Here is a 57,127-nt window from a genome sequence, read left to right on the forward strand (position 1 = left end):
CCGCTTGACCTCCTGCTCGGCGTTGCGCAGGTTGCTCTCGGCCACGTCCCGGGCCGCCCGCACCGCCTCGGTGTACGCGGTGAAGTTGCCCCCGTACCAGCGGATCTCGCCCTGCTCCAGCTCGGCGATGCGGTCCATCCGGTCCAACAGTTCCCGGTCGTGGCTGACCAGCAGCAGGCACCCGGACCAGTCGGTCAGCACGTCGTACAGCCGGTGCCGGGCCGCCAGATCCAGGTTGTTCGTCGGCTCGTCGAGCAGCAGCACGTCCGGACGGCGCAGCAGTTGCGCCGCCAGGCCGAGGGACACCACCTGGCCGCCGCTGAGGGTGTGCAGCCGCCGGTCGAGGGTCAGCTCGCCCAGGCCGAGGCGGTCCAGCTCGGAGCGAGTGCGCTCCTCGATGTCCCAGTCGTCGCCGATCGTGGCGAAGTGCTCCTCGCCGGCGTCGCCAGCCTCGATGGCGTGCAGCGCCGCGATCCGCTCGGCGACGCCCAGCACCTGCGCCACGGTCAGGTCGCCGACCAGCGGCAGGGTCTGCGGGAGGTAGCCGAGCAGGCCGTCGACGGTGACGCTCCCGCCGCTGGGCCGCAGCTCCCCGGCGATCAACCGCAGCAGGGTGCTCTTACCGGCGCCGTTGGGCGCGACCAGGCCGGTGCGACCGCCCGGAACGGTGCAGGACAGCTCCGAGAAGACCGGAGTGTCGTCCGGCCAGGAGAAGGACAGGTTCGAGCAGACGATGAACGCATCAGACATGCGAGTGACCTCAGAGGGTGGGATGGGCGCGCCTCAGCCGCCCGACGACACGGGACCGGTGCAACGACGGCATGGCCACGGCGGCCGCGCACACGCGCGCCGCACCGCTGGCCGAACATGTCCGGTCTCACCCGGAGATGTCGTCGTCACCCGCCATGTCTGGTCTCCCCAGTCGTACCGCCAACCCAACTCGCCGAGTCTAACAACGGATCCCCACCCCGCCACCGGGTTCCCGTCGCGGCAACGCCGATCCGTTCAGCGGGGGCGATATTCGACCTCGGGGCGGCCGGGGGTGCCGTAGCGGAGGCTGCGGGCGGCCCGGTCCACGGTGACCAGGTACTCCAGGTAGCGGCGGGCGGTCACCCGGGAGATGCCGGTCGCCGCGCTCACCTCGGTCGCGGACAGTCCCACCTGTGGGTCGGTCCGGTCGGCCAGCGCCACGCGTACCCGATCGAGGGTCTGCGCGTCGAGGCCCTTGGGCAGGCTGTGCCCGGCGGTGCCGCGCAGGGTGGCGAACATCTGGTCCACCTCGTGCTGGGCGGCCACCTCGCCGTCGGCGAGGGCCTGCGCGCGGTAGTCGGCGTAGCGTTCCAGCTTGTCGCGGAACGCCGCGAACGTGAACGGCTTGAGCAGGTAGTGGGTCACCCCGAGGGACACCGCGGTGCGCACCACCGCCAGGTCCCGGGCGCTCGTCACCGCCAGCACGTCGACGTCGCTGCCGGCGGCCCGCAGCGCCCGGCAGACGTCCAGACCGTGCAGGTCGGGCAGCCGAAAATCCAGGAGTACGAGGTCCACGTCGCCGCCGCCGCGCAGCGCCGCCATCGCCGCCCGCGCGGTGTGCGCCACCCCGACCACCACGAAACCAGGAACCCGTTCGGTGTACGCGCAGTGCGCCTCGGCGAGCAGCGGCTCGTCCTCGACGACCAGCACCCGGATGTCGGTCATCAGTGCTCACCTCCGTTCGGCAGGCGGACGGTGAACAGGCTGCCGCCGTCGTCCGAGCGGCCCACCTGGTAGCTGCCGCCGTGCCGGCGGACCACCTGCCCGACAAGTGCCAGGCCGAGGCCCCGGCCGGTGCTCTTGGTGGACCAGCCGCGCCGGAACGCGTCGGCCACCCGCTCCGGGGCCAGCCCGGGGCCACTGTCGGCGACCCGGACCACCAACTCGTCCTCGAACGTGCCGACGAGGACCCGCACCCGGCGGGGCGCAGACGTGCCGGCCACCGCCTCCAGGGCGTTGTCGACCAGGTTGCCGACCACGGTGAGCAGGTCGCCGGTCGGCAGTGGGCTGTCGTCGAGGCGGCAGTCCGGCTCGACGACCAGGTCGACCCCGCGCTCGCTGGCCTGCGCCGACTTGCCGAGCAGCAGCGCGGCCAGGGCCGGCTCGGTGACCGCGCCGACCACCCGGTCGGTCAACTGCTGGGCCAGGGCGAGGTCCCGGGTGCCGAGCCGGACGGCCTCGTCGGCGCGGCCCAACTCCACGAGCGTCAGCACGGTGTGCAGCCGGTTGGCCGACTCGTGGGTCTGCGCCTGCAACGCCTCGGTCAGCGCTCGCACCGAGTCCAGCTCACTGGCCAGGGTGCGCAGCTCGGTCTGGTCGCGCAGGGTCAACACGGTGCCGAGCACCGCGCCCTCGAAACGGGTGGTCCGCTGGTTGGCGACGAGCACCCGGTCACCGGCGAGGACGGGTTCGTCGCGGGCGTCGCGCCCGGAGCCGAGCAGGTCGGCCACCGCGGGCGGCAGGTCGATCCCGGCGACCGGCCTGTCGATCACCGGCGCGTCCACGTCGAGCCCCACCAGCCGGCGACCCTCGTCGTTGATCAACGCGATCCGCCGGTCGGTGGTCAGCACCACGAGACCCTCGCGCACCGAGTGCAGGACCGCGTCGTAGTACTCGTACATCCGGGTCATCTGTGCCGGACCGAGACCGTGCGTCTGGCGGCGCAACCGGCGGCTGAGCAGCCAGGAACCGGTTGCCGCGAGCGCCAGGGCCGGCGCGGCGACACCGAACAGCACCGGCAACTGGCCCAGCAGCTTGCGGTTGATCGCCCTGGTGGTGATGCCCACCGAGACCAGGCCGATGATGCGCCGCCGCTCGTCGTACACCGGGACCACCGCGCGCACCGACTCGCCGAGCGTGCCGACGTTGGTGGTGGTGAACGCGTGGCCGGCCAGGGCGGGCCCGATGTCCCCGACGAACGGCTCGCCGATCCGTTCCCGGGTGGGGTGCGAGAAGCGGGTGCGGTCGGGGGCCATCACCACCACGAAGTCGGTGCCCGTCGCCTGCCGGGTCGATTCGGCGTACGGCTGGAGGATCCTCGCGGGGTCGGCGGTCGTGAGGGCCGCGCGGACGTCGGGGGATCCGGCGACGGTCTGTGCCACCGCGAGCACCTCCTCCTGCGCGGCCTGGCGGGAGTCGCTGCGGGCCAGCCAGACGGCACCGGCCGCGCCGGCCAGCACGAGCAGCGTCACCACCACCGCCTGGAGGGCGAAGAGTTGCCCCGCGATGCTCCACTGACGTCGGGCCACCTCCACCACCTCCTCGTCGCGCCGCCGCCGCCGTTGTCGGGTTCGCGGTGAACAGAATGACCGCAAGGCTGTCAACGGGTGAGACACGGTTCACATTGTCGACATGGACACCACCGCATCCACCACCTCACCGGCACCGGCGGTCCGCCGGGACCGTACCCGTTACCTGTACCTCGCCGTCATCGTGGCCGTGCTCGCCGGCATCGTGGTTGGCCTGGTGGCCCCCGATTTCGGCAAGGAACTCAAGCCGATCGGCACCGGCTTCGTCAACCTGATCAAGATGATGATCAGCCCGGTCATCTTCTGCACCATCGTGCTCGGCGTCGGGTCCGTCCGGCAGGCCGCGAAGGTCGGCAAGGTCGGCGGCCTCGCCCTCGGCTACTTCCTCACCATGTCGACGGTGGCGCTCGCCATCGGCCTGGTCGTCGGCAATCTCATCCACCCCGGTTCCGGCCTGAACCTGGGTGCGGACCTCGCGGGCGCGGGCAAGGCCGCGGCCGGCGACGAGGCCGCGGGTACGACGGAGTTCCTGCTCGGGATCATCCCGACCACGATGCTCTCCGCGCTCACCGAGGGCGAGGTGCTCCAGACGCTGCTGGTGGCCCTGCTCGTCGGCTTCGCGGTGCAGGCCATGGGTCGGCGCGGCGAGCCGGTGCTCGGCGCGATCGCCGTCATCCAGCGCGTCGTGTTCAAGGTCCTCGCCATGATCATGTGGCTGGCGCCGCTCGGCGCCTTCGGTGCCATGGCCGCCGTGGTCGGCGCGACAGGCGTGGACGCGCTCAAGAGCCTCGCCCAGATCATGCTGGGCTTCTACGCGACCTGCCTGATCTTCGTGCTGGTGTTCCTCGGCGCGCTGCTCTGGTTCGTGGCCCGGATCTCGATCTTCTCGCTGCTGCGCTACCTCGGCCGGGAGTTCCTGCTGATCCTGTCGACCTCGTCGTCGGAGTCGGCGCTGCCGCGGCTGATCGCGAAGATGGAACACTTCGGGGTGAGCAAGCCGGTCGTCGGCATCACGGTGCCGACCGGATACTCGTTCAACCTGGACGGCACGGCGATCTACCTGACCATGGCGTCGCTGTTCATCGCCGACGCGCTGGGCAACCCGCTCTCCATCGGCGAGCAGGTGTCGCTGCTGCTGTTCATGATCATCGCGTCGAAGGGTGCGGCGGGCGTGACCGGCGCCGGCATCGCGACCCTGGCCGGCGGCCTCCAGTCGCACCGGCCCGACCTGGTCGACGGGGTCGGGCTGATCGTGGGCATCGACCGGTTCATGTCGGAGGCTCGGGCGCTCACCAACTTCGCCGGCAACGCCGTGGCGACTGTGCTGGTGGGCACCTGGACCGGTGAGTTCGACCGGGACCGGGCGGTCGGCGTGCTGCGCGGTGACGACCCGTTCGACGAGGCCACCATGCTGGACGAGCACGACGACGAGTCGGCGGCACGCCCCGACGAGGCAACCACGCCGGCCGGCGTCCCCGCCTGACCGTCCACGCTGGCCGGTCTGGCCCCCGCGGTGCGTGGCCGGGTGCTGCTGCACTCCTGGGCGCGTGAGCTGGGTGCCTCGCCGGGAGCGCTGTCGCACCGGCACGTCAACGCCCTGGACGCCCTGGTCACTGACTGGCACGGCCAGGGCCCGACCGATCTGCCCGGGGGTCTTCGGGTGCTCCGCCGCGGCGGCCGACTGTCGCCGCTGAGCCCCGGCTGATCCGCCGCCGGTCGACGCCTCGAACGCACCTCGCCGAGGACCTGCCCCACCACCCTGCGGACCCTTTGCTCTGCACCCGCCCATGCGCCAGTTACGGACCGTGCGCGGTGCACGGGCGGGTGCAGAGCAAAGGCGGCGCGGGTGGTGCATCGGTCGGCCGCCTGCCCGGGTCATCCAGCGGTACGAGCCGGTGCCGAGGGCCTCAGCCGCTGTGCGCCCGGTCCCGGAAGGTGGTCCGGTCCGACCCGACGGCGTGAACTGAGTGCAGAGTTCGACGGGGCTCCGCTGTCGCTGCACCGGCGCTTCCTCGGCTGGGTGCGGTGAGCATCATCCGGGCCGGAGACGAGAAGTTCCACTACAGCGACGGGTCACACAGGTGGATCCCGCCCAGCCCCGACTACGACCAGGAGGTCTGGGACGAGCAGGTCCGCCAGCACAAGCAGGCTCACCTGCGGAACGAGCATCCGAAGGTCCGCATCCACCGCCTCGTCTGACGCGTCGGCACTCGTCAGCTCGTTGCCCGCAGGGCCGCCGCACAGAACTCGGCCGGTGGCAGGTATTCGTGGGCGGTTACGTAGCGGAGCAGGAGTTGAGGTGCGGCGTACGCGACGCCGTCACCCCGTACCTCGAATTCGGCGCTCTCGCGGGCGAGCACGCCCTGCCGATAGGCTTCACTGGCGTCCTCGCCCATGTCCCGGACGCAGATTTCGCAGTAGTGGTGCCCGCGAGTCTGGCGGACCCGGGCCTTGGCCAACTCGGTCAGGGCTGGCAGCAACCCGTCCGGGGGAGCGCCGGTCGGGAACGGATGCGCGGCCTCCAGCCAGCCGACGTTGAGCAGCGGTTCGTCGGCTGCCCCTTGCTCGTCCTCCTCATGCCGCTCCAGGTACGTGTACGGCGTCAGGTCCGCGAAGTACGTCACGGGTTCTGTCTACCCCAGGAGCACTTGACAGGCGGTGTGTGCGCTAACATCGACAACCACCACTGCCTGTCGGGAGGTTCGATGACGCTCGTCCTCGCGCGTTCCACCGCACGTCGGATGGCCGGGCTCACGGCGCTGGTCGTGCTGCTCGCCGTCGGCCTCACCGTCATCTCCCCGAAGCCGGCCATGGCGTGGGACAACGGCACGGCGGACACCCCGCCGATGGGGTGGAACAGCTACGACTCGTTCAACTGGCGGGTCACCGAGTCCGACGTCCGGGCCAACGCCGACTACATGCGCGACAACCTGCGCCAACACGGCTGGCAGTACGTCGTCATCGACTGGGCCTGGTACTACCCGGGCCAGCACAACAACAGCCCCAACCAGGACGCCAACCTGAATCCCCGGCTGCGGATGGACGCCAACGGGCGCCTGCTGCCGGACACCACGCGGTTTCCCTCGGCGGCGGGCGACAACGGGTTCAAGCCTCTCGCCGACTACGTGCACGCCCAGGGGCTGAAGTTCGGCGTCCACCTGATGCGCGGCATCCCCCGCCAGGCGGTCGCCGACAACGTGCCGATCCTCGGCACCAACTGCCGAGCCAACCAGATCAACAACACCACCACCGCGGCCTGGCTCAACCTGATGTGGGGCCTGAACATGTCCAACGCCTGCGCGCAGGCGTACCTGGACTCGGTCTTCCAGCTCCTGGCCGGCTGGGGCGTCGACTACGTGAAGGTCGACGACATCGCGGCCCCGACGTACCGGCAGGCCGAGGTCGAGGGTTACCGGACCGCGATCCAGCACAGCGGCCGGCCGATGGTGCTGAGCCTGTCGCCGGGCGCGACACCGCTGGCCAGCGGCGGGCACGTGCGGGACAACGCGCACATGTGGCGCATCGTCAACGACCTGTGGGACAACTGGTCGTCGCTCGACGCGCTCTTCGACCAGTTGCGCAACTGGACGCCGTACCGAACGACTGGTGCCTGGCCTGATCCGGACATGATCCCGATCGGGCGGCTGTCGAAGTACGGCCCGGTCGGCGCACCCCGCTACTCCGCGCTCACCGCCGACGAGCAGCGCACCCTCATGACCCTGTGGGCGATCAACCGGGCGCCGCTGATGTGGGGCGGCAACCTGGTCGAGAACCGCGCCGCCGAGCTGGCGTTGATGACCAACGCGGCGGTGCTCGCCGTCGACCAGAACAGCGCCAACAACCGCCAGCTCGTCGGCGGCACCCGGCAGGTGTGGACCGCCGACGTTCCGGGCAGCGACCACCGGTACGTGGCGCTGTTCAACCGGGAGAGTGCCACCGCCAACGTCTCGGTGAACCTGGCCGACCTGGGCATCGGCTCGGCCGTCGTCACGGACCTGTGGTCCGGCACCGGCCTCGGCACCGTCACCGGCACGCTCACCCGCTCCCTGCCCGCCCACGGGAGTGGCCTGTATCGGCTGGCGCCGCAGACCACAGTCCCCCCGCCGACCACCTACACGGTGGCTGCCCGGCACAGCGGCAAGTTCCTCGACGTCTCCAACGCGTCCACGGCGGATGGTGCCAACGTCGTGCAGTGGGCCGCGAACGGGCAGGCCAACCAGCGGTGGCGGATCCAGGACGCCGGCGGCGGCTACTCCACGGTGACAAGTGCCAGCAGCGGCAAGTGCCTCGACGTGTACGGCGGCACGAGTGCCACCGGCGACGGCGTCCGGGTCATCCAGTGGGCCTGCAACGGCGGCACCAACCAGCAGTGGCGGGTCGAGGACCTCGGCACCGGCTACGTCAGGTTCGTCGCCCGCCACAGCGGGAAGTGCCTGGACGTGCTGAACTCCGCCACCGCGGACGGTGCACAGGTCGGGCAGTGGGCCTGCGGCACCGGCACCAACCAGCAGTGGCGCCGCACCGGCGTGTAGGCAGCGGCGTGCCGCCGTGTGGCACTCAGCGGCGGCGTGCCCGCCACATCGTGTGCTCCCGGGAGATCGCTGTCTCCGTGTCGTTGACGAACTGCGACAACTGGGCCTCCGAGGTGATCCGGCTGGCCAGTGACCCCATGGCGGCGAGCTCCTGGCTCGCCAGGGCGTAGGCGGTCGCCACCGCGGAGTGTTGCCGCGTCTGCGTCCAGGCCGCACCGGCCGCGACCGCGGCGGCGGCCACGCCGAACAGGTCGACGTCGGTGAAACCGGCGACCCTCGACATCGCCAGGGCCAGCCCCACCAACTCCAGGACCAGCATGGCGACCGACCACCGTGTCGCTCGGGCGCGGTTCGACAACGAGCGCGCGGCGTACCAGACCCGCTGGGTCTCCAGACGACCGTTCACGTACGACGCCCGGCGCTCCGCGAGGGAGGTGGCCCGTACGGTTCGCATTCCCTCCGTGATCTGCTGCCCGGCCAGGGCGGGTGCCGCCAACCCGGCCCCGGACATGTCCCTGGTCAGGCCCAACAGTCGGCCGGTGAACTCCTCGACACACTCCGAGTCGTCGCGTGAGCGGGGAAACGGATCGGCTGCGATCGCGAATCGCCACGTCAACGACTTGATGGACTCGGAGAGCGCCCTCCCGACATACCACCGCTCGTCGGGACGGTTGGTGAGCAGGAAGACCTCCACGATCGAGGTGGCGGCGAAGGCGCCCACCGCGATTGCCGGACCCACCGTGAAGTTGTCGAGCTTCCAGGTGCCGACCCCCGCCAACGCGGCCAGCAGGAGCAGCGACAGCCGCAGGGCGGTCAGGGACGCGAACACCCGCTGCCCGCGTAGCGACTCAGTGGACACGGCCCGCTGAAACGGCGGAAAGTCCTCGGCATTCAGCATGGCGTCGACCTCCCGAGGAGAACCTTCACCAAACATAGAGGGCGGTGTCTACGGCCTGTCGGCCCTCGTGGCGGTGATTCGCCGGGAAACCCGCCACCGCCGGCACGCCCGGGGCGAGAATGGTTGGTCGGGGAGGGGTGCCGCGACGACCGGGGGAGCAGGCGTGCCCGCAACCAGCCTCCTTGGCCGGCTCCGTCGCCGTGACCCGGGGGATGCCGTCCTGCGGCGAGCGGCACGGCTGACACTCGTCGCGTCCGTCGTCTTCTACGCCTGCCGTTACGGCGCGGGCAGCTCGGTCCTCGCCACCTACGGCCTGTTCGGCACGATCGCCGCCGGGTCGTTCGCGCAGTTGCCCGGTCCGGCGCCGCAACGGGCGCGGATCCTCGTCACGGCACTGCCGGCGATCTGGGCGCTGGTCGCCGTGGGCTCGTTGTTGGCGTGGAGCACGTGGTCGGCCGCCGGCGGGATGCTGGTCATCGGGTTCGTCGTGGCGTTCGCCGGGGTGGGCAATCCGCGCCTGGTGGGGTTGGCCAGCGCGTTCCAGCTCTTCTACATCCTGGCGTCCTTCCCGCCGTACCAACCGGGCACCCTGCCGCAGCGACTCGGCGGCGTCACGCTCGCCATTCTGCTGCTCGCCGCGGCCGAGGTGCTGCTCTGGCCCGATCCGGTGCCGGTCTCCTACCGGCAGCTGCTCACCCGGGCGGCGGACGGCGTCGGGGCCTTCCTCGACGCCACCGCCGACGCCCTGACCGACCCGCACGCCGGTCCCGGTGGTCCGGACCGGCGGCGTGCGCGGGCGTACGACGTGGTGGCCCCGCTCGGGTTGGGCCGCAGTGCGCCGGAGCGGGCGCCCACCGCGGCGGGCGCCCAGGACCGGGCGCTGCGGATCTCGGCGGCGGCACTGCGGGAGGTGCTCGCCGAGGCGGACCGGCTCGCGGGAGACGCCCCGCCGGAGCCGATCCCGGACCTGGCGGCGGCGCGGCTGCTGCGCGCCTGCGCCGACACGACCCGGGCCGCCGGCCGGAACCTGGCACCGGGGGCGCCTCCGGTCGACCTCGGGAGCCTGGACGCCGCGATCCGCACGGCCGAGGCGGCGTACCCGGTGGGCCGGGGCGGCGGCGCGGCGGACGTACCCCGGATGTGCCGGGACGCGACCGCGCTGGCCCTCGCCGACCAGGTGCGGGTCTTCGCCGTCGGCGCCCGGGTCGCCGCCGGGGCGCGGCCCGCGGTGGGCGATGCCTACCCCACGCTCTTCGAGTACGCGCGACACAGCCCGTGGACGCTGTACTGGCGACAGTTCCGCTCCCACCTGGCACCGCGCTCCGCCAACCTGCACAGCGCGCTGCGACTGGCCGTGGCACTGTCGGTCGCCCGGGTGGGCGCCGGGCTGCTGCAGCTCCACCACGGCTTCTGGGTGCTCCTGACGACGCTCACGGTCCTGCGGACCTCGGCCGCCGACACGCGCACCGCGTTGCGGCCCGCCGTGCTGGGCACCATCGCGGGCGTCGTCGTCAGCGGCCTGCTGGTGTTCCTCGTCGAGGAGCCCATCGTGTACGCCGTCGTGCTGCCGGTCACCTTGCTGCTGGCGTTCGGTGTCGGTCGGCTGCTGGGCCCGGTGTGGCAGCAGGCGCTGTTCACCCTGCTGCTGACTGTCGTCTTCAGCCAGCTCAGCCCCGAGGGTTGGCGGCTCGCCGAGGCACGTCTGGTCGACGTCGGACTCGGCGCGGTGATCGGTGTGCTCGCCGGCGTCGCCATGTGGCCGCGCGGCGCGGGCCACGACCTGCGCCACAACGCCGCCCGCTACCTGACGGCCAGCGGGGAGGCGGTCCAGCAGACCGTGGAGGCGGTGCTGGGCGACGCGCCGCCGCCCGAGGACGACCTCGACCGGGTCCGCCGCCGGATGGTCCTGGTCGACTCGTCGTACTGCCAGTACCACTCCGAGCGCCACGACCCGCGACACGCGGGGGTGGACTGGGACGCCGCCCTGGGCGCCGGGCAGCACGTGGTGCCCGGCGCCGAGTCGCTGCTGCGCCGCAACCCGCCCGGCTGCCTCGCCGGCTGGCCGGCCGCGGCGGTCCTGCTGCGGGACGCGGCCGGGCAACTGCGGTCGGCGTACGACGACCTGGCCGGCGAGGTGGCGCACGGCCGGGCCTCCGGCCGGGTGCCCGCTCCGACCGACTGTGTCGACGAGGTGGACCGGATCCGCCCGTTGCTCGGCGCGGTCGACGCCTCGGCGGTGCGGCACCTGGTGGAGGTCGACAGGTGGCTCGCCGGCCTCGCCGACAGCCTCGCCCGGATCCACCCGCCGCCCGGCTCGGCGGGGCGACAGTGAGCCGCTTCGGGTCAGGGGATGACGGGTAGGCCGCTGTGGTAGAGGTGCTCGAACTGACTGTGGACCCAGAGGATGCGGCCGTCGGGGCGTACCACCTTGCGGAGGTCGGCGATGGTGACGTCCTGGGCGCGGAGCACGACGTGCAGCGTCCGGAGGACGGCGCCCTCGGCGTGGACGGGAGACGCCGGTGCGTGGGGGGCCCGTTCCGCGAGCCCGGCGCTGTGGTCGTCCGCGGTGAGGTGGCTCGCGGCCTCCGCCGCGGCGTTCAGTGTCTCGTTCGCCAGGGCGACCTGCTCCTCGATGGCCTTCCACTGCTCTTCGCTGAAGTCGAGTTTGAGCTCGGCCAGACCCACGCCCAGCAGAGGCTTGAGCAGCATGGTGGTGGCCTTCAGGAGGGGGACGGCTCTGGCCCACCACTCTCGGGAGACGTCCGGGTAGTAGACGCCGGCATCGCGCCGGTCGGGTTCGAGGACGTGCACGGGCTGCAGCGAGTGCTCGCAGTACAACGTCAGCCGCATCCGCCTGGTGGTCCACTGCGGGTTGCGAAGGGACGCCTCGACGGGGGTGAGGGTGAACAGGCGCGGGCCGTCCGCGGCCTCGTCGTTGAGTTGCCACATCAACGCGGTGAGCTGTGCGTTCACGCCCGCGAGGTTGGCCTTGACGGTGTCGTTGAGCTCGGTCACCCGTCGACTCAGCCCGCGGACATGACTGTCCATCAGCGCCACGCCGTCCTGCAGACTGGCGAGCGCGTCCTGGCTCGCGCCCGCACCGCCCAGCAGCGAGTTGATGGCGGGGAAGGCGTCGCAGCTGGAGATCGGGCACTGCGCGATGCTCTGCCCGTGTGCGTCGCGCAGTTTGATGAGTTTGTCGACGTCGAACAGGCCCGCACCCGGCGTGGGCAGGCCGCACCCGTCCCGGCAGGCGACGAGGGCGACGGTGCTCAGGCCGGGCCAGAACCGCTCGATGCAGTAGCGGATCTCGTCGGTGACCTGGCGCAGGTAGGTGACGGCGTCCGGGCCGCGCACCTGGACCTGGACACCGACCCCGGTACGCACGGTGAGCAGCGCGCGGGCGCCGTACCGGCTCTGCAGGACCATGCCCTGCTGCCAGTGCACGCCCTGGAGGGAGTCGGGCTCCGTGTAGCGCTGGTGGTGCAGGCGGACGATGAGCCGGTACATCAGGGAGTCGGGAATGACCACGGGGCCTGCGGGGCCTTCCGAGATCCGGCACACCTCCAGGTACTCGCGGTCGGCGGTGCGGAACTCGACCCAGGCCCCGCGCAGGTCCGGCTGTGCGGCGGGGACGAGTTGCGCGATGAGACTCACCGGCTCGGGTGCGGCGTCGAGGGAGACCAGGTAGGTCAGCTCGAAGCGCCCCATGAGCGCCAGGAACAGTCGCTGCTGTTCTCTCGTGTAGCGCGTGCCGTCGGGAGCCTGGGCGGCACTCCACAGGCGCCCGAGCATGCGGTGTGGGACGAGACCGAGGGCGTCGACGGCGTCTCGACTGTCGAGGACGGCGGCGATCGCGACGTTGAGCCAGTCCGGTTGGAGGATCACGAACGCGGCAAGCGCGTCGTCGTCCGCGTAGTAGATCCACTTCCCCAGGTGGTGGGCGTTACTGGCCAGCGTCCGTGCCTGGAAGGCGTTCAGTCCCTGGGCTTCGGCCACCGCTTCGTAGCCGCGGTAGTCGATCACCTGCCGACCGCCGGCGGTGACTGCCTCGATCGTCCGCTGCCACGTGGCCGGGTAGCGACGGTGCACGTGCGGGAGCGTGCCGGCGGTCGTGGCGATCGCCTCCCGCAGTGCCTCCAGCCGGTCGTCCGGGATGGCGCTGTCGACCTCGTGGAAACCGACGATCAGGCTGCCGAAGCGCTGTTTCAGGTGCGTTTCGTCGATGGCGTCCGCCCGCGAGGACGGCCCACCGTGGGACGCGACCACGAGGACCCGGGCGTCCGGGGCCCGGTGGGCGATCATGGCGATCCACGACTCCACCATGCCGGCCGCGACACCCGGACGGGGTTTCCAGACGACGACGTAGACGGCCGGCGCGCTGAAGAACAACTGGTGCGCCGGCTGGTAGGCCTGCTGGCCGCCAAAGTCCCACCCGTTCAGGGTGATCTCCTGGTCGGCGTGGCTCACCACCAGCGGCTTGATCTCCATGCCCTGTGTCTGGTGACGATCCTGCCAGGGCTCGCCGCGCAACGCCCCGAGCAGGGTGCTCTTCCCAGCCTCGCCAGCGCCCACGAACAGCAGCTTCGCCTCCGAGATCGAGATCCCGTCGGTGGCGACATCCCGGAGGAACGCCAGCAGCGCCTCCGTGCCCTCCACCTCGGCGGCCAGCACCTCGGGCGGAAGTGGATTGCCCTCTACGACAAGCATCCGAAGCTCTGCGAGCCGACCAATGGCGTCGGGCAGGGCGGTGAGCTGATTGTCGGCCAGGGACAGCCCGCTGAGGGAGTTCCAGGCGGCGATGGCGTCGGGCAGGGTGGTGAGCTGGTTGCCGACCATGGACAGAGACAAGAGGGCGGTCCAGGCAGCGACAGCGTCCGGCAGGGTGGTGAGCTGGTTGCCGTCCAGGTGCAGTTCGGTGAGGGAGGTCCAGGCGGCGACGGCGTCGGGCAGGGTGGTGAGGTGGTTGCCGTCCAGGTACAGAACATTGAGATGGGCCCAGACGGCGACTGCGTCGGGTAGGGCGGTGAGCTGGTTGTAGTCCATATCGAGCCGTGTCAGGGCAGTCCAGGCGGCGACTGCGTCCGGTAGCGCGCTTAGCTGGTTGCGGTCCACGTTGAGCCGTGTCAGGGCAGTCCAGGCGGCGACCGCGTCCGGTAGCGCGGTGAGCTGGTTTTCGTACGCGAGAAGCATGGTTAGGCCCGTCCAGGCGGCGACTGCGTCGGGCAGGGCGGTGAGCCGGTTGCCGGCCAGGCGTAGTTCGGTGAGGGAGGTCCAGGCGGCGACGGCATCGGGCAGGGTGGTGAGCTGGTTGGCAATCAGGTGCAGGGTGGTGAGGGAGGTCCAGGCGGCGACGGCGTCGGGTAGGGCGGTGAGGTGGTTGTCGCTCAGGCGTAGTTCGGTGAGGGAGGTCCAGGCGGCGACGGCGTCGGGTAGGGCGGTGAGGTGGTTGTCGCTCAGGTGCAGGGTGGTGAGGGAGGTCCAGGCGGCGACGGCGTCGGGTAGCACGGTGAGCCGGTTCTCACCCAGGTCCAGGGTGGTGAGGCAGGTCCAGGCAGCGACGGCGTCCGGCAGGGTGTCCAGGTCGTTCTCAGCTAGATCGAGGCTGGTCACATCAGCGAGAGCCGGGATGTCGCGCAGCAGCTCGGCGAGGTCGCCAGCGGTCAGGGCGAGACCGCTGAGGTCGACATGCCCGCCGGTGGCGGCAGCTATGCGGTCTTTGGCCTCGACAATCGTGCCGTCATCCATGCCGAAGCAGCGTAGTCCCCCGTGCACAGTCAGTATTGCCGGCTGGGTCGACTCTCGGCGCGATCGGGTCGACGTACGGATCTGACAGGCCGCCGATCGCCGATTGGCCGTGCCCGTTCGCCGTCGCCCCGCCTAGCGTCGACGGCATGGAGTTCGAGCAGGCGCAGCAGTTGTGGAAGCCGGAGCCCGGCTGGTTGAACACCGCCTCCTACGGGTTGCCGCCCGAGCCGGCGTGGACGGCACTTCAGGAGGCCCTGGACGCGTGGCGGGTCGGCCGGACGTCGTGGGAGGGCTGGGGCGAGTCGGTGCACCGGTCCCGTGCCGCGTTCGCCGACCTGATCGGGGTGCCGGCCGGTGACGTCGCGGTCGGCGCGGCCGTGTCGCAGATCCTCGCGCCGGTCGCGGCCGCCCTGCCGGACGGGGCGAGGGTGGTGGTTCCCGAGGTCGAGTTCACCTCGAACCTCTTCCCCTGGCTGGTGCAGGAGGAACGCGGCGTCAAGGTGCACACGGTGCCGCTGGACGCCCTGGTCGACGCCATCGACGCCGACACCGACGTGGTCGCGTTCAGTATGGTGCAGTCCGCCGACGGGGCGGTGGCGGCGTACCACGAGATCGTGGCCGCGGCCCGCGCGCACGACGCGTTGGTGGTGGTGGACGCGACCCAGGCGTGCGGCTGGCTGCCGTTCGACGGGAACCGGGCCGACGTGGTGGCGGTGGGTGGCTACAAGTGGCTGATGAATCCGCGCGGCACCGCGTACGCCTATCTGGCCCCGGCGTTGCGCGAGCGGCTACGCCCGGACGCGGCCGGCTGGTACGCGGGCCGCGACCCGCACGCCTCCTACTACGGCCCACCGTTGCGGCTGGCCGACGACGCCCGCCGGTTCGACATCTCACCGGCCTGGTTCAGCTGGGTCGGCGCGGCGCCCGCCCTGGAGGTGGTCGCCGAGATCGGCGTGCCGGCGATCCGGGAGCACAACGTGGCGCTGGCCAACCGGTTCCTGACCGGGCTGGGCCGGCCGGCGGGGGAGAGCGCCATCGTCAGCGTGGACGTGCCCGGCGCCGAGCAGCGCCTCGCGGCGGCCGGGATCCGGGCGGCGGTCCGCGCCGGACGGGTCCGTGCCTCCTTCCACGTCTACTCCACCGAGGCCGACGTGGACGCCGCGTTGACCGCGCTGGTCGGATAGGCCGGCCGCGCCCGTTGCGGGGCACGGCCGGCCGGCCGGTCAGGAGCAGATGCTGAAGCTCGCGTACGTGTACGAGAGAGGCTGCCACTCCAGGTCAGGCCCCAGGCTCATGTCCCACTTGCCGTCCGCGAGCCGCCCGAAGTAGATGAAGTTGCTGCCCAGCCCGTCGTAGTAGAACCAACCCTCGTACGTGGTGAGGCGGGTTGCCGCCGTGGCGAAGGTCCGGCGGCCGACGACGCCGTCGCTCACGAGACCTCGGTCGGTCTGCCACCGCCTGGTCGCGGCCGTCGTCGTCGGCCCGAACCGGCAGTCGACGTCGGAGGCGGCGAGATAGCCGTCGGCCACCAGGATCTTCTGCCACATGGCGACGACATTGCTGTACGAGCGGGTCGACGCGGAGATCGGGCCCTCGTCGCCCCAGTCGTCCGTCCAGGTGCCCGAGCCCGTGACGTAGCCCTGGCTGACGTTGGCCGACGCCGGCGCGGCCGGGATGGCGACGGCGCCGATTGTGGCGACGACCATCGCCATCGCAACGGCCTTGATTCGTAGGTGCATGAGCATCCCCCTGTGGCTGATGGGCAGCTGTCATGGGGGTAGATGGCCGGCGGACCCACGTGGTTCACGACGGGCGGACATCCGTTCTCAGGCCAGGTGGCCGCCGATCTTCGTGTACCCGCGCAGCAGGTCGCGGGAGATGATCAGCCGCTGCATCTCGTCGGTGCCCTCGAAGATCCGGTAGAGCCGGACCTGCCGGTACCAGCGCTCGATGGGCAGCTCACGGGTGTAGCCCATGCCGCCGTGGATCTGGAGCACCCGGTCGACCACCCGGTTGACCATGCCGGCGCCGTAGAGCTTGCCCATCGACGACGCGTGCCGGGGGTCCAGGCCCTGATCGACGGTCCACGCCGAGCGCAGCACCAGCCAGCGGGCCGCCTCCAACTCGGTCTCCGAGTCGGCGATCATCCACTGGATGGCCTGGTTGGTGCCGATCTTCGCGCCGAAGGTCTCCCGGGTGTTGGCGTAGTCGATGGCCATCTGCAGGACCCGCTCGGCGATGCCGATGGCGTGTGACGGGATGGTGTAGCGGCCCTTGCCGATCCACTCCATGCCCAGCGTGAAGCCCTGCCCGATCTCGCCGAGGATGTTGCGGTGCGGCACGCGGACGCCGTCGAAGATGAGCGATGCGGGCCCACCCTCGCCCATGGTCTGGATGAACTCCGAGCGCCAGCCCATCGACCGGTCCACCAGGAACGCGGTGGCCCCGCCGTTGCGGGCGCCCCTCTCCCGGTCGGTCACCGCGACCACGATGGCGAAGTCGGCGTCGTGGCCACCGGTGATGAAGGTCTTCTCGCCGTCGAGCACCCAGTCGTCGCCGTCGCGCCGGGCCGAGAGCCGGATGTTCGCGGCGTCCGAGCCGGCCCCGGGCTCGGTGATCGCGAAGCAGGAGCGCCGCTCGCCCTCGATGGTCGGGATGAGGAACTCCTGCTTCTGCTCCTCGGTGGCGTGGAACAGGATGTTGTCCGCCTCGCCGCCGAAGCGGAACGGCACGAAGGTGTGGCCCAGCTCCGTCCAGATCAACGACTGGAGCACTGCCGGCAGGTTCATCCCGCCGTACTCTTCGGGGGTGGCCAGGCCCCAGAAGCCGAACTTGCGCGCCTTGAGTTGCAGCTCGCGCACCTCGGAGTGGTCCAGGCCCGGCTGGTGCGCCCGCTCCCGCCGGAGCACCTCCGACTCCAACGGCATCACCTCGCGGCGGATGAACGATCGGACGGTGTCCCGCACCGCCCGCTCCTCGTCGGTGAGCGAAAAGTCCACGTGGTCCTCCTGGCGTCGGCGCAGCCGGTCACCTTTAAACTAGCGGTGCAAGTTTTGTCGCGTCCAGACCTGATGGCCGAGACCGTGAGGAGCGCAGTGCCCCGACCCCGCCAGCCCCGGCTGACCCGGCAGTTGATCGTCGAGACAGCCACCGCGCTCATCGACGCCGAGGGCCTGCCCGCCTTCTCCACCCGGCGGCTCGCCGCCGAGTTGGGCGTCCGTGGGCCGTCGCTCTACAACCACTTCGGCACCAAGGACGAGATCCTCGACGCGGTCGCCGACACGGTCACCGGTGCCGTCGACACCAGCGGCTTCGCCAGCCGGGACTGGGCCGCCGCGCTGCACGACTGGGCCTGGTCGTACCGGCGGGCGCTCACCGCGCACCCGAACATCGTGCCGTACCTGGCGCAGGGGCCCGGTCGTCGACCGGCCGCACTGGCCATGGCCGACGCGGTCTACGGCGGGTTGGTCCGCGCCGGCTGGCCGCCGGCCCGCGCCACCCACATCGGCGCCGCACTGCGCTACTTCGTGGCCGGGTCGGCGCTCGGCTCGTTCGCCCGCGGCTTCGTCGAGGATCCGGAGCTGTACGCGGCGCACTACCCGCACCTGCGGCAGGCGCACCGGCTCGCCGAGCACCAGCAGAGCGTGGACGAGGGCGCCTTCGCCCTCGGCCTGGACGCGCTGCTGCACGGTCTGGCCGCCGAGTACGCCCGCACCGTCGACCCGGTGGAGTCCGCCCGGCCCAGGGGGTAGCGTCCAAACTCCCAGCGCTAGTTTCATCGCCCGCCGCGACTCCGTCGCCATCGCCCGCCGCGCCCCCGTCCCCACTGCCGGTCGCCCACCCCCCGAAGGGACGCCATGGACCTCGCCGCCCCGCCGTCGCAGCTGCCCGACACCCTGCGCCTCCGGCACCACCTGCACGTCGGCGGCGAGTGGATCTCCCCCGCCGGCACCGACGTGATCGACGTGGAGAATCCGAGCACCGGCGCGTCGATCGGGCAGGTGCCCGCCGGCACGGCGGCCGACGTGGACCGCGCCGTCGCCGCGGCCCGCGCCGCCTTCCCCGCCTGGGCGGCCACCGCTCCCACCGAGCGCTCCGCCCACCTCGACCGGCTGCACACCGCGCTCGCCGCTCGCGCCGACGACCTTGCCCGCACCATTGCCGTGGAGCTGGGCTCGCCGTTCAAGCTCGCCACCCGCGTACAGGTCGGGCTGCCGTTGACAGTCCTGCGCGACCACGTCGCGCTCGCCGCTCGGCCGCCGGCCCAGGAGAGCATCGGCAACTCGCTCGTCGTCCGCGAGCCGGTCGGCGTGGTCGGCGCGATCACCCCGTGGAACTATCCGCTGCACCAGGTGCTGGCGAAGCTGGCGCCCGCGCTGGCCGCCGGCTGCACGGTGGTGCTCAAGCCCAGCGAGCTGACGCCGTTGACCGCGTACCTGCTCTTCGACGCGGTCGCCGAGGCCGGGTTGCCGCCGGGGGTGCTCAACCTGGTCCCCGGCACCGGGCCGGTGGTGGGTGAGGCCCTGGTCGGGCACCCCGACGTCGACCTGGTCTCGTTCACCGGCTCCACCGCCACCGGCGCGCGGATCATGCGGCTCGCGGCCGACCGCATCGCCCGGGTCGCGCTGGAGTTGGGTGGCAAGTCCGCAAACGTGATTCTCCCCGACGCCGACCTGGCCACCGCGGTCAAGGTGGGCGTCGGCAACGCCCTGCTCAACTCCGGGCAGACCTGCACGGCGTGGACCCGCATGCTGGTGCACCGCGACCGGTACGACGAAGCACTCGACCTGGTCGCCACCGCGGTGGCCGGCTACCGGCTCGGCGATCCGTTCGACCCGGGCACCCGGCTCGGGCCGCTGGTCTCCGCGGCCCAGGCCGACCGGGTGCGTGGCCACGTCGACCGGGCACTGGCCGACGGCGCACGGCTGGTCGCCGGCGGCCCGGACACCCCGGTGCCGGCCCGGGGGCACTTCGTCGCCCCGACCGTCTTCGCCGACGTGCACCCCGACAGCGCGCTCGCCCAGGAGGAGGTCTTCGGCCCGGTGCTCGCCGTTCTCCCGTTCGGCGACACCGACGAGGCGGTCGCGATCGCCAACAACTCGCGGTACGGGCTGGCCGGCGCGGTCTGGTCCGCCGACACCGACGCGGCGCTCGCGGTGGCTCGGCGGATGCGCACCGGCGCGGTCGACATCAACGGTGCCCCGTTCAATCCGCTCGCCCCGTTCGGCGGCTACAAGCAGTCCGGCCTGGGCCGCGAGTTGGGCGTGCACGGGCTCGCCGAGTTCTGCGAGCTGAAGGCGATCCAGCGATGAGCGGCACCGAGCCGGTCCCGGCGGGCGGCCGTGAGCCGGTCCCGGCCGCGCCGACGGTCGGTGCCGAGCCGGTGGCCGCGCCGGTCACCGTCCGCGCGCTTGTCGCGCGCGGTGTCGGCGCCGAGTTGCGAATCGAGCGGGTACGCCTGCCCGCGCCCGGCCCCGGCGAGGTGCGGGTGACGATCCGGGCGGCCGGTGTCTGCCACTCCGACCTGTCCATGGTGAACGGCACGATCGCCGCGAGGTTCCCGCTGGTGCTCGGGCACGAGGCGACCGGCGTGGTGGCCGAGGCCGGGCCGGGCAGTCGGCTGCGGGTCGGCACCGAGGTGGTGTTGAACTGGGCACCGGCCTGCCGGGCCTGCTGGTGGTGCCGGCGCGGCGAGCCGTGGCTCTGCGCCGACACGACCGCCCCGACAGTGCCGCGCGGCGAGACCGACGACGGCGTGCCGCTGAACCTGACCCTCGGCCTCGGCGCGCTCGCCGAGGCGGTGGTGGTGCCCGAGACCGCCGTCATCCCGATTCCCGCAGGTCTGCCCCCGGAACAGGCCGCACTGCTCGGCTGCGCGGTGCTGACCGGCGTCGGCGCGGTCCGCAACACCGCCCGGGTAGCGCCCGGCGAGACCGTGGCGGTCGTCGGGCTCGGTGGGGTCGGGCTCGCCGTGCTCAGCGCGGCCCGCCGGGCCGGCGCCACGACGATCCTGGCCGTCGACGTGGCCGAGGCCAAACGGAACCTGGCGCTCGCCGCCGGGGCCACCGACTTCCTGCTCTCCGACGACCGGCTCTCCAGGGAGGTACGGGCGCGCACCGAGGGTCGCGGCGTCGACCACGCCTTCGAGTGCGTCGGACGGGCCACCACCATCCGGGCGGCCTGGCGACTGACCCGACGCGGGGGATCGGTGACAGTGGTCGGCATGGGCGCCAAGGACGACATGGTCAGCCTCGGCGCGCTGGACATCTTCCACTCCGCCCGCACCCTGCGGTCCTCGGTGTACGGCTCGTCGGACCCGGACCGGGAGGTGCCCGTGCTGGCCGCCGAGTTGGCCGGCGGCGCGCTGGACCTGGGCGTGCTGGTCAGCGGCACGGTCCCGTTGGACGAGGCCCCTATGGCGTTCGATCGGCTGGCCCGGGGCGAGGGCGCTCGCTGGGTGGTCACCCTCGACTGAGCATCCCCGGCCTGCTTGATCGACTCGGCTTCCGTGAAGTCGGGGTGTCGGGACGCCCAGGACACCCCGACTTCCGGAAAGACGAGTGGACGGTCAGAAGGGCGGCGCGTCCTCGCCCATCAGCGCAAGGACGACGCCGCCCTTGCCACTCTTGAGGCCCTGGACCACGACTTTGCCGGTGCTGCCGTCGGGCAGCTCCAACGTGAAGGTCTTTCCGACCGCGTTCTTGGGGCCGTTGCCGGCGCTGTTGGCGGGTCGGAAGTCACCCGCCCACGGTGGGGTCCCACCCCTGCGGGCGGGCTCGGCGAAGAGCGCGGCGGTGCCGGGGGTCCTGGTGCCGTCGGCGGAGAGGAGCACTGAGGCGCTGCGAAAGGTAGCCATATGCGCCAAGGCTAACCCGGACCGTGCGCGTTCGTGCACCACAGCTGCCCGTGCCGGCGATTCGGTCGACGCCTCGACCCGGTGGCCCGTGGTCGTCCTGCCCATGTCGCCGACATGAGCCGGGAGGTCATCAACCACCTGGTTGACAGTTCGTCACACAGATGCTGAACTATCAACCAACTGGTTGGTGGAGGATGACTGAGGATGACTGAACGGCTCGACCGTCGGCAGGCGCTGGTCCACGCGGCATTCACGGCAATCGCCGAGGGTGGCTTCGAGGGGTTCCGGCTGCGACCGATCGCCGCCACGGCAGGCATCGACCACTCCACCCTGCACCACTACTTCCGGACCAAGGCCGACCTGATCGCCGCCGTGCTCGAGCACGTCACCAGCCAATTCGAGGCGACAATGCACAACGATCTGGAACCCGCCGCCCGGTTACGCCAACACCTCGGCGAGATCGCCACCGCCGTCGCGCAACGGCCCGAGTTGTTTATCGTGCTCGACGAGCTCGATCTTCGCGCTCGACGTGACGAGTCCACCGGGGCCGACATCGAGCGCGACGAACAGGGCTGGCGGGACGCGCTCGCGGCGATCTTCAACGAGGGCATCGCGCGACACGTCTGGTCGGTGGACCTCGACGTCGCCGCCAGCGTCGAGCTGGTGATCGCCACCGTCAAGGGCATTCGCCTGCGTCCCGACAAGGCCGAGTCGGTTGTCCACCAACTGTGCGACCTCTTCGCACCAGAAAGGTTCACCCATGACTGACGTACTCATCGTCGGCGGTGGCATCGGCGGCCTCGCTCTGGCCCAGGGCCTGCGTAAACACGGCATCACCGTCGCCGTGTACGAGCGCGACCGGCGCCGCGACGATCGGGTGGACCGCTACCGGCTCGCGATCAACCCGGCGGGCAGCCGGTCGCTGCGTGCCTGCCTTCCCGACCGACACTGGCGGGCGTTCACGGACACCGCCGGCCGGCCCGGCGGCGGTTTCGGGTTCCTGGGCGCCGACCTGCGCCCGCTGGTCCTCGTGGAGGACGCGGTCATGCATCCTGACTCTCCCGACCCCGCCGAACGGGCCTACCCGGTCGACCGTGCCACGCTGCGCGGCGTTCTCCTCGACGGACTCGACGACGCCGTCCACTACGGCAAGGCGTTCGACAGGTACGAGCTCACCGCCGACGGTCGCCCCACCGCACACTTCGCCGACGGAACGTCCGCCACCGGCGACGTCCTGGTCGGCGCCGACGGGATCAACTCCCGGGTACGCGCGCAGTACCTGCCGAGCGCCACCCAGCGGGATGCCGGTGCGGTGGGCGTCGGGCTCAAGTTGCCGCTGAACGACGACACCCGTGCCTGGTTACCCGCCCGGCTGACCGAGGGCATGAACCTCGTCCTCACCGGTGCGCCGCACTTCCTGTTCACCTCCGTGTTCGAACGCCAGACGTCGGTGGGGGACGACTATCTGCTGTGCGCGTTCGTCGGCCGCAACGATGTGTTTCCCTCGCGTCCGGAGCGCCTCGACGGTCCTCGGTTGAAGGCCTACGTCGCCGAGCTGATCACGGGCTGGCACCCCGCGCTACGCCGACTGATCGACGAGTGCCCACCAGACGAGGTGAGCGCCTTTCCGTTCCAGGCGTCGGACCGTCTGGCACCCTGGGCACCCTCGCGGGTCACCGTGCTCGGCGACGCCGTGCACGGCATGCCGCCGGCCGGCGGTAACGGCGCCAACACCGCACTGCGCGACGCTGCCCTGCTCACCCGCCAGTTGTTTCGGGCCGACGGCGGCCACCTGCCGCTGCTGGAGGCGATTGGCGACTACGAGACCGAGATGCGCGAGTACGGATTCCAAGCCGTCGAGCTGGCCATGCGGACCCTGCGGCAGGGCATGATGAGCAACCCGGTGAACGTGGGTCTGACCCGTGGCTGGTTCAGCCTCTGCACCATCGCGCCACCGCTGCGCCGGATGACGTTCGGCGCGAGCTGGGCCAAGATCAGCGCTCCCCGCCACTGGGAGCGGGCCGCCACCGGCTGACCGGCCGATCCGCCCGGCGCCAAGGCGAGTGGATCATTCACTCTCGCGGCTGCGCACGGATGGCGGGACGGCCCGTGCCGCTCTCAGCAGGACGACCGGATGTCCAGGACGACCGGGACGCTCTGCGTGACGACGCCGTCGGTGGCCCGGAGTTGCGGCACGTACCGGCCGAGCGGGGCGTCGTGCAGGCGGAACGCGGCCAGGACCTGGACGGTGTGGCCGTCCCCGGAGCCGGGCAGGGCGGTCAGCGGGCTGTACACCTCGGTGCCGTCGGGCATGCCGGTGTAGCCGACGCTGATCGGCGCCGACCAGGTCCCGTCGAGAACGACGAAGTAGTAGAGCGTGCGCGGATCGTCGGGGGTGGCGCAGATCCGCTGCGGCAGGTCGACGAGCGTCCAGGTCGACGGGGTGGCGGTGGTCTTCGTGGCGGGTGCCGCGGAGGCTGGCGCGCCGACGACGAGGGCGAGCAGCGTGGTCGCCAGCGCGGCGCCGGCGATCTGTCGGGCGGTACGGAAGAACGTCACCTTCAACTCCCAAGCTCTGCGACCGACAAGGGTGCGGGCGCGCCGAATGACGATGTCGCGAGACGTGCGACGACGATCCCGCAACCGCCGTTCGACGGGACGCCAGCGAACAGCGCCGCCCACCGACCAGACTGGCAGAGGTATCTCAGCGGGCTCTCAGAAGAGGCTGGCAACCGACGCCAGGCGGCGTGCGGTTACTTGCCGGTGACGATGCCGGGGTTGATGCAGAGACCCGGGTTGGCGCCGTTCTTCTCGGCGATCTCCAGACAGCGGGTCACCTTGTCGACAGTCGCGTTGGTCTCGGTGATCTGCTTGGAGATCTCGGCGTTCTTGCGGTCCTGCTCCAGGTTGCGGGTCTGGGCCAGCTTGTCCTGGAACGCCTTGATGTTGCCCTCGGTCTTGTCGTCGTGGTTCACCCGGGTGATGGTCACCGAGAGGATGTCCACGTCGGTGGCGAGCCGGGTCTCCGCGCTGGTCTTGATGTTCGCGGCGAACGGTTTCAGGTCGACGTTGAGGTCACCGGTCCGCGCGTCGATCTTCTCCAGCGGGTTGTACGCGGCGAACGCGTCGTTCGTCGCACTGTCGAGCTGCACACCCACCCGCTGGCCCCGGAAGCTGTCGAAGTCGCCCTTGTAGTCCATGAACTGCTTCGGCGCGTCCTCCGGCTTGACCTGCCACTCGATGAGCACCTCGACGCAGGCGTCGGCGAGTGTGCCGGTGCGGACCCGTACGCAGTTGTCGCCACCGATGTGGTCGTACTTCTGCCGGCCCGCGTCCCACTCGCCGACCTTCTGCCAGGGCGCCACCCATTTCAGGCCCGAGCCGGTCACCTCGCCGGTGGGCTTGCCGAAGCTGGTGACGATGCCGACCGAGCGGATGGGAACCGAGTGGGCGCTGGAGGTGACGCCGACGAGCAGGGTGAGCGCGAGGAAGACGAGTGCGGCGAGGCCGGCCGTCCGCTTCAGTGGCCGCGCGGGCGCGGCGAGTGCCAGGACGGCGCTGACCGCCAGGGCGACGGCGAAGACGATCGCCATGGTGAAGCCGACGGGCATGGGGTGGGGGCCTTCCGCTGGGCTGTGTGGATCTTCAACCTAGGAGGTCCGGTCAAGTCGGAGGGGAGACGGTCTCGCCGCCTGACGGCCCGTCGCCGGGAAATCCCGCCACGGCGCATCCGCCGGGCGTCGTTCCAGCGAACTCCCGGGTAGCGAACGTCTACCCGGGGGTACGTCTGGTGCTGACCGATCCGATGCCGGCGGAGGCCGTGGAGATCGCGCACAAGCAGGTGTCGCTGGCGGCCGAGGACCTGGACGGCACCGGTGTCGCCACGCTGGTGCTGGAGTTGGCCGACGCCTGGGGCGTACCGGCGCTCTGGGAGCAGGTCTGCCACCCGTTGTTGGCCCGGCTGCGGGGGCGCGACGCCGCCGAGGTCACCGTCGAGCACGCCCTCAGCGAGGGAGTCCGGGTCGGGTTGGACGTGCACCGCAGGGAGCCGGGCCGGCCGCTGCCCGCCGGTGGGGTGCTGCTGGCCGGCGCCGAGCAGGAGACGCACTGCCTGGGTCTGCACGCGCTCGCCGCCGCCCTGCGCGAGCAGGGTCGTGGCTGTCTCCACCTCGGCCCCGCGCTGCCCTGGTCCGCGCTGACCAGCGCGGTGTACCGGGCGCGCCCGCACACCGTCGTGCTCTGGTCGCAGACGCCGGTCACCGGCCGCGCGTACCGTCTGGTGCGCCTGGCCCGGGACTTTCCGCGCCTGCGGGTGTACGGCGCGGGGCCGGGTTGGATCGAGCCGCTCACCGCGCGGGCGGCCCACCTCGGCACGCTGTCGGACGCGGTCGCCGCCGTCCTGGCCGTCCCACCAGGGCGTGATGCGCACCACATACGATACGGATCGGTCCCGTATCGTTAATGCGCGTCGTACGCTGGCCCACGTTACGAGTCTGACCCGTATCGTATTGCGTCGCGGGGAAAGCGTGGGGGGAAACAACGCATGGAGCTGCACAACAACACGGGCCACCCGAGGAGGTGGGCGATCCTGGGGGTGCTGGTGATCAGCCTCCTCGTGGTCGTCCTCGACAACACGATCCTCAACGTCGCACTGCGCACCCTGGCCGACCCGACGCACGGTCTCGGGGCCAGCCAGGGCGAGCTGGAGTGGGCCATCAACTCCTACACGCTCGTCTTCGCCGGGCTGCTGTTCACCTTCGGGGTGCTCGGCGACCGCGCCGGCCGCAAGCGTTTCCTGATGATCGGTCTGGTGCTGTTCGGTCTGGCGTCGCTGCTCTCCGCGTACGCCCAGAGCCCTGGCCAGCTCATCGCGGCCCGCGCCCTGATGGGGGTCGGCGGCGCGGCCATCATGCCGGTGACGCTGTCGATCATCTCCAACGTCTTCGACCCGCGTGAGCGTGGTCGGGCCATCGGTGTGTGGGCCGGAGCGGTCGGTCTCGCCGTGGCGGTCGGCCCGATCCTCGGCGGCGCGCTGCTGGAGCACTTCTGGTGGGGTTCGGTCTTCCTGATCAACGTGCCGGTGGTCGTCGCCGGCGTGATCCTGGTGGCGCTGCTGGTCCCGGAGTCGCGTGACCCGCGACCGGGCCGGGTCGACGTGCTCGGTGTGCTGCTCTCCGTGGTTGGCCTGGTCGCCCTCTCCTACGGCATCATCGACGGCGGCGAGCACGGCTTCGACCGCCCGGTGGCCTGGGGTTCGATCCTGGTCGGCATCGCGGTGTTGGCGTGGTTCGTGCAGCACGAGCGGCGCAGCGACCACCCGTCGCTGGACGTCCGGCTGTTCAGGGTGCCCCGCTTCGCCGCACCGGTCGCCATCGTCGGCCTGGTGTTCTTCGCCGCGATGGGCTCGATGTTCTTCGGCTCGTTCTACCTGCAACTGGTGCGCGGCTACAGCCCGCTACAGACCGGTCTGCTCTTCCTGCCCTTCGCCGGCGCCCAGCTGGTCTTCGCACCGCGCAGCGCCGCGATGGTCCGCCGTTACGGCGGCCGGGCCGTCGCCACCGTCGGGTTGGCGCTGACCGTGGTGTCACTCGCCGCGTTCGTGTTCATCGGCGCCTCCACCCCGATCTGGGTGGTGCTGCTCGTCTTCCTCATCCAGGGCGCCGGGATGGCCAACATCATGCCGCCCGCCACCGAGTCGATCATGTCGGCGCTGCCCCGGGAGAAGGCCGGTGTGGGCTCCGCGGTGAGCAACACCATCCGCCAGGTGGCCGGCGCGCTCGGCGTGGCGATCCTCGGCTCGGTGCTCTCCGCGGTCTACCGCAGCGACATCGGTGACGCGCTGACCGGCCTGCCCACGCAGGCCCGCGACGCGGCCAACGAGTCGATCTCCGGGGCGTACGCGGCGGCGGGCCAGCTCGGCCCGGCGGCGCCGGGGCTGATCTCGGCGGCCAACGACGCCTTCGTCACCGCCATGCACTGGGCGGCCGGGCTCTCCGCGGTGATCGCCGCGGTCGGGATCATCGTGGTGCTGCGCTGGATGCCGGGCCGGGAGGAGACCAGCGTCGCCCCGGTGGCTCCGGTCGCCGAACCCGAGCTGGCCGGAACGGCGTAGGTCGGGAAAAGATGTCGGACATGACGTCCACTGCAGATGCTCCGCGGTCGCCCGGGCGACCGCGGAGCCTCCGCGCCGACGAGGCGATCGTCGAAGCCACCCTTGACCTGCTCGCCGAGGGCAGCACCATCGAGGCACTCTCGATCGAGGCGATCGCCGCCCGCGCCGGAGTCGGCAAGGCCACCATCTACCGCCGCTGGGCCGGCAAGGACGCGCTGCTGCTGGATGCGCTGCGTCGGCTCAAGGGCGTCCTGGCCCAACCGGCCGGCCACTCGGTCCGTGACGACCTGGTGCTGCTTGTCGGTGCGATCGGCAAGAACATCGACCCGCGAGCCGCGAAGATCATGCCCTGCCTGGTGCCCGCGGTGAACCGCAGCCCGGACCAGTACCAGCTCTACCAGAACATCATCTCGCCCCGGCGGCAGCTGATGCGCGACGTGCTGCGGCGCGGCATCGACGAGGGCCTGCTGCGGCCCGACATCGACGTGGAGGTGACGATGGCACTGCTCACCGGGCCGATGCTGATCCAGCGGGTGCTGCAATGGAATCCGGAGCTGGACGAGCGGGCCCTGCCCGAGCGGGTCGTCGACGCCGTGCTGGAGGGCATCCGCGTCCGCTGAGTCGGGCGTCGCTCGGTGCCGCGGGCGTCCGCGTCCGAGGCGGCGGGCGTCCCAGCTTGTGGGCGTCCCAGCTTGCGGGCGTCCGCGCTCGCGGGCGTCCGCGCTTGCCGGCGTCGCTCAGCCGGCCGGGGCGCGGAGCCGGTGCAGGCGCAGCGCGAGCTGCACCTCCAACGCCCGCTCGGGCCGTTGCCAGTCCGCGCCGAGCAACTGCCCGACCCGCTCCAACCGCTGGGTCACCGTGTTGACGTGCACGTGCAGCTGCTCGGCGGCCCGGGCCAGACTGCCACCCACCCCGAAGTACGCCTCCAGCGTCTTCACCAGAGCCGTGCCCCGCCGGGCGTCGTAGTCGACCACCGGCCCGACTGTCGCATCGAGAAACTGGGTCACGTCCTTCTCGCCCCGGTCACCGACCGTGCCCAGCAGCAGCCCGACGAAGCCCAACTCGGCGGTGCTCGCCCCCTGGCCGGCCCGGCCCAGCGCACCCAACGCCGTCAGGCACCGGTCCGCCTCCTGGAACGTCCCGGCCAACGCCGCCGGGCCGTTCGTCGGGCCGCTCGCCCCGGCGGTCACCGGACGGCCGGTCACCCGGGACAGGTCCCGGGCAACCGCACGGGCACTACCGCCCGCGTCCAGCCCCGGCAACATCAGCACCACCCGACCGTCGCGCGCCGCGGCCAGGCCACCCCGCGCCGAGGCGTACGTGGTGGCCCAGGAGAGCACCCGCTGCCGGGCCGAGCCGGTCGCGGCGATCGCGTCGTCGCCCACCGCCACCAGCACGTGCGGCGCGTCCAGGTCCACCCCGAGCCGTCGGGCCCGGCTGCGCAGCGCGTCGGTGTCGCGCAGCGGTCGGGCGATCAGGTCGTCCAGCAGCTCGCCGCGTACCCGCCCCTCCGCCTCGGCGACCGTCCGGCGGAACAGCAGCAGCAGCGCGGTCACCAGCGCCGCCCGTTCCAGGATGCGCTGGTCGGCGTCGACCAACTCGTCATCCGGGCGCAGCACCAGGGCACCCAGGTTCTCCGCGCCCGCCACCACGGCCGCGTACCAGAGTGGGCCCCGGCGCACGCTGCGCCCCTCGGTGCGGGAGGCTGCCACCGCCTCCACGATGTCCGCCCGGTCCGGCTCGTCGATCTCACCCACCCGGGCCAGCAGGCGCCCCTCGGCGTCCAACGCCAGCAGCGCACCGCCCAGCACCTCGGTCACCGCAGCCGCCACGTCCTCCACACCGCCGCCGCGCAGCACCAGGGCCGTCATCCGGTCGTGTGCCGCCGCGGCCCGCTCCACCGAGCTGCTGTGCGCCCGGATGGTGGTGTTCGCCGCCGACAACTCGGCCAACGCCGAGCGGGTCTCGGTCAGCAGCCGGGCGGTGTCGATCGCCACCGCGGCGTGCGCGGCCAGCGACACCAGCAGCGCCACCTCCTCCCGGACGAACGGCCGGGCCGAACGGTTGGCCGCGTAGAGCACACCGATCGAGGTGGAACCGAGCCGCAGCGGCACCCCGAGGATCGCCACCAGGCCCTCCTCGCCCACCCCGGCGTCGATCTCACCGGTGTGGTGGAAGCGCGCGTCCTCGCCGTAGTTGCCGGTGACGTACGGCGCGCCGGACTGGGCCACCAGACCGCCCAGGCCGGCGCCCATCGGCAGCCGCAGCCGCTGGAAACGGGCCGAAACCGACCCGTCGGTCACCCGCATGTAGGTGTCGCCGCGCTCGTCGTCGTTGAGGGTCATGTAGGCCACGTCCGCGCCGAGCAGGTGGCGGGCCCGGTGCACGATCGCCCGCAGCACGTCGTCCAGGTCGCGCAACCCGGCCAGGTCGCTGACCGTGTCGTACAGGCCGGACAGCTCGGTCTCCCGGCGACGCCGACGCTCCAGCAGCGCGCGGACCCGCAACGCCACCGCCCTGGCCTGCTCCAGCTCGGTCAGCCGCTCCGGCGGCAGCCCCGCGGCCCGCGCGGCCACCAGCGGTCCCTCGAACTCGACCGCCGCGGCCTCACGGGCGAGCAGCTCCAGGAACTCCACCGGCGATGACATGGTCGACATTGTGCTCAGCCCCACTAGTTGGCCGTCCAGCCCCCGTCGAGGGCGATCGACGTGCCGGTGATGAACGCCGCGGGCGGCGAGCAGAGGTACGCCAGCAGTTCGGCGACCTCCTCCGGCTCGATCAGCCGCTTGATCGCGGCCCGAGCCAGCATGATCTTCTCGACCACCTCGGCCTCGTCGATGCCGTGGCTGGCCGCCTGGTCGGCGATCTGGCTCTCCACCAGCGCCGTACGCACGTACGCCGGATTGATGCAGTTGGCGGTCACCCCGTGCGCGGCGCCCTCCAGGGCGACCACCTTCGACAGCCCCTCCAGCGCGTGCTTGGCCGAGACGTAGGCCGCCTTGTACGGCGAGGCACGCAGCCCGTGCACCGAGGAGATGTTGACGACGCGACCCCAGCCCCGGGCGTACATGTGCGGCAGGGCCCGGCGGATCAGCAGGAACGGCGCCTCCACCATCACCCGCTGGATGTACTCGAAGCGTTCGACGGGAAAGTCCTGCAGCGGCGCGACGTGCTGGAGCCCGGCGTTGTTCACCACGATGTCCACGTCCACGTCGAGGCGCTCCACCGCCGCGGCGTCGGACAGGTCCACGCCCTCGGCCCGGCCACCGACCTCGGCGGCCACCGCCCTGGCCGCCTCCAGGTCGCGATCCACCACGAGCACCGTGGCACCGGCCGCGCCCAGCCGCAGGGCACACGCCCGCCCGATGCCGCCGCCGCCCCCGGTGACCAGGGCGGTCCGACCGGCGAGGTCGAGCTGTACGACGTGGGGGACCGCCACGGGTTCTGCCGTCATGGCGCAAGAAGTTACGAGCTGTGTGCTCCCCGGCACATGGGTCAGCAACACATACTCCGATGCCAAGCTGTGTGGCCCGCCCGCCCCGCCACCCGCTCCCGTCCCGGCGGCGGGGGGCCGTCGTCGCCGCTCCTTGTCGCAGGCGGGTGTCCCGGCCTTCGTCTGCCGCTTCTGTCGTGCGCGCGGACGTCCCCGGCCCTCGTCCCGCTGCTTCTCGTTCTCGCGGCGGAAGATCGCGCAGCATCCAGATGTCAATCGTTGCGCTAGGGGGAACGGCTGCTCATCAATCGCCGATCATGGAGTTGTGGTGGGTAACAGAACGCCCGTAAGACCCCCAAAGTCGGCACCACAACTCCATGATCGCCAAGCCGGGCCTACCCCGCTCCGCGATCCTGCACTTCATGTCCGGGTTGACCCACCGGCTGCAGCCCTAATGCGACGGTTTTGTCCAGGATGTGATGGTCTCCTGGTGCTTCGTGGCCACTACATCCCGGATCGAGCGTGACCTTGCGGCTGGCGCTCCGGGAACCCCCGCTCCCGGCCGGCCGAGCGTGGTGCCCGTCGTCAAGGTCCGCGCAACATCAGGGATGTTGCTGGCTCGGGCGCGTCGGAGGCAGCGACATCGGGGAAGTTGCGTAGATCGGGGCGCGGGGGCGCGGGGGCGCGGGAGCGCGGGAGGGCGGGAGGGCGTGTCCCGTGGGGCTGGTGGGAAGGGCGCCGGTTAGGGTGTCGAACACACGTACTGCTGACGGCTGGGGAGGGGGCGGCGTGCGCGTGCTCGGTGTGGACCCGGGGTTGACCCGGTGCGGGGTGGGTGTGGTCGAGGGTGTGCCGGGGCGGCCCTGCACTCTCGTCGCCTACTACGTGGTCTACACCGACCCGGCCGACGACCTGCCGCTGCGCCTGCTGCACCTGGACCGGTCGCTGACCGAGCTGGTCACCGAGCACCAGCCGGACAGCGTCGCCGTCGAGCGGGTGTTCAGCCAGCACAACGTGCGTACGGTGATGGGCACCGCGCAGGCCAGCGGCATCGCCGTGCTGGCCGGGGCGCGAGCCGGTCTGCCGGTGCAGACGTACACGCCGAGTGAGGTGAAGGCGGCCGTGACCGGGTCCGGTCAGGCCGACAAGGCGCAGATGACGGCGATGGTCACCCGGCTGTTGCGGCTGGCCGAGCCGCCGAAGCCGGCCGACGCCGCCGACGCGCTCGCCCTGGCCATCTGCCACGTGTGGCGCGGGGGGACCCGCTCCAAGCTGGCCGCGGCGGCCGACCGGGTACGACGAGGAGGAGCACGATGATCGCCAGCGTGCGCGGCACGGTGACCGCGACGGGTCCGGACCAGGCCGTGATCGAGGTTGGCGGCGTCGGCCTCGCCGTGCACTGCGCCCCGGGGACCCTCGCGGAGCTGCGGGTCGGCCAGGTCGCTCGGCTCGCCACCAGCCTGGTCGTGCGGGAAGATTCGCTGACTCTCTACGGGTTCGCCGACGACGACGCGAAGTCGCTGTTCGAGCTGCTCCAGACCGCCAGCGGGGTGGGCCCGCGACTGGCCCAGGCGGTGCTTGCCGTGCACAGCCCGGACGCGGTGCGCAAGGCGATCGCCAACGCCGACACGGCCGCGTTGACCCGGGTGCCCGGGATCGGCAAGAAGGGCGCGGAACGGCTGGTGCTGGAGCTGCGCGACCGGATCGGCCCGGTGCCGATCGGCGTTGACGGCGTCGCCGGGGTGACCCGCGGCAGTTGGCCCGACCAGGTTCGGCAGGCGCTTGTCGGGTTGGGCTGGACGGCTGGCCAGGCCGATCAGGCGGTGGCCGCGGTGGCGGAGACGATCGAGGGCGAGACGCCGCCGGTGCCGGTCCTGTTGAAGCAGGCCATCCGCCTGCTGGGTCGCACCCGATGAGCGCCCGGCGGCGACGGGAGGGCGGCACGGTGAGCGCGAGGAGTGAGCCGGGGTTGCGAGCCCCGCAGTCGCGAGTGATGAGGGCATGGTGAGCGAGACCGACGGGCTCGTCTCGGCGTACGTCAGTGACGCGGACCGGGACGCGGAGGCCACGGTCCGGCCGCGGCGGCTGGCCGAGTTCATCGCCCAGGACCGGGTGCGTGACCAGCTTGACCTGCTGTTGCAGGGCGCGATGCGGCGCGGGTCGCCCCCGGATCACATCCTGCTGTCCGGGCCACCCGGTCTGGGTAAGACGAGTCTGGCCAACATCGTGGCCGCCGAGTTGGGCGCGGGTATCCGGGTGACCAGCGGCCCGGCGATCGAGCGTTCCGGGGATCTGGCGGCGATTCTGACCAGTCTCACCGAGGGCGACGTGCTCTTCATCGACGAGATCCACCGTATCGCGCGTCCGGCCGAGGAGTTGCTCTACAGCGCGATGGAGGACTTCCGGGTCGACGTGGTGGTCGGCAAGGGGCCGGGGGCGACGGCGATCCCGCTGGATGTCGAGCCGTTCACCCTGGTGGGCGCGACGACCCGCTCGGGTCTGTTGACCGGGCCGATGCGGGACCGGTTCGGTTTCGTCGCGCACCTCGACTTCTACGCTCCGGCGGATCTGGAGACGCTGCTGCACCGTTCGGCGCGGATTCTCGGTGTGCCGATCACCCCGGAGGGCGCGACGGAGATCGCCGGTCGTTCCCGGGGCACGCCGCGGATCGCCAATCGGCTGTTGCGCCGGGTCCGCGACTACGCCGAGGTGCGGGCCGACGGCGTGGTCGATGTCGACACCGCCCGTGCCGCGTTGATCGTGTACGACGTGGACGCGCTCGGGTTGGACCGGCTGGACCGGGCGGTGCTGAGCGCGTTGGTCGACTCGTTCCGGGGTGGCCCGGTGGGGCTGTCCACGCTTGCCGTGGCGGTGGGGGAGCAGCCGGACACGGTCGAGGAGGTCTGCGAGCCGTTCCTGGTCCGTGCTGGTCTGTTGGCCCGTACGCCTCGGGGGCGGGTGGCCACCGAGGCCGCCTGGCGGCATCTGGGGCGCACTCCACCGAATGGTACGTTTGGCATGGATAGTCCACCTGCGCCCGATCTGTTCTCCTTGGATACCGATCAGCCGTGATGTGAACGTGATCTGTGCCGCATTCGGTGTTCTCAGGTGCAGGGTTTAGACTTCGCCGCGGTCTGTACAGGACGTGAGATTCCGCCTCCGCTCCGGCACCCCGGGTGCCGGGCCGGCGGCCAGTGGGAGGGTCAGTAACCGTGCATTACATAGCAGCGGGCGCCACGGGCGGCGGTATCACGCCGGTCCTGATGATCGTTCTGCTCTTCGGCGTCATGTATTTCATGATGATCCGACCCCAGCAGAAGCGCCGCCGTGAGGCGGAGACGATGCAGTCCGGGCTCGGCCCGGGCGACGAGGTCGTCACCATCGGCGGGCTCTACGGCACGGTCACCGGCATCGAGGACGACACCGTCCTGATCGAGGTCGCCCCGGGCGTGCAGACCCGCTACGCCCGGGCCGCCATCGCCCGGGTGACCACCCGCGCGGAGCTGCCGAGCGAGCCGATCAGCGGGGACGCCGACGTCATCAAGGAGTGACGTCTTCTCCGGGGGTGGCGAGTCCGGCGTACGGCCGGTCGACCGGCTTCCGGGCCACCGCGCCCCACGGGGCAGCGGACGAGACGTGAAAACTGGATAGTTGGGTCGACGCCGGGCGTCGGCACGTTTTCCTGACCATCGGCGTTGCGCGCCGGGGTGTCCGGGCCACGTGTCGGGATCTCGTCGGCTCAGGTCAGACCCGTCAGCCGGGACCCCCGGCCCGACACCGCCGCCGCTGCACACAGCGGCGCGACCGCACAGGGAGACAGGACAGCCGTGGCACCACCTCAGGGACAGATGCGCCCCGGGCGGCAGCTCGCCGTGCTCGGGTTCATCTTCGTCGTCCTCTACCTACTGGTGTTCTTCTCCGGCGGCGCCAAGGGCAGCTTCCAGGACCGGCTCGAGCCTCGGCTCGGTCTGGACCTGATCGGCGGCACCCGGGTGACGTTGGAGGCGAGAAACAGCATCGGCGGCAAGGCCCCGACGGCGGAGAATCTCGAGGAGGCTCGGCAGATCATCGAGAGCCGGGTCAACGCGTTCGGCGTGGCCGAGGCCGAGGTGGTCACCGAGGGCAACCGGAACATCGTCATCTCCCTGCCCGGTGAGAACCGCAACCTGGACAACGTGGGCAACGCCGCCGAGCTGCGCTTCCGCAAGGTGCTCAAGGGTGCCGACGGCAGCGGGACGGCCGCCGCGCCGCCGGCGGCCACGCCGTCCGGCAGTGCCGCACCGACGCCGTCCGGCAGTGCGGCCCCGACCCCGTCGGGCAGCGTTGCGCCGAAGGTGACCTCGTCGCCCAGCGGCGGTCAGGGCGGGATGGCCCCGGCATCGCCCAGCGCCACCCCGACTCCCTCCGCGTCCGCCACGGCCTCGGCCAGTGCCGCGCCCAGCGCCAGTGCCAGCGAGGAGCCGGTGTCGGCAAGCATCGAGGAGCAGCGCAAGGCCGTCGAGCAGAAGGTCGGCGCCGCCGCCTGGCAGGCCGCCAGCGGGTTGCAGGCCCCCGCCGACCTGACCGCCGACCCGTCGCTCGCCGACAAGCTCAAGCCGTTCGCCACGCTGTCGGCGCAAGAGGTCGCCGTGCTGTCGGCGCAGATGCAGTTCAACGTGCCGACCATCGGCTGCACGCAGCTCGACGCGCGCCCCCCGGCGTCGATCTCCGACGCCAAGCAGCAGGTCGTCTCCTGCGAGGGCGGCGCCTCGAAGTACCTGCTCGACCAGGCCAAGGTGCTGGGCACCGACGTGTCCGACGCCGACGCGGTGCTCGACCAGACCAACGCCTGGGTGGTCAGCCTCGACTTCACCGGCGACGGTCAGGGCAAGTGGACCGCCCTGACCCGCGAGTCGTTCACCAACGAGGGTCAGGCCTGCGACGCCACCGCGCTCGGTCAGGACGGCAAGTGCCGGGTGGCCGTCGTGCTGGACAACAAGATCGTCTCCTCCCCGGAGATCCAGGGTGTGCTGACCGGCAACTCGCAGATCACCGGCAGCTTCAACCAGAAGGACGCGAGCGCGCTCGCCGGTCAGCTGCGCTACGGCGCGCTGCCGGTGACCTTCAAGCAGCAGGAGGCGCAGAACGTCACCGCCACGCTGGGTGCCAGCCACCTGCGCGCCGGCCTGCTCGCGGCCGGCATCGGCATGCTGCTGGTCATCATCTACTCGTTCTTCTACTACCGGCTGCTCGGCTCGGTGATCTTCCTGAGCCTCATCCTCTCCGCGCTGCTCGTCTTCGGCGCGCTGGTGGTGCTCGGCCGGCAGATCGGCTTCACGCTCACCCTCGCCGGCATCGCCGGCATGATCGTCTCACTCGGTGTGGCGGCAGACTCGTTCGTCATCTACTTCGAACGACTGAAAGACGAGATCCGCGAGGGCCGCAGCCCACGTAGCGCGGTGCCGCGCGCCTGGATGCGGGCCCGCCGCACGATCATCTCGGCCAACGCGATCACCCTGCTCTCCGCGGTGGTGCTCTACGTGGTCTCGGTCGGCACGGTCAAGGGCTTCGCCTTCGCCCTCGGTCTGGCCACCGTGCTGGACCTGGTCGTGGTCTTCCTCTTCCGGCACCCGATCATGACGATGTTCGCCCGCACCAGGGCGTTCCTGTCCCCGCGGGTCAGCGGTCTGGGCCGGGCACTTCCGGCCCGCAACCAGCCGACTCAGCCCCGCAACCCGCGCGCCAAGGAGGCCTGAGATGGCTCAAAACGGTCTGGCGAGCCGCCTCTACAACGGCGAGGCCGGTCTCAACATCGTCGGCCGCCGCAAGCTCTGGTTCGGTGTCGCCGGCACCCTGATCCTGATCGCCCTGCTCAGCTTCGGCCTGCGCGGGTTCAGCCTCGGCATCGAGTTCGCCGGTGGCAACTCGTTCCAGGTGCCGGCCAGCGTCGGCACCCTGGAGGACGCCGAGCGGGAGGTCAACTCTGCTCTCGCCGCCCAGAACACCAACATCGAGGTGGCCACCGCGCAGAAGGTCGGCGGCACCGGCGGTGACACCTACGAGCTGCGGACGCCGCAGCTCGACGCCGAGAAGACCAACGCGGTCAAGGGCCAGATCGCCCAGGATCTCGGCATCAACCAGGATCAGATCAGCAGCAACCAGGTCAGTGAGGCGTGGGGCAGCCAGGTGACGCAGCGGGCCGTGCTCGGTCTGGTCATCTTCATCGCGCTGGTGATGGTCTACCTGATCCTGCGCTTCGAGTGGCGGATGGCGGTCGCCGCGGTCGCGTCGCTCGTCACCAACCTGCTCCTCACCGCCGGCATCTACTCGCTTGTCGGCTTCGAGGTCACCCCGTCGACGATCATCGGCTTCCTCACCATCCTGGGCTTCGCGCTCTACGACGTGGTGGTGGTCTTCGACAAGGTCCAGGAAAACACCCGGGGCATCACCGCCAGCAACACCCAGACGTACGGCGAGGCGGCCAACCTGGCCGTCAACCAGAGCCTGATGCGGTCGTTGAACACCTCGGTGGTCGCCCTGCTGCCGGTCGGTGGTCTGCTCTTCATCGGTGCCGGCCTGCTCGGCGCCGGCACGCTGAAGGACCTCGGCCTGGTGCTGTTCGTCGGTATGGCGGTGGCGTTCCTGACCTCCATCCTGGTGGCCACGCCGCTGTTGGCCCTGCTGAAGAACTACGACCCGCGCATCCAGGCGCACAACAAGCGCGTCCTGGCCCGGCGGGGCGCGCTCGCCCGGGGCGAGGTCACCGGCAAGGGTGCGGTGAGCCCGGCCCAGGGCCAGGCGACCGACGAGCAGCTCGACCCGGACGCCGCCGCGCTGGCCGGTGCCGCCCCCAAGGTGGGCGCTCGTCCGGCGGGTAAGCGGCCGACCGGTGCCCGGGGCGGTCGCCCCGGTGGTGGCGGCAACCGGCCGGGTGGCGCCAAGCGGCGCTGACCCACAACGTCACAAACCGAACGGCGTCCGGCATGCTGTGCGAGCAGCCCGGGGCTGTGTCGACGCTCCTCGGCTCGACCGAGAGCCTCGACACCGCCCCAGCCGGACGCCGTCGTCGTCGAAGGGAAACGCAACAGCCGTGACGGAGACCCACAGCACCGCGGCGCACGGGGACAGCGGCCCGGAGGCCGCCCGACTCGTCGCCAGCCGGGTGCTGGACGTGCCCGACTTCCCCAAGCCCGGCGTCCTGTTCAAGGACCTGATGCCGCTGTTCGCCGACGGCAAGGCGTTCCGTGAGGTGATCGACGGGATCGTCGCGTACCACGGTCGGGACGCCTTCGACGTAGTGGTCGGCATCGAGGCGCGCGGGTTCGTCGTCGCCGCGGCCGTCGCGTACGCGACCGGGGTGGGCGTGGTGCCGGTGCGCAAGGCCGGCAAGCTGCCCCGCCCGGCGCACTCGGTCTCCTACGCTCTCGAATACGGCGAGGCGACCCTTGAGGTGCACGAGGACGCCTTCACCGCCGGGCACCGGGTGCTGGTGGTCGACGACGTGCTGGCGACCGGCGGCACCGCCGAGGCGACACTGGACCTGGTGGAGCGGGCCGGCGGGACCGTGGCCGGCTTCACCGTGCTGCTGGAGCTCGGTTTCCTGGGTGGGCGGGAGCGGCTGGCCCCGCGTCCCGTCCATGCCCTGCTGACCGTTTGAGCCCATCGGTGGCGCACTGACCGTTTGGTCCGAGGTGTGCCGGACAGCGCCTGCGTCGGCCGTCCGGCGGAGCGGCAGCGGACCGTCCGTGCGGGTAGCATTGCCCTTTGCTGACGCCGGCGGTACGCCGTCCGGCGGGGCGAGACCAGGCCGGCCGATTGTTCGGCAGGTTTTTCCGGCGAGCGGTGAGGAGGCCGGTGTCCCACGATGTCGTCCCTCCGGCGGAGGGCACGGTGCACCCGACAGGCGACGCTGACGGCACGGTGACCGACCGGGCAGGCGACGCGCCGGCCCGGGTGACGGGCGCCGGCAGCGGCTCTGGCAGTGCTGCGGGCGAGAGCCTGGCACAGCCGGTCAGTGGCCCGCCCAGCGTCGAGGCGTCCCCCGGTGCCGACGGGGTGGTGGTGCCGTTCCCGAGTGACGCCGGCGTCGACCCGTCGCCGAGCGGTGGTTTCGGGCTGTCCAACGCGCCCACCGGCCGGCGGGTGCGGGCCCGGTTGGCCCGGTTCAACGCGCCCTGGCAGACCTCGCAGGTCAGCGAGGTGTTGGAGCCGCTCATCGCGAGCCACCGGGACAATCACCCCAAGGCCGACGCCCGCCTGCTCCAGCGCGCCTTCGACACGGCCGCGCGGTGGCACTCCGGGCAGTACCGCAAGTCCGGTGACCCGTACATCACCCACCCGCTCGCGGTGGCGACCATCCTCGGCAACCTGGGGATGGACACCACCACGCTCGTCGCGGCGCTGCTGCACGACACCATCGAGGACACCGAGTACACCCTCGACGCGATGCGCGCCGACTTCGGTGGCGAGGTGGCCCTGCTGGTCGACGGCGTCACGAAGCTCGACAAGGTCAAGCTGGGTGACGCGGCCAAGGCTGAGACGATCCGCAAGATGGTCGTGGCGATGGCCAAGGACCCGCGGGTGCTGGTGATCAAGCTGGCCGACCGGCTGCACAACATGCGTACCCTGACCTTCCTGCCGCGCCCCAAGCAGGAGCAGAAGGCCAAGGAGACGCTGGAGATCCTGGCGCCGCTGGCGCACCGGCTCGGTATGAACACGATCAAGTGGGAGCTGGAGGACCTGTCCTTCGGCACGTTGTTCCCGAAGCGCTACGAGGAGATCAACCGGCTGATCGGGGAGCACCAGCCGCAGCGTGAGTCGCTGCTGCGGCAGGTCACCCAGAAGGTCGGCACCGACCTCAAAGCCGCCAAGATCAAGGCGGAGACCACCGGGCGGCCGAAGCACCTCTACTCGATCTACCAGAAGATGATCGTGCGGGGTCGCGACTTCAACGACATCTACGACCTGGTGGGCGTGCGGATCCTGGTCGACACGGTGCGCGACTGCTACGCGGCGCTGGGGGTCATCCACGCCAACTGGCAGCCGGTGCCGGGCCGCTTCAAGGACTACATCGCGATGCCCAAGTTCAACATGTACCAGTCGTTGCACACGACTGTCATCGGGCCCACCGGCAAGCCGGTGGAGATGCAGATCCGCACGTACGCGATGCACCGCACCGCCGAGTTCGGCATCGCCGCGCACTGGAAGTACAAGGAGCACAAGGGCACCCAGATCGTCGGCCCGCCCGCGCACATCGACGAGATGACCTGGCTGCGGCAGCTGCTGGACTGGCAGCGCGAGGCGGCCGACCCGAGCGAGTTCCTGGACGCGCTGCGCTTCGACCTGTCCAGCCAGGAGGTGTACGTCTTCACCCCGAAGGGTGACGTCATCCCGCTGCCGACCGGGTCGACGCCCGTGGACTTCGCGTACGCGGTGCACACCGAGGTGGGGCACAAGTGCATCGGGGCGCGGGTCAACGGCAAGCTGGTGCCGCTGGAGTCGACGCTGTCCAACGGCGACGTGATCGAGATCTTCACGTCGAAGTCCGAGACGGCCGGCCCAACTCAGGACTGGCTGGGCTTCGTCAAGAGCCCCCGGGCGCGCACGAAGATCCGCCAGTACTTCAACAAGGAACGGCGCGAGGAGGCGATCGAGGCCGGCAAGGACGCGATCGTCAAGGCGATGCGCAAGCAGGGCATGCCGTTGCAGCGGATGCTCACCTCCGACGCGCTGATGTCGATCGCCCGGGACCTGCACCTGGCCGACGTGGCCTCGCTCTACGCGGCGGTCGGCGACAGTCAGGTCTCCGCCCAGTCGGTGGTGCAGAAGCTGATGGCCGCGTACGGCGGCGAGGAGGGCGCGGCGGAGGACATCGCCGAGACCGCCGTCGCCACCCGGCCACCGCGCAGCCGGCAGAGCAGCAACGACCCGGGCGTGGTGGTCCGGGGCGTCAGCGACGTCTGGATCAAGCTGGCCCGCTGCTGCACCCCGGTCCCCCCGGACTCGGTGTTCGGCTTCGTCACCCGCTCCGGTGGGGTGAGCGTGCACCGCGACGACTGCGCCAACGCCGAGGACCTGCGGGCCCAGAGCGAGCGGGTGGTCGAGGTGAGTTGGAAGCTCACCTCCGCCTCGACGTTCCTGGTCGCCATCCAGGTCGAGGCACTGGACCGGCACAAGCTGCTGGCCGACGTCACCCGGGTGCTCTCCGACGAGCGGGTCAACATCCTCTCCGCCACCGTCACCACCACCCGCGACCGGGTGGCGGTGAGCCGGTTCAGCTTCGAGATGGCCGACCCGAAGCACCTGGGCCACCTGCTGGCCACGGTCCGCAAGGTGGACGGCGTCTTCGACGCCTACCGGGTCACCTCCGGCGCCTGACGCGTACCCCGGACACGACAGCGCCCGCCGGCTCAGCCGGCGGGCGCCTGGTCGTCTGCGCGGGTATCAGCCCTGCGGCGGGCTCATCGCGAGGTCCTTGATGATGACCTCCTTCTTCGGGTGGCCACCGCCGGCCTGCTGGGCGAACGCCCCGTCGTCGCCGGCCTTGGCCACGTCCTTGACGAGGTCCATGCCGCCGGTGATGGTGCCCAGCACCGTGTACGCCGGGTCCAGCGGCGAGTCGCCGTAGACGATGAAGAACTGGCTGCCGGTGCTGCCCGGGTCCTGCGACTTGGCCATCGCGATGACACCCTCCGGGTACGGCGGGCGCTTGTCGGTGGGCAGGTTCTCCTCGGCCATGCGGTAGCTCGGGCCGCCCTGGCCGTCGGTGTCCCGCCAGCCGTTGCCGGTGGCGCTGGGGTCGCCGCACTGCAACACCTTGATGCCCTCGCTGACGAGGCGGTGGCACTTGGTGTTGTCGAAGAAGTTCTTCTCCGCGAGGTAGCTGAAGCTGCCCGCCGTGCAGGGGACCTTCGACCTGTCGACCTTGGCCGTGATCGGGCCCAGGTTGGTGTCGATCGTCATGGTCTGCACGCCGGTCGCGGACTGCTGGTTGCTCGGCACCCCGACGTCCTTGATCTGCGGGGGCCGCTGATCGGTGGGCAGCGTGGTGAACGCGCACTCGGCCGTGCCGGCCGCCGGTGCGGCGGTGTCCTTCTTGTCGTCGTCGCCGCCGAGGCTCACCGCCAGCCAGACGGTGCCGGCGACCACGAGCACCAGCGCGGCTGCCGCACTGACGATCGCCTGCGTCTGCCGGCGCTTGCGGGCCTTGGCCGCGCGCTCGGCCATCTCCTTCTCGAGCCGGGCGCGTGCCGCCGCGCGCTGCCGCTCTCTGGTGGACGTCACGCCTGGATCCTCCTGGCTGTCTGCTGCTGGGTGCCGTGTGGGTGGGTGGTGGCGGCCGGTCAACCGGCGCTCGGGCTGCTGGACGGCGCGCCGGAGGCCGACGACGCCGGTGCCGCCCCGGTGACCGGCTCACCGACGGTGAGGCTCTGGATCGTCACGTCGGTGCTGGGCTTGACCTTGGCCCCGGTCCCATTGTCCACGGTCGGGAGGGCGCCGATCTTTTCCACCACGTCCAGCCCGCCGGTCACCCGGCCGATCACCGGGAACTTCGGGTCGGTGGTGGTGAAGTCCTTGAAGAAGATCAGGAACTGGCTGCCGTTGCTGCCCGGCGGGTTGGCGATCATCGCCACGGTGCCCTTCGGGTACGTCGGCGGCTGGCCGGGGGCCGGGCTGGCCGACGGGGACGCCGACGGCACGGTGGGCAGCTCCTCGTCGTAGAACGAGTAGGTCGGCCCGCCGAGCCCGGTGCCGCTCGGGTCGCCGCAGCGCAGCGCGCCGTCGGCGGTGATCTCGTGGCACTTGGTGTTGTCGTAGAACGACCGGCTCGCCAGGTGGGCGATGCTCGCCGCCGCGCACGGCGAGTTGGTCAGGTTCAGCTCCGCGGTGATCGGCGCACCCTGGTTGGTGGTCACGGTCATCGCCCGGGTGCCCGCGGTGGGGATGTCCTTGGTCGCCGGGGTGCCGACGTCCTTGAGGTTGGTGTTGGCCGTCGCGTCCTGCGGCGTCCAGAGGCAGGTGTCCTCCGCGGCCGTCTTCTGCTTCGAGTCGGAGTCGAACGCTCCGAGTGCCCAGGCGGAGCCGGCCACGACCAACACGAGGATCAGGGCGGCGCCGACACCGGCCTGGATCTGCCGACGACGCCGCGTGGCGGCGGCCCGGCGAGCCAACTGCCGGTCGAGCTTGGCCCGCGCCAGTTTGCGCTGCCGGTCCCTGCTGGAAGCCACAGGTGCTCCCCTTTCCTCTACCTGGTCGTCGCCGGCGGCCGGGCACCCCGGCCCGTCCGGGCGTCACGTGTGCCGCGCCACACGCCCGCCAGAGTGTACGGCTAGTGACTGGGAAAGTGGTGTACGAGGTCCACCCCGTCCCGAGCAGCGCTTATCGGGCGACGTCACTGTGCCGTGCGGGGCGCGTGGGACGGACGCGGCAAACTCGCTCGGCGCGCCCGATAGGCTGCTGGGCAGGACGACCAGCCGCTCGACGAAAGGACAGCGCCCGTGCTCGTGGCCGGCTTTCCCGCGGACGCCTTCGGCACCAACTGCTACGTGGTTGCCACCGCGCCGGGGGAGCAGTGCGTGGTGGTCGACCCCGGCATCGGGGTGCTCGACCAGCTCGACGCGCTGCTCGCCGAGCACCGCCTGCATCCGGCCGCCGTGCTGCTCACCCATGGCCACCTCGACCACACGTTCTCGGTCGCGCCGGTCTGCGGCGCGCGGGGCATCACCGCCTACGTGCACCCCGGCGACCGGGAGATGCTCGCCGACCCGGCCAAGGGCCTCTCCACCGACCTGACGTCGCTGTTCGGCGGCCGACTGAGCTACACCGAGCCGGAGGACGTGGCCGAGCTGACCGACGGCGCCACCCTCAGCCTCGCCGGTCTGGAGATCGCCGTCGACCACGCCCCGGGCCATACCGGCGGGTCGGTGCTGTTCCGGCTGCCCGGCGCGGGCTCGGGCTGGGAGGCGGACGAGATCTGCCTCTCCGGCGACGTCCTCTTCGCCGGGTCGATCGGCCGCACCGACCTGCCGGGCGGGAGCATGCCGGCCATGCTCACCAGCCTGCGCGACAAGATCCTCCCGCTGGCCGACGACACCGTCGTGCTGCCCGGCCACGGCCCGAGCACCACCATCGGCCGCGAGCGCGCCAGCAACCCGTACCTCATCGAGGTGGCCGGCACGACGCCGGCCGCACCGACCCGGGGCCTCTAGTTCTTTCGTCCGCGCCGCGCGCGGACCCACGACACCACCGCGCCGCGGGCGCGGAACCGCAAGGAGTACGCCGATGAGCAAGCCCACGCCCATCTCCGGTTTCCCGGAGTGGACCCCCGGACAGCGGATGATCGAGCAGTTCGTGCTCGACAAGATCAAGACCACCTTCGAGCTGTACGGCTTCGCGCCGCTGGAGACCCGCGCCGTGGAGCCGCTGGACCAGCTGCTGCGCAAGGGCGAGACCTCGAAGGAGGTCTACGTGATCCGTCGGCTGCACGCCGACGCCGAGAGCGCCGGCGGCGACGACCAGCTCGGCCTGCACTTCGACCTGACCGTGCCGTTCGCCCGCTACGTGCTGGAGAACGCCGGCAAGCTGACCTTCCCGTTCCGCCGCTACCAGATCCAGAAGGTGTGGCGGGGTGAGCGACCGCAGGAGGGCCGCTACCGGGAGTTCGTCCAGGCCGACATCGACATCATCGACCGGGACACCCTGGCCGCGCACCACGAGGCGGAGATGCCGCTGGTCATCGGGGACGCGCTGCGGTCGCTGCCGATCCCGCCGGTGACCATCCAGGTCAACAACCGCAAGATCTCGGAGGGCTTCTACCGGGGCATCGGGCTCACCGACCCGGAGGCGGCGCTGCGGGCGATCGACAAGCTCGACAAGATCGGCCCGGCGAAGGTGGCCGACCTGCTGGCCGAGACCGCCGGGGCGAGCGAGGCGCAGGCCAAGGCGTGCCTGGCGCTGGCCGAGATCTCCGCACCGGACACGTCGTTCGCCGACGCCGTACGCGCGCTCGGGGTGAGCGACCCGATGCTCGACGAGGGCATCGAGGAGCTGGTCCGGGTGGTGCAGACCGCCGCCGAGCACTCGCCCGGCCTCTGCGTGGCGGACCTGCGCATCGCCCGTGGCCTGGACTACTACACCGGCACCGTCTATGAGACCCAGCTGCGCGGCTACGAGCGGTTCGGCTCGATCTGCTCCGGCGGCCGGTACGACAACCTGGCCAGCGCCGGCGCTGTCTCGTACCCCGGGGTGGGGATCTCGATCGGGGTGACCCGGCTGCTCGGGCTGCTCTTCGGCGCGGGGGAGCTGTCGGTGTCCCGGTCGGTGCCCACCTGTGTCCTGGTGGCGTTGGCCGACGAGGAACACCGCCCGGCCAGTGGCCGGATCGCGGCGGCGCTGCGGCGGCGCGGCATCGCCACCGAGGTCTCGCCGAGCGCGGCGAAGTTCGGCAAGCAGATCCGTTACGCCGAGCGGCGCGGCATCCCGTACGTGTGGTTCCCGGGGGCGGACGGCGCCCCGGACGAGGTGAAGGACATCCGTTCGGGTGAGCAGGTCACGGCCGGTGCGGAGGAGTGGGCGCCACCTCTGGTGGACCGCAAACCGACGGTCAGCTGAGTCTCCCCACTGGCGCTCATGGTCGCGGGGACCTACGGTAGCGTAAGTTACGCCACCGTAGGGAGTTTCTCGTGACCATGAGCACCGCACTGAGCCAGACCGCCCTCCTCCTCGAGTTGGAGCCGGTGGTCGCCCGCAACCTCGACCGCCACCTTTCGCTGGCCAAGGAGTGGTTCCCGCACGAGTACGTGCCGTGGAGCGAGGGCCGGACCTTCGACGGGCCGCTGGGCGGCGAGGCGTGGTCGCCGACCGACTCCACGATCCCGGACGTGGCCCGCACCGCGCTGATCGTGAACCTGCTGACCGAGGACAACCTGCCCTCGTACCACCACGAGATCGCCACCCTGTTCGGCCGGGACGGCGCGTGGGGCACCTGGGTGCACCGGTGGACCGCGGAGGAGGGGCGGCACGGTGTGGCGATCCGCGACTACCTGACCGTCACCCGGGCGGTCGACCCGGTGGCGTTGGAGCGGGCCCGGATGACGCACATGTCCGAGGGCTACACCAACGCCCACGGCGACGAGGTGCTGCACTCGCTGGCGTACGTCTCGTTCCAGGAGCTGGCCACCCGGATCTCGCACCGCAACACCGGCAGGGCCACCGGCGACCCCGCCTGCGAGGCGCTGCTCGCCCGGGTGGCCGCCGACGAGAACCTGCACATGGTCTTCTACCGCAACCTGCTCGCCGCCGCGTTCGAGCTGGCCCCGAGCCAGGCCATGCGGGCCGTCGCCGATGTGGTGGCCGACTTCCAGATGCCGGGCGCCGGCATCGACGGTTTCGCCCGCAAGTCGGTGGCGATCGCCCTGGCCGGCATCTACGACCTGCGCCAGCACCGCGACGAGGTGTTGCAGCCGGTGCTGCGCCAGTGGGACGTCTTCAACGTGACAGGCCTCGACGCCGACGGCGAAGCCGCCCGCGAACAGCTGGCAACCCAACTGGACACCCTGGACAAGGCAGCAAGCCGCTTCGAGGAAAAGCGCGCAGCCCGAGCCGCCCGCCTAGCCCCCCGCTAACAGCATCCCCCCCACCCCCACCCCCCACCCCCCACCCCCACCCCCCACCCCCACCCCCTCCCCGGCCCCCACCCCACCCCCACCCCCCGTTGATCATGGAGTTATTGCCACCCGCATCGGCGTGTCGGCGCAATAACTCCATGATCAACGTGGGAGTGGGGCGGGGGTGGGGGCCGGGGAGGGGGTGGGGGTGGGTGGGGTGGGTGGGGTGGTCAGGGGTGGGGGAGGAGTAGGCAGGTGCTGGTGGCGTGGGCTATCAGGCGGGCTGTGGTGTCGGTGATGCGGGCCTCGGCCAGGGCCGTTCGCCGGCCGCGTTGCAGCACCGTGCCCTCGCAGCGCAGCGTGCCACTGTCCACCGTGACCGGGCGGAGGAACTTCACGTTGAGGTCCAGCGAGGTGTAGCCGACGCCGGCCGGCAGGGTGGTGTGCACGGCACAGCCGGCGGCGGTGTCCAGCAGTGTCGAGAGGACACCACCGTGGACGCTGCCGAGCGGGTTGTAGTGGAACTCCTGCGGGGTCAACTCGACGACGACCCGGCCTTCGTCGGCCTCCATCCGGGTCATGTCGATGAGGTGCATCACCGGTGGTGCGGCCAACTCGCCGGCGATCATCGCCCGGAGCATCTCCAGGCCGCTGCGTCGACCGAGCTGGGCGGCGTTGACCGCCGGGTCCGCCCAGGTGAAGGTGCGGCTGCGCGCTGGCTCCTGAGTCTGCGTCATGGACGCAGCCTGGCAGCAGGTTGCTGAGTCTGTCAACGAGACCTAGCCTGGTCGGATGCGACCCGCAGCACTGGACTGGTCGGTGGAGAACTGCACCATCGCCCGCGCCATGGAGATCCTCGGTGAGCGGTGGACGGTTGTGGTGCTCCGCGAGGTGTTCACCGGCATCCGCCGCTTCGACGACATGCGGGTGCGCACCGGCATTCCGCGGCAGGTGCTGACCAGGCGGTTGGCCAGCCTGGTCGAGCAGGGCGTGCTGCGCCGCGAGCCGTACCGGGAGCCGGGCAGTCGGCTGCGCCACGAGTACCGGTTGACGGAGAAGGGCCTGGATCTCTGGCCGGTCCTGGTGGCCGTGCTCGGGTGGGGTGACCGGTACCTCGCCGACGCCGAGGGTTCGCTGTTGACCGTCACTCACCGTGACTGCGATGCGCCGGTGCGCCTCGAGCTGCGCTGTGCCGACGGACACGACGTGGGGCGGCTGCGCGACGTGGTGTCGCGCCCCGGTCCCGGCGCCCGCCGCCGGACCCCCTGACGCGCGACACCCGCACCGACCGACGCCGCAAGGCATCGACGATCATGCTCACCCAGGGCGGGTTGAGTGTGACGGTGACTGTTCGCCAACGTGTCGGTGGTGTTGCGGCGATGTGGCCCCGCCAAGTTCGGCGAACCCGGGCTGAACCAAGCCTTGTCAACGAAGTTAAGTATGTGAATACTTCAGTGCAGTCGGCCGGTTTCCCCAGATCGGCCGGGTTGCCATCGGGTCAGCCGACCTCGGCGAGACCCGCTCCCCCGCCCAGGAGGTTGTTACATGCGACCCACGAGGTCCACGTTCCGCGTTGCGGCGACTGTCGCCGTTTCCGGAAGTCTGGTCGTCGGCGCGCTCATCGGCGCACCCGCCCAGGCCGCACCGGCCGCCTCGCCCGACGCCGCGGCCGCGCTGTCCGCGCAACTCGGCGACCGCTCGGCCGGCTCGTACATCGACGCCAGCGGCAAATCCGTCGTCACGGTGACCGACGCGGCCGCCGCCAGCACGGCGAACAAGGCCGGCGCCGCCGTCCGCTACGTCACCCGCGGTGCCGGTGAACTCAACCGGGCCACCGCCGAACTGGAGCGCTCCGCCAAGATCCCGGGCACCGCCTGGTGGAGCGACCCGGTCACCAACCAGGTCGTCGTCTCCGTCGACAGCACCGTCACCGGCGCCAAGCTGGAGCGGGTCAAGGCTGCCGCCGCGCGGGCCAACGGCGCGGTCCGGGTCGAGGCCGAGGCCGGTGTGCTCAGCACCCGGATCTCCGGCGGCCAGGCCATCTACGCCGGCGGCGGCGGGCGCTGCTCGCTCGGCTTCAACGTGCGCAGCGGCAGCACCTACTCCTTCGTGACCGCCGGGCACTGCACCAACATCTCGGCCAGCTGGTACTCGAACTCCGCGCAGACCGCGCTGATCGGCACCCGGACCGGCACCAGCTTCCCGGGCAACGACTACGGCATCGTGCGGCACAGCAACTCCGCCAACGCCGCGGGCAACGTCTACCTCTACAACGGCAGCTACCGGGACATCACCGGCGCCGGCAACGCCTCCGTCGGCCAGTCGGTGCAGCGCTCCGGCAGCACCACCGGCCTGCGTTCCGGCTCGGTGACCGCGACGAACGCCACGGTGAACTACGCCGAGGGCTCGGTCTCCGGCCTGATCCGCACCAACGTCTGCGCCGAGCCGGGCGACAGCGGCGGCTCGCTGTTCGCCAACACCACGGCCCTGGGCATGACCTCCGGCGGTAGTGGCAACTGCCGCACCGGCGGCACGACCTTCTTCCAGCCCGTCACCGAGGCCCTGAGCCGCTACGGCGTCAGCGTCTTCTGATCGATCCACCGCCCGCGGGCCGCCGGAGGATTCCGGTGGCCCGCGCCGCGCGTCCGGGCACCGGCAGCTCAGGCGAGCCGGTCGGGCCGCTGGGTGGGCCGCAGGGGATCCGGGGGTACGACAGTCGCGGTGTCACCGGGTGCCGTGGCACCGACGGACCAGGCGAGATGCGCCCGCCGGGCGGAGAGCACCGCCAGCAGCGGCCAGAGGGAGACCGCCACCGCCGTCACCCGTTCGGCCAGCCCGGTGCGGGACCCACCTGTCACCTCGAAGGCGCACCAGCCGAAGAGTGCGAGCAGCACCACCGTGGCGCCCAGCCCCACGGCCCGACGAAACGCCCAGGGTGGCTCCGGTCGGGCCGGGTGCGCGGCGTCGCGGCCCCGCGGCAGCCGCAGTGCCGACCCCGCCGGCCAGAGCGCCAGGGCGAGGACCGCCACCGTCGCCGCGACGCCGTGGCTGAGCGAGCCACCCACCGGCGGCCGGGGAAACGCGACGAGCGCGATGGTGGCCACCCCACCGACCGCGAGCAGGAACCGGCTGGGCAGCCCGGCCGCGTGCAGGACGGCGGCCACCGACAGGTAGCAGCAGCCGAGCAGCACCAGCGCCACGACCATGATCCACGCGTCGGTGGCGTCCTGCCCCGCCAGCTCGCTGATGGTGTCCCGAATCGGGTCGTACCCGGCGGGTTGCCGTGCCGCCGCGACCGTCCAGCCGCTCACCAGCAGCAGGGGTGCGGCCGCCGCCGTGGCGACGGCCCAGTTCGGTACGGCGCGCATTTCGCCACGTTAACCGGCGCGGCGGTCGGCCGAGTCGGGTTCGCCGCTCCGCCCCACCAGCGAATCGTGCCGGCCTGGCGGGTGCCCCGGAGGCGGGGCGGCCACCCCTGACAGAATGCCGGTGAGGACTGTTCCACGATGAGGAGTTGCCAGCCGTGATCCGTACCCACAATGCCGGAAGCCTGCGCGCCGCGGACGCCGGCTCGACGGTGACGCTCGCCGGGTGGGTGGCCCGCCGGCGCGACCACGGCGGGGTCATCTTCGTCGACCTGCGCGACGGCAGCGGCGTCGTCCAGGTGGTCTTCCGCGAGGAGGACGCGCACGCGCTGCGCAACGAGTTCTGCGTGAAGGTCGTCGGCGAGGTGACCCGCCGGCCGGCCGGCAACGAGAACCCGGAGCTGCCCACCGGTGAGGTCGAGGTGACCGTCACCGAGTTGGAGGTGCTCTCCGAGGCGGCGCCGCTGCCGCTGCCGGTGGACGACCAGATCGAGGCCGGCGACGACATTCGACTCAAGTACCGCTACCTGGACCTGCGCCGCAGCGGGCCGGCGAACGCGCTGCGGCTGCGTTCGCGCGCCAGCCACCTGGCCCGGGGTGTGCTGCACGAGCGGGACTTCCTGGAGATCGAGACGCCGACCCTGACCCGGTCGACGCCCGAGGGCGCCCGCGACTTCCTGGTGCCGGTGCGGTTGCAGCCGGGCAGCTGGTACGCGCTGCCGCAGTCGCCGCAGCTGTTCAAGCAGCTGCTGATGGTCGGCGGCATGGAGCGGTATTACCAGATCGCCCGCTGCTACCGCGACGAGGACTTCCGCGCCGACCGGCAGCCCGAGTTCACCCAGCTCGACGTCGAGATGTCCTTCGTCACCGAGGACGACGTGATCGACCTCGGTGAGGCGATCGTCTCGACGCTGTGGAAGGACCTGGCCGGGCACGAGATCTCCGGGCCGATCCCGCGGATCACCTGGCACGACGCCATGGCCCGGTACGGCTCCGACAAGCCGGACCTGCGCTACGGCGTGGAGCTGACCGAGCTGACCGACTACCTGCGCGGCACCGAGTTCCGGGTCTTCGCCGGGGCGATCGACGCGGGCGGCTACGTCGGCGCGGTGGTGATGCCGGGTGGCGCGGCGCAGAGCCGCAAGGAGTTGGACGGCTGGCAGGACTGGGCCAAGGCGCGCGGCGCGCGGGGCCTGGCGTACGTGGTGTTGGACGCCGAGACCGGCGAGGCGCGCGGCCCGGTGGCGAAGAACCTGTCCGCCGAGCACCTGGGCGGGCTCGCCGACGCGGTCGGCGCCAAGCCGGGCGACGCGGTCTTCTTCGCCGCCAGCGCCACCGCCCGGGAGGCGCAGGAGCTGCTCGGCGCGGCCCGGGTGGAGATCGCCAAGCGGGCCGGGCTGATCGACGAGAGCGCCTGGGCGTTCTGCTGGGTGGTCGACGCGCCGATGTTCGAGCGCACGGACGAGGGCGGTTGGACGGCCGTGCACCACCCGTTCACCTCGCCGAACGCCGAGTGGGTCGACCGGTTCGAGGAGGCTCCGGACCGCGCCCTGGCGTACGCGTACGACATCGTCTGCAACGGCAACGAGATCGGCGGCGGGTCGATCCGTATCCACCGGGGTGACGTGCAGAAGCGGGTCTTCGACCTGCTCGGCATCACCCCCGAGGAGGCGCAGGACAAGTTCGGCTTCCTGCTGGAGGCGTTCAAGTACGGCGCTCCGCCGCACGGCGGCATCGCCTTCGGCTGGGACCGGGTGTGCATGCTGCTCGCCGGCGCCGACTCGATCCGTGAGGTCATCGCGTTCCCGAAGACCCGTGGCGGGTTCGACCCGCTGACCGGCGCTCCCACCCCGATCACGACCCAGCAGCGCACCGAGGCCGGCATCGACGCCAAGCCCAAGCCCCCGGCCACCGCCCACACGGGCACGGCCGGCCCGGCCGCCCCGGTCTCCGACCCGGTCTGACCCCCTGTCTCGTTGATCATGAGGTTGACAGGCCCCACGTGACCGCGTGTGGCTCGTTAACCTCATGATCGACCTAGGTGGGGGAGTGGGCTGGCGTGCGGGTGCTTGTTGTCGGTGGTAGTGGGCTACTGGGGCGGGAGGTCTGTCGGCGGGGGGTTCGCCGCGGGTTCGCGGTGGTGGGGACCTTCCACTCCGGCGCGATCCCGGTGCCGGGGGTCGCGGCGCGTCGGCTGGACGTGACCGACCGGGCCGCCGTGCGCGCGCTGGTCGCCGAGGTGCGGCCGGACGCCGTGATCGGGACCCCCTATCGGTACGACGACTGGGCGGTCACCGCCGACGGGGCCGCGAACGTGGCGGTCGCCGCCGCCGAAACCGGTGCCCGACTCGTGCACGTGTCCAGTGACGCGCTGCACGCCGGCCGTCCCACCCCGTACGCCGACGACGACCCGCCCACACCGGTGCACGCGTACGGTGCCGCGAAGGCCGCGGCCGAGACCGCCGTGCGGGCGATCGACCCCGGCGCGGCCCTGGTGCGTACCTCGCTGATCCTGGGGGAGGGCAGCAAGCAGATCCAACTCTGCCGGGACGCGCTCGCCGGCCGGGCGGCGCTGTTCACCGACGAGTTCCGGTGCCCGATCGACGTCAGCGACCTGGCCGACGCCGTGCTGGAGTTGGTCACCTCGCCGTACGCCGGTCTGCTCAACGTGGCCGGCCCCGACGCCGTCAGCCGGGCCGACCTGGGTCTCCTCGTCGCCGAGCGGTTCGGCCTGGACCCGGCCGGGCTCCGGACCACCACCGGCGCCGCCGTCGGCCTGTCCCGCCCCCTTGACGTACGCCTGGACAGCTCCCGCGCGGCCGGCCTGCTGCGCACCCGACTGCGCGGGGTGCGCGAACTCCTGGCTCGCTGAGCACCCGATCTTCTTCTCTCGGCATGTGCACGCCTACTGTGCATAACTCTTGTGCACAACAAGTGTGCAGAGATAGTGTGCATACATGGAGAACCCGCCACCCGACGGCCGCGGCGAGCAACGGCGCGTCGATCTGGACGGCCGGCAGGTCCGCGTGTTGGCCCACCCGCTGCGGATGCGGCTGCTCGGCTCGCTGCGCATCGACGGGCCGGCCACCGCGACCGCCCTGGCCGAGAAGTTGGGCACCAACACCGGCGCGACCAGCTATCACCTGCGGCAACTCGCCGAGGTGGGGCTCGTGTCCGAGGATGCTGACCGGGGCACCGGCCGGCAGCGCTGGTGGCAGGCCGCGCACGACGTGAGTCACTTCGAACCCACCGACTTCGACGACGATCCGGACGCCCGTGCCGCCGTGCAGTGGATCCAGACCGACCAGGTGCGGCTGATGGCCGAGTTGGCCGAGCGGTGGATGGCCGTCGAGCACCACCAGTCCCGGGCCTGGCGGGACGCCGTCGGCATGAGCGACCTGGTGCTGCCGCTGGACCCGGCTCGGCTGCGGGCTCTCAGTGGGGACCTGTGGGCGGTGCTGATGCGCTACCGCGACGAGGCCGTCACCGAGGCATCGGACGCCAAGCCCGTGCACGTGTTCCTGGCCGGCTTCCCCCGCCTGGACGAGCGCTGGTGAGCGCGAGGAGTGCGCCGGAGTTGCGAGCCCCGCAGTCGCGAACTAGGGAGGCGTCGTGAGCGCGAGGAGTGCGCCGGGGTTGCGAGCCCCGCAGTCGCGAACCAAGGAGGCGTCGTGAGCGCGCTGACCGTACGCCAGGTTCGGCGTCGTTACCTCACGCTCTACGGCCTGCGTTGGCTGCCCACGGGTCTGATGATCCCGATCATGATCCTGCTGATGCAGGAGCGTGGCCTATCACTGCCGCAGATCGGCTTGGCCTTCAGCGCGCAGGGGTTGCTGGTACTCGCGCTGGAGTTGCCCACCGGCGGCCTCGCCGATGCCCTCGGCCGCCGGCCGGTGCTTGTCGTCGCCGGGGCGCTCAGTCTCGTCTCGCTGACGCTGTTCGCGGTGGCCGACTCGTTCTGGGTGTTCTTCCTGGTCTATGCGGTGCAGGGGGTCTACCGGGCACTGGACAGCGGCCCGCTGGAGTCCTGGTACGTCGACGCCACTCTGGCCGTCGACCCGGAGGCCGAGTACGAACGCGGCCTCGGGCACGCGGGCACCGTCAGCGGCGGGGCCATCGGCGGCGGTGCGCTGCTCAGCGGTGGCCTGGTCGCACTGGGTCCGATCGGGCCGGTGAGCGCGCTCACCGTGCCCGTGCTGGCCGCGATCGTCGCGCAGGCGGTGGCGCTCGTCGCGCTGGTCGTCCTGCTGGTCGAGCACCGGCCGGCCACCGGGTTCGCGGCGGTGCGGGCCTCGGTGGTCCAGGCGCCTCGGATGATCGGCCAGGCGGTCGGGCTGCTGCGCCGTTCCCGGGTGCTGCTGGCCCTGGTGTTGGTGGAGCTGTTCTGGGGCTTCGGCATGATCACCTTTGAGTCGTTGCTGCCGGTTCGGCTCGCCGAGGTGATCGGCAACCCGGAACGGGCCGCCGCGCTGCTCGGGCCGGCCAGTTCGGCCGCCTGGCTCGCCTCGGCCGCCGGCGCGGCACTGACCCCCCTGCTGCTGCGCTGGATGGGTGCGGCTCCGGGCGCGGCCCTGCTGCGCATCCTGCAGGGTGTGACAGTGGTCGGGATGGGCCTGTTCGCCGGACCGGTCGGGGTGCTGGTGGCCTACCTGGCCTGCTACGCCGTGCACGGCGCGTCGAACCCGCTGCACAGTGGCCTGTTGCACCGGCAGGTCGACGGCCCGTACCGGACCAGCGTGCTCTCGTTGAACTCGATGATGGCGCAACCGGGCGCGGCCCTCGGCGGGGTGGTCCTGACCGCGATCGCCGCCGCCGCCAGCGTCAGCACCGCGATGGTGGTCGGTGCGGTGGTGCTCGCCGTCGCCGCACCGCTCTACCTGCCCGCCTGGCTGGCCGGCCGTCGGGCTGCCCCCGCCGACGAGCCCATCGCGGTGCCGGTGCCCGCAACCGACCGTTGAGCGGGGCCCCTCGTGCGCGAGGGGCCCCGCTCCGGTTCACCCGAGGCGAACCGTGCTGAGCGGCAGGGTGTTGGTGAAGCCGAGCCGACGGTAGAGCCGTACCGCACCGACGTTGTGCGTGTAGACGCCGAGCGCCACGGTGTCGTGGCGGGCCAGCAGCGCCCGGGTCATCCCGGCGGTCAGCGACGCACCCAGACCCCGACCCCGTAGGTCGGGGGCCACGGTCAGGCCGGCGATGAAGCCGACGTCGCTCTGGCTGCGGTCCGCGCCGCACGCCACCAGTCGGCCGCCGGCCCGAATGCCGTACCAGTCGACCACCCGCGGGTCGCCGGGGCGGGAGGTGGTGCTGGGGAACGCCTCGTCGACGAGCGCCTCCAGCGCCGGGGTGTCGGCGTCGGTGAGGCGGACGACCGGTTGTTCGTCCGGCTGCGCCGGTGGTGGCGCGTCGGTCCAGTGGAAGTCCCAGTGGTGGTGCTCGGCCACCGCCAGCCGGCCGGTCAGCGGAGCGCGATCGTGCCGGGGCAGATGCAGTCGGTGCCCGGGGCGCAGCCTCCCGCTGTCGGCGAGCGCGACACAGATGTCCAGGGCCGGTCCGGCTGGGCCGATCGCGCAGCCGGTCGGCCCGTGCCTGGTCGGCACCAACCACAGCACCGCGCCCTCGCGCTGGTATCCCGTCGCGGGTAACGCCGGCCCGAGCGCGTGCCGGGCGAACGGGTGGTGGCCGGCGGCATCCAGGATGGCGGCCCGGTCCTGGAGCACCTGGTCGTCGAGGATCATGCTGACCAGCCTAGAAGCCGGGGGTACGACGCCCGCGTCGGGCAGCGGCGCGGCAACCACCTCCACCGTGGAGATTGGCGAGTCGACCGATTGGGTACATCACGCGCCGACGTACTGGGAACCCCCACCGGAGGACCGACATGCTCGCCATTCTCGCGGCCATCGTTTTTGGCTTCGCCCTGCTTATCGACCTGCTCGACACCGACTTCGGAGCGCCCGACCTGTTCAACTGGAACACCCTCGTGCTCCTCGGCCTGTTCCTGCTCGCGCTCTACCTGGGCGGCGTGGGCAGCGGCCCGCGCAGCGGTGGCGGCGGTGGCGGCGGCCGCTGGTACCGCGGCCGGCGCCCGGGTCGTGGCTGACCGGAACCGATCACCGGTGGCGGGCCCACGGCGCGATTCCGGCCTCGTGGGCCCGGCCCGGTACTGTCTTCGTGATGGAGTCCGACGCCCTCTTCTCCCTCGGTGAACCCGCCGGGTCGCGCAGCGCGCCCGACGGTCCCGTCGGTGTCGACGGCTTCACCGCGGTGGCCGACGATTCGCCCCTGCCCGTCCGGATGCGCCCGGTGACCCTCGACGAGTTGGTCGGGCAGGACCACCTGCTCGCCCCCGGCGCCCCGCTGCGGCAACTGGTCTCCGGCGGCGCCCCGATGTCGGTGATCCTCTGGGGTCCGCCGGGCAGCGGCAAGACCACCATCGCGCACCTGGTGGCCGGGGCGACCGACCGCCGTTTCGTCGCCATGTCGGCGCTCTCCGCCGGCGTCAAGGACGTGCGGGCGGTGATCGAGGCGGCCCGCCGCCAGCGCCGTTCGGGTGGCCCGCAGACCGTGCTCTTCATCGACGAGGTGCACCGGTTCAGCAAGACCCAACAGGACTCGCTGCTCGCCGCCGTCGAGGACCGCACCGTCACGTTGCTGGCGGCGACCACCGAAAATCCGTACTTCTCGGTCATCTCGCCGCTGTTGTCGCGGTGCGTGCTGCTCACCCTGCAACCGCTCGACGACGAGGCGGTGCGGGGCCTGCTGCGCCGCGCGGTCGCCGACAAGCGCGGCCTGGACGACGTGCTCACTTTGACCACCGAAGCCGAGGACCACCTGGTCCGGCTCGCCTCCGGTGACGTCCGTAAGGCACTCACCGCACTGGAGGCGGCGGCGGCCTCGGCCACGGCGCTGGGCACCGGGCGGATCGACCTCGCCACCGCCGAGCAGGCCGTCGACGTCGCGGCGGTGCGCTACGACCGCGACGGCGACGCCCACTACGACGTGGTCAGCGCCTTCATCAAGAGCATGCGCGGCTCGGACGTGGACGCCGCGGTGCACTGGCTGGCCCGCATGCTGGTCGCCGGCGAGGACGCCCGGTTCATCGCGCGCCGCCTGGTCATCTTCGCCAGCGAGGACGTGGGCATGGCCGACCCCGGCGCGCTGAGCGTCGCCACCGCCGCCGCCCATGCCGTCGAGTACGTCGGGCTGCCCGAAGCGCAGCTCAACCTGGCCCAGGCGGTGATCCACCTGGCCACCGCACCCAAGTCGAACTCGGCCACCACCGCCATCGGTGCCGCCATCGCCGACGTCCGGGCCGGCCGCGGTG

50 protein-coding genes and 1 pseudogene (2 of these 51 cut by a window edge) are annotated in these 57,127 nt (G+C 71.6%); 33 read left to right on the forward strand and 18 right to left on the reverse strand.

Translation table 11 applies throughout. The features are described from left to right. The 3 genes from abc-f to AB0B57_RS14805 form a co-directional block, all read right to left on the reverse strand. On the reverse strand, nucleotides 1–750 hold the 5' end (the start) of the coding sequence (abc-f, locus tag AB0B57_RS14795; protein ID WP_357069191.1) for a ribosomal protection-like ABC-F family protein. It extends 888 nt beyond the left edge of the window; the window shows 750 of its 1,638 coding nt (coding positions 1–750); it begins with the start codon at nucleotides 748–750; the stop codon falls past the left edge of the window. 255 nt (nucleotides 751–1,005) lie between these two features. Continuing rightward, nucleotides 1,006–1,695, reverse strand: coding sequence for a response regulator (locus AB0B57_RS14800; RefSeq protein WP_357069193.1), 690 nt, complete (start codon nucleotides 1,693–1,695; stop codon nucleotides 1,006–1,008). Then, complete coding sequence (locus AB0B57_RS14805) at nucleotides 1,695–3,278, reverse strand: sensor histidine kinase (protein ID WP_357069195.1); 1,584 nt, start codon at nucleotides 3,276–3,278, stop codon at nucleotides 1,695–1,697. Before AB0B57_RS14805 ends, AB0B57_RS14800 begins: the two co-directional genes overlap by 1 nt. 103 nt (nucleotides 3,279–3,381) lie before the next feature. Between AB0B57_RS14805 and AB0B57_RS14810 the strand changes: the two genes are divergently transcribed. The 3 genes and pseudogenes from AB0B57_RS14810 (at nucleotide 3,382) to AB0B57_RS14820 (ending at nucleotide 5,477) form a co-directional block, all read left to right on the forward strand. Then, nucleotides 3,382–4,761: a cation:dicarboxylase symporter family transporter gene (locus tag AB0B57_RS14810; protein ID WP_357069197.1), complete on the forward strand. Its 1,380-nt coding sequence runs from the start codon at nucleotides 3,382–3,384 to the stop codon at nucleotides 4,759–4,761. A gap of 9 nt (nucleotides 4,762–4,770) precedes the next feature. Beyond that, a pseudogene (locus AB0B57_RS14815) lies at nucleotides 4,771–4,983 on the forward strand (TilS substrate-binding domain-containing protein); the annotation flags it as partial. A 320-nt stretch (nucleotides 4,984–5,303) separates the two neighbouring features. Next, nucleotides 5,304–5,477, forward strand: coding sequence for a hypothetical protein (locus AB0B57_RS14820; protein ID WP_357069199.1), 174 nt, complete (start codon nucleotides 5,304–5,306; stop codon nucleotides 5,475–5,477). Nucleotides 5,478–5,491: 14 nt separating this feature from the next. Here AB0B57_RS14820 and AB0B57_RS14825 read toward each other — a convergent pair whose 3' ends face one another. Beyond that, on the reverse strand, nucleotides 5,492–5,902 hold the full coding sequence (locus AB0B57_RS14825; RefSeq protein ID WP_357069201.1) for a hypothetical protein: 411 nt from the start codon (nucleotides 5,900–5,902) through the stop codon (nucleotides 5,492–5,494). Nucleotides 5,903–5,983: 81 nt separating this feature from the next. Here AB0B57_RS14825 and AB0B57_RS14830 point away from each other — a divergent pair, with 81 nt between their 5' ends. Then, on the forward strand, nucleotides 5,984–7,810 hold the full coding sequence (locus AB0B57_RS14830; RefSeq protein ID WP_357069203.1) for an alpha-galactosidase: 1,827 nt from the start codon (nucleotides 5,984–5,986) through the stop codon (nucleotides 7,808–7,810). 25 nt (nucleotides 7,811–7,835) lie between these two features. Here AB0B57_RS14830 and AB0B57_RS14835 read toward each other — a convergent pair whose 3' ends face one another. Then, the gene (locus AB0B57_RS14835) at nucleotides 7,836–8,708 is read right to left on the reverse strand and encodes a DUF4231 domain-containing protein (protein WP_357069205.1); all 873 of its coding nucleotides are present in this window, start codon (nucleotides 8,706–8,708) and stop codon (nucleotides 7,836–7,838) included. 163 nt (nucleotides 8,709–8,871) lie between these two features. Between AB0B57_RS14835 and AB0B57_RS14840 the strand changes: the two genes are divergently transcribed. Then, a complete protein-coding gene (locus AB0B57_RS14840; RefSeq protein ID WP_357069207.1) occupies nucleotides 8,872–11,040 on the forward strand; it encodes an FUSC family protein in 2,169 nt (722 codons plus the stop codon). 11 nt (nucleotides 11,041–11,051) lie between these two features. On the opposite strand, the gene AB0B57_RS14845 is transcribed toward AB0B57_RS14840, so the two are convergent. Further along, nucleotides 11,052–14,456 carry a COR domain-containing protein gene (locus AB0B57_RS14845; RefSeq protein WP_357069209.1) on the reverse strand — a complete coding sequence of 1,135 codons (3,405 nt, stop codon included), beginning with the start codon at nucleotides 14,454–14,456 and terminating at the stop codon, nucleotides 11,052–11,054. A gap of 146 nt (nucleotides 14,457–14,602) precedes the next feature. On the opposite strand from AB0B57_RS14845, the gene AB0B57_RS14850 reads away from it, so the two are divergent. Then, nucleotides 14,603–15,640 carry an aminotransferase class V-fold PLP-dependent enzyme gene (locus AB0B57_RS14850; protein WP_357069211.1) on the forward strand — a complete coding sequence of 346 codons (1,038 nt, stop codon included), beginning with the start codon at nucleotides 14,603–14,605 and terminating at the stop codon, nucleotides 15,638–15,640. 39 nt (nucleotides 15,641–15,679) lie between these two features. Here the strand turns inward: AB0B57_RS14850 and AB0B57_RS14855 are convergent, their stop codons facing one another. Then, nucleotides 15,680–16,195 (reverse strand): peptidoglycan-binding domain-containing protein, encoded by a 516-nt coding sequence (locus AB0B57_RS14855; protein WP_357069213.1) that lies wholly within the window; start codon nucleotides 16,193–16,195, stop codon nucleotides 15,680–15,682. Between the two features lie 87 nt (nucleotides 16,196–16,282). After that, nucleotides 16,283–17,455: an acyl-CoA dehydrogenase family protein gene (locus tag AB0B57_RS14860; protein WP_357069215.1), complete on the reverse strand. Its 1,173-nt coding sequence runs from the start codon at nucleotides 17,453–17,455 to the stop codon at nucleotides 16,283–16,285. A gap of 96 nt (nucleotides 17,456–17,551) precedes the next feature. On the opposite strand from AB0B57_RS14860, the gene AB0B57_RS14865 reads away from it, so the two are divergent. From AB0B57_RS14865 to AB0B57_RS14875, 3 genes are all read left to right on the forward strand, one after another. Next, nucleotides 17,552–18,208 carry a TetR/AcrR family transcriptional regulator C-terminal domain-containing protein gene (locus AB0B57_RS14865; RefSeq protein ID WP_357069217.1) on the forward strand — a complete coding sequence of 219 codons (657 nt, stop codon included), beginning with the start codon at nucleotides 17,552–17,554 and terminating at the stop codon, nucleotides 18,206–18,208. A gap of 105 nt (nucleotides 18,209–18,313) precedes the next feature. Continuing rightward, nucleotides 18,314–19,768 (forward strand): aldehyde dehydrogenase family protein, encoded by a 1,455-nt coding sequence (locus tag AB0B57_RS14870; RefSeq protein ID WP_357069219.1) that lies wholly within the window; start codon nucleotides 18,314–18,316, stop codon nucleotides 19,766–19,768. Continuing rightward, on the forward strand, nucleotides 19,765–20,931 hold the full coding sequence (locus tag AB0B57_RS14875) for an alcohol dehydrogenase catalytic domain-containing protein (protein WP_357069221.1): 1,167 nt from the start codon (nucleotides 19,765–19,767) through the stop codon (nucleotides 20,929–20,931). Before AB0B57_RS14870 ends, AB0B57_RS14875 begins: the two co-directional genes overlap by 4 nt. A gap of 93 nt (nucleotides 20,932–21,024) precedes the next feature. Here the strand turns inward: AB0B57_RS14875 and AB0B57_RS14880 are convergent, their stop codons facing one another. Next, nucleotides 21,025–21,312, reverse strand: a complete 288-nt coding sequence (locus AB0B57_RS14880) for a hypothetical protein (protein WP_357069223.1) — start codon at nucleotides 21,310–21,312, stop codon at nucleotides 21,025–21,027. Between the two features lie 204 nt (nucleotides 21,313–21,516). Between AB0B57_RS14880 and AB0B57_RS14885 the strand changes: the two genes are divergently transcribed. Both AB0B57_RS14885 and AB0B57_RS14890 read left to right on the forward strand, forming a co-directional pair. Continuing rightward, nucleotides 21,517–22,080 (forward strand): TetR/AcrR family transcriptional regulator, encoded by a 564-nt coding sequence (locus AB0B57_RS14885; RefSeq protein WP_357069225.1) that lies wholly within the window; start codon nucleotides 21,517–21,519, stop codon nucleotides 22,078–22,080. Then, nucleotides 22,073–23,347 carry an FAD-dependent monooxygenase gene (locus AB0B57_RS14890; RefSeq protein WP_357069227.1) on the forward strand — a complete coding sequence of 425 codons (1,275 nt, stop codon included), beginning with the start codon at nucleotides 22,073–22,075 and terminating at the stop codon, nucleotides 23,345–23,347. The genes AB0B57_RS14885 and AB0B57_RS14890 overlap by 8 nt, the downstream gene beginning before the upstream one ends. Before the next feature lie 83 nt (nucleotides 23,348–23,430). Here AB0B57_RS14890 and AB0B57_RS14895 read toward each other — a convergent pair whose 3' ends face one another. After that, on the reverse strand, nucleotides 23,431–23,871 hold the full coding sequence (locus AB0B57_RS14895; protein WP_357069229.1) for a DUF5980 family protein: 441 nt from the start codon (nucleotides 23,869–23,871) through the stop codon (nucleotides 23,431–23,433). A gap of 194 nt (nucleotides 23,872–24,065) precedes the next feature. Continuing rightward, entirely contained in the window at nucleotides 24,066–24,923 is an 858-nt protein-coding gene (locus AB0B57_RS14900; RefSeq protein WP_357069231.1) for an SPFH domain-containing protein, read from the reverse strand. 179 nt (nucleotides 24,924–25,102) lie between these two features. Between AB0B57_RS14900 and AB0B57_RS14905 the strand changes: the two genes are divergently transcribed. From AB0B57_RS14905 to AB0B57_RS14915, 3 genes are all read left to right on the forward strand, one after another. Then, nucleotides 25,103–25,774: a transcriptional regulator gene (locus tag AB0B57_RS14905; protein WP_357069233.1), complete on the forward strand. Its 672-nt coding sequence runs from the start codon at nucleotides 25,103–25,105 to the stop codon at nucleotides 25,772–25,774. An 81-nt stretch (nucleotides 25,775–25,855) separates the two neighbouring features. Then, nucleotides 25,856–27,424 carry an MFS transporter gene (locus AB0B57_RS14910; protein ID WP_357069235.1) on the forward strand — a complete coding sequence of 523 codons (1,569 nt, stop codon included), beginning with the start codon at nucleotides 25,856–25,858 and terminating at the stop codon, nucleotides 27,422–27,424. 11 nt (nucleotides 27,425–27,435) lie between these two features. Beyond that, nucleotides 27,436–28,044 (forward strand): TetR/AcrR family transcriptional regulator, encoded by a 609-nt coding sequence (locus tag AB0B57_RS14915; RefSeq protein ID WP_357069237.1) that lies wholly within the window; start codon nucleotides 27,436–27,438, stop codon nucleotides 28,042–28,044. Between the two features lie 117 nt (nucleotides 28,045–28,161). On the opposite strand, the gene AB0B57_RS14920 is transcribed toward AB0B57_RS14915, so the two are convergent. Continuing rightward, the gene (locus tag AB0B57_RS14920; RefSeq protein WP_357069239.1) at nucleotides 28,162–30,081 is read right to left on the reverse strand and encodes a helix-turn-helix domain-containing protein; all 1,920 of its coding nucleotides are present in this window, start codon (nucleotides 30,079–30,081) and stop codon (nucleotides 28,162–28,164) included. Between the two features lie 14 nt (nucleotides 30,082–30,095). Further along, entirely contained in the window at nucleotides 30,096–30,878 is a 783-nt protein-coding gene (locus AB0B57_RS14925) for a 3-hydroxybutyrate dehydrogenase (protein WP_357069241.1), read from the reverse strand. A gap of 768 nt (nucleotides 30,879–31,646) precedes the next feature. Here AB0B57_RS14925 and ruvC point away from each other — a divergent pair. From ruvC to AB0B57_RS14965, 8 genes are all read left to right on the forward strand, one after another. Then, on the forward strand, nucleotides 31,647–32,174 hold the full coding sequence (gene ruvC, locus AB0B57_RS14930; protein WP_357069243.1) for a crossover junction endodeoxyribonuclease RuvC: 528 nt from the start codon (nucleotides 31,647–31,649) through the stop codon (nucleotides 32,172–32,174). Next, nucleotides 32,171–32,773: a Holliday junction branch migration protein RuvA gene (gene ruvA / locus AB0B57_RS14935; protein ID WP_357069245.1), complete on the forward strand. Its 603-nt coding sequence runs from the start codon at nucleotides 32,171–32,173 to the stop codon at nucleotides 32,771–32,773. Before ruvC ends, ruvA begins: the two co-directional genes overlap by 4 nt. Nucleotides 32,774–32,858: 85 nt before the next feature. Continuing rightward, a complete protein-coding gene (ruvB, locus tag AB0B57_RS14940) occupies nucleotides 32,859–33,929 on the forward strand; it encodes a Holliday junction branch migration DNA helicase RuvB (protein WP_357069247.1) in 1,071 nt (356 codons plus the stop codon). Nucleotides 33,930–34,069: 140 nt separating this feature from the next. After that, complete coding sequence (gene yajC, locus AB0B57_RS14945) at nucleotides 34,070–34,408, forward strand: preprotein translocase subunit YajC (RefSeq protein ID WP_357069249.1); 339 nt, start codon at nucleotides 34,070–34,072, stop codon at nucleotides 34,406–34,408. Nucleotides 34,409–34,684: 276 nt separating this feature from the next. Then, nucleotides 34,685–36,592 (forward strand): protein translocase subunit SecD, encoded by a 1,908-nt coding sequence (gene secD, locus AB0B57_RS14950; protein ID WP_357069251.1) that lies wholly within the window; start codon nucleotides 34,685–34,687, stop codon nucleotides 36,590–36,592. A gap of 1 nt (nucleotide 36,593) precedes the next feature. Then, nucleotides 36,594–37,787, forward strand: a complete 1,194-nt coding sequence (gene secF / locus AB0B57_RS14955) for a protein translocase subunit SecF (RefSeq protein ID WP_357069253.1) — start codon at nucleotides 36,594–36,596, stop codon at nucleotides 37,785–37,787. Nucleotides 37,788–37,926: 139 nt separating this feature from the next. Beyond that, nucleotides 37,927–38,493 (forward strand): adenine phosphoribosyltransferase, encoded by a 567-nt coding sequence (locus AB0B57_RS14960; RefSeq protein WP_357069255.1) that lies wholly within the window; start codon nucleotides 37,927–37,929, stop codon nucleotides 38,491–38,493. 197 nt (nucleotides 38,494–38,690) lie between these two features. Then, nucleotides 38,691–41,213, forward strand: a complete 2,523-nt coding sequence (locus AB0B57_RS14965; RefSeq protein ID WP_357069257.1) for a bifunctional (p)ppGpp synthetase/guanosine-3',5'-bis(diphosphate) 3'-pyrophosphohydrolase — start codon at nucleotides 38,691–38,693, stop codon at nucleotides 41,211–41,213. 66 nt (nucleotides 41,214–41,279) lie between these two features. Here AB0B57_RS14965 and AB0B57_RS14970 read toward each other — a convergent pair whose 3' ends face one another. Beyond that, nucleotides 41,280–42,119: a peptidylprolyl isomerase gene (locus AB0B57_RS14970; protein WP_357069259.1), complete on the reverse strand. Its 840-nt coding sequence runs from the start codon at nucleotides 42,117–42,119 to the stop codon at nucleotides 41,280–41,282. Nucleotides 42,120–42,178: 59 nt separating this feature from the next. Beyond that, complete coding sequence (locus tag AB0B57_RS14975; RefSeq protein WP_357069261.1) at nucleotides 42,179–43,063, reverse strand: peptidylprolyl isomerase; 885 nt, start codon at nucleotides 43,061–43,063, stop codon at nucleotides 42,179–42,181. 270 nt (nucleotides 43,064–43,333) lie between these two features. On the opposite strand from AB0B57_RS14975, the gene AB0B57_RS14980 reads away from it, so the two are divergent. The 3 genes from AB0B57_RS14980 to AB0B57_RS14990 all read left to right on the forward strand — a co-directional run bounded on the left by AB0B57_RS14980 (nucleotide 43,334) and on the right by AB0B57_RS14990 (nucleotide 46,459). Beyond that, nucleotides 43,334–44,044: an MBL fold metallo-hydrolase gene (locus AB0B57_RS14980; RefSeq protein ID WP_357069263.1), complete on the forward strand. Its 711-nt coding sequence runs from the start codon at nucleotides 43,334–43,336 to the stop codon at nucleotides 44,042–44,044. A gap of 73 nt (nucleotides 44,045–44,117) precedes the next feature. Beyond that, nucleotides 44,118–45,446, forward strand: a complete 1,329-nt coding sequence (hisS, locus tag AB0B57_RS14985) for a histidine--tRNA ligase (protein ID WP_357069265.1) — start codon at nucleotides 44,118–44,120, stop codon at nucleotides 45,444–45,446. Between the two features lie 77 nt (nucleotides 45,447–45,523). After that, nucleotides 45,524–46,459: an acyl-ACP desaturase gene (locus tag AB0B57_RS14990; RefSeq protein WP_357069444.1), complete on the forward strand. Its 936-nt coding sequence runs from the start codon at nucleotides 45,524–45,526 to the stop codon at nucleotides 46,457–46,459. Between the two features lie 212 nt (nucleotides 46,460–46,671). Here the strand turns inward: AB0B57_RS14990 and AB0B57_RS14995 are convergent, their stop codons facing one another. Further along, entirely contained in the window at nucleotides 46,672–47,178 is a 507-nt protein-coding gene (locus tag AB0B57_RS14995) for a PaaI family thioesterase (RefSeq protein WP_357069267.1), read from the reverse strand. Nucleotides 47,179–47,233: 55 nt separating this feature from the next. Here AB0B57_RS14995 and AB0B57_RS15000 point away from each other — a divergent pair, with 55 nt between their 5' ends. After that, on the forward strand, nucleotides 47,234–47,710 hold the full coding sequence (locus tag AB0B57_RS15000) for a helix-turn-helix domain-containing protein (RefSeq protein WP_357069269.1): 477 nt from the start codon (nucleotides 47,234–47,236) through the stop codon (nucleotides 47,708–47,710). A 276-nt stretch (nucleotides 47,711–47,986) separates the two neighbouring features. Then, nucleotides 47,987–49,033: a S1 family peptidase gene (locus AB0B57_RS15005; RefSeq protein ID WP_357069271.1), complete on the forward strand. Its 1,047-nt coding sequence runs from the start codon at nucleotides 47,987–47,989 to the stop codon at nucleotides 49,031–49,033. A 68-nt stretch (nucleotides 49,034–49,101) separates the two neighbouring features. Here AB0B57_RS15005 and AB0B57_RS15010 read toward each other — a convergent pair whose 3' ends face one another. Further along, complete coding sequence (locus AB0B57_RS15010) at nucleotides 49,102–49,809, reverse strand: DUF998 domain-containing protein (protein ID WP_357069273.1); 708 nt, start codon at nucleotides 49,807–49,809, stop codon at nucleotides 49,102–49,104. Nucleotides 49,810–49,964: 155 nt separating this feature from the next. On the opposite strand from AB0B57_RS15010, the gene aspS reads away from it, so the two are divergent. The 4 genes from aspS (at nucleotide 49,965) to AB0B57_RS15030 (ending at nucleotide 54,764) form a co-directional block, all read left to right on the forward strand. After that, nucleotides 49,965–51,770, forward strand: a complete 1,806-nt coding sequence (aspS, locus tag AB0B57_RS15015; protein WP_357069445.1) for an aspartate--tRNA ligase — start codon at nucleotides 49,965–49,967, stop codon at nucleotides 51,768–51,770. A 95-nt stretch (nucleotides 51,771–51,865) separates the two neighbouring features. Continuing rightward, complete coding sequence (locus AB0B57_RS15020) at nucleotides 51,866–52,678, forward strand: sugar nucleotide-binding protein (protein WP_357069447.1); 813 nt, start codon at nucleotides 51,866–51,868, stop codon at nucleotides 52,676–52,678. A gap of 85 nt (nucleotides 52,679–52,763) precedes the next feature. Then, nucleotides 52,764–53,363: a helix-turn-helix domain-containing protein gene (locus AB0B57_RS15025; protein WP_357069275.1), complete on the forward strand. Its 600-nt coding sequence runs from the start codon at nucleotides 52,764–52,766 to the stop codon at nucleotides 53,361–53,363. A 114-nt stretch (nucleotides 53,364–53,477) separates the two neighbouring features. Continuing rightward, entirely contained in the window at nucleotides 53,478–54,764 is a 1,287-nt protein-coding gene (locus tag AB0B57_RS15030) for an MFS transporter (RefSeq protein ID WP_357069277.1), read from the forward strand. Between the two features lie 36 nt (nucleotides 54,765–54,800). On the opposite strand, the gene AB0B57_RS15035 is transcribed toward AB0B57_RS15030, so the two are convergent. Beyond that, nucleotides 54,801–55,541 carry a GNAT family N-acetyltransferase gene (locus AB0B57_RS15035; RefSeq protein ID WP_357069279.1) on the reverse strand — a complete coding sequence of 247 codons (741 nt, stop codon included), beginning with the start codon at nucleotides 55,539–55,541 and terminating at the stop codon, nucleotides 54,801–54,803. Between the two features lie 140 nt (nucleotides 55,542–55,681). On the opposite strand from AB0B57_RS15035, the gene AB0B57_RS15040 reads away from it, so the two are divergent. Then, entirely contained in the window at nucleotides 55,682–55,903 is a 222-nt protein-coding gene (locus AB0B57_RS15040; protein ID WP_357069281.1) for a hypothetical protein, read from the forward strand. A gap of 74 nt (nucleotides 55,904–55,977) precedes the next feature. Then, nucleotides 55,978–57,127, forward strand: the 5' portion of a protein-coding gene (locus AB0B57_RS15045) for a replication-associated recombination protein A (protein WP_357069283.1). Its footprint extends 389 nt past the window's final position; only the first 1,150 of its 1,539 coding nucleotides appear in the window; it begins with the start codon at nucleotides 55,978–55,980; its stop codon lies beyond the right edge, outside the window.

The organism is Micromonospora sp. NPDC049101 (genome assembly GCF_040648675.1).
Classification (GTDB): domain Bacteria; phylum Actinomycetota; class Actinomycetes; order Mycobacteriales; family Micromonosporaceae; genus Micromonospora.

Coding starts and splice junctions, on each gene's coding strand:
- AB0B57_RS15035 (WP_357069279.1), bottom strand. CDS start 55,541: ATGATCCTCGACGACCAGGTGCTCCAGGACCGGGCCGCCATCCTGGAT.
- AB0B57_RS15010 (WP_357069273.1), bottom strand. CDS start 49,809: ATGCGCGCCGTACCGAACTGGGCCGTCGCCACGGCGGCGGCCGCACCC.
- AB0B57_RS14910 (WP_357069235.1), top strand. CDS start 25,856: ATGGAGCTGCACAACAACACGGGCCACCCGAGGAGGTGGGCGATCCTG.
- AB0B57_RS15040 (WP_357069281.1), top strand. CDS start 55,682: ATGCTCGCCATTCTCGCGGCCATCGTTTTTGGCTTCGCCCTGCTTATC.
- AB0B57_RS14810 (WP_357069197.1), top strand. CDS start 3,382: ATGGACACCACCGCATCCACCACCTCACCGGCACCGGCGGTCCGCCGG.
- AB0B57_RS14900 (WP_357069231.1), bottom strand. CDS start 24,923: ATGCCCGTCGGCTTCACCATGGCGATCGTCTTCGCCGTCGCCCTGGCG.
- AB0B57_RS14920 (WP_357069239.1), bottom strand. CDS start 30,081: ATGTCGACCATGTCATCGCCGGTGGAGTTCCTGGAGCTGCTCGCCCGT.
- AB0B57_RS14990 (WP_357069444.1), top strand. CDS start 45,524: ATGAGCACCGCACTGAGCCAGACCGCCCTCCTCCTCGAGTTGGAGCCG.
- AB0B57_RS15025 (WP_357069275.1), top strand. CDS start 52,764: ATGGAGAACCCGCCACCCGACGGCCGCGGCGAGCAACGGCGCGTCGAT.
- AB0B57_RS14995 (WP_357069267.1), bottom strand. CDS start 47,178: ATGACGCAGACTCAGGAGCCAGCGCGCAGCCGCACCTTCACCTGGGCG.
- AB0B57_RS14830 (WP_357069203.1), top strand. CDS start 5,984: ATGACGCTCGTCCTCGCGCGTTCCACCGCACGTCGGATGGCCGGGCTC.
- AB0B57_RS15000 (WP_357069269.1), top strand. CDS start 47,234: ATGCGACCCGCAGCACTGGACTGGTCGGTGGAGAACTGCACCATCGCC.
- AB0B57_RS14835 (WP_357069205.1), bottom strand. CDS start 8,708: ATGCTGAATGCCGAGGACTTTCCGCCGTTTCAGCGGGCCGTGTCCACT.
- AB0B57_RS14890 (WP_357069227.1), top strand. CDS start 22,073: ATGACTGACGTACTCATCGTCGGCGGTGGCATCGGCGGCCTCGCTCTG.
- AB0B57_RS14850 (WP_357069211.1), top strand. CDS start 14,603: ATGGAGTTCGAGCAGGCGCAGCAGTTGTGGAAGCCGGAGCCCGGCTGG.
- AB0B57_RS14925 (WP_357069241.1), bottom strand. CDS start 30,878: ATGACGGCAGAACCCGTGGCGGTCCCCCACGTCGTACAGCTCGACCTC.
- hisS (WP_357069265.1), top strand. CDS start 44,118: ATGAGCAAGCCCACGCCCATCTCCGGTTTCCCGGAGTGGACCCCCGGA.
- AB0B57_RS14885 (WP_357069225.1), top strand. CDS start 21,517: ATGACTGAACGGCTCGACCGTCGGCAGGCGCTGGTCCACGCGGCATTC.
- ruvB (WP_357069247.1), top strand. CDS start 32,859: ATGGTGAGCGAGACCGACGGGCTCGTCTCGGCGTACGTCAGTGACGCG.
- AB0B57_RS14915 (WP_357069237.1), top strand. CDS start 27,436: ATGTCGGACATGACGTCCACTGCAGATGCTCCGCGGTCGCCCGGGCGA.
- AB0B57_RS14875 (WP_357069221.1), top strand. CDS start 19,765: ATGAGCGGCACCGAGCCGGTCCCGGCGGGCGGCCGTGAGCCGGTCCCG.
- AB0B57_RS14870 (WP_357069219.1), top strand. CDS start 18,314: ATGGACCTCGCCGCCCCGCCGTCGCAGCTGCCCGACACCCTGCGCCTC.
- secF (WP_357069253.1), top strand. CDS start 36,594: ATGGCTCAAAACGGTCTGGCGAGCCGCCTCTACAACGGCGAGGCCGGT.
- AB0B57_RS14855 (WP_357069213.1), bottom strand. CDS start 16,195: ATGCACCTACGAATCAAGGCCGTTGCGATGGCGATGGTCGTCGCCACA.
- AB0B57_RS14800 (WP_357069193.1), bottom strand. CDS start 1,695: ATGACCGACATCCGGGTGCTGGTCGTCGAGGACGAGCCGCTGCTCGCC.
- AB0B57_RS14845 (WP_357069209.1), bottom strand. CDS start 14,456: ATGGATGACGGCACGATTGTCGAGGCCAAAGACCGCATAGCTGCCGCC.
- ruvA (WP_357069245.1), top strand. CDS start 32,171: ATGATCGCCAGCGTGCGCGGCACGGTGACCGCGACGGGTCCGGACCAG.
- AB0B57_RS15005 (WP_357069271.1), top strand. CDS start 47,987: ATGCGACCCACGAGGTCCACGTTCCGCGTTGCGGCGACTGTCGCCGTT.
- AB0B57_RS14880 (WP_357069223.1), bottom strand. CDS start 21,312: ATGGCTACCTTTCGCAGCGCCTCAGTGCTCCTCTCCGCCGACGGCACC.